60 protein-coding genes and 1 other RNA gene (1 of these 61 only partly in view) are annotated in these 54,438 nt (G+C 59.3%); 33 read left to right on the plus strand and 28 right to left on the minus strand.

Translation table 11 applies throughout. The features are described 5' to 3' along the window. Nucleotides 1-254: 254 nt before the first annotated feature. Entirely contained in the window at nt 255-4,004 is a 3,750-nt protein-coding gene (locus ACFWW2_RS05820) for a DUF4132 domain-containing protein (RefSeq protein WP_393926886.1), read from the minus strand. Next, nucleotides 3,937-4,383 carry a hypothetical protein gene (locus tag ACFWW2_RS05825; RefSeq protein ID WP_393926888.1) on the minus strand — a complete coding sequence of 149 codons (447 nt, stop codon included), beginning with the start codon at nt 4,381-4,383 and terminating at the stop codon, nt 3,937-3,939. The genes ACFWW2_RS05820 and ACFWW2_RS05825 overlap by 68 nt, the downstream gene beginning before the upstream one ends. A gap of 929 nt (nt 4,384-5,312) precedes the next feature. Between ACFWW2_RS05825 and ACFWW2_RS05830 the strand changes: the two genes are divergently transcribed. Then, nucleotides 5,313-6,416 (plus strand): BMP family ABC transporter substrate-binding protein, encoded by a 1,104-nt coding sequence (locus ACFWW2_RS05830; protein WP_393926890.1) that lies wholly within the window; start codon nt 5,313-5,315, stop codon nt 6,414-6,416. A 10-nt stretch (nt 6,417-6,426) separates the two neighbouring features. Next, a complete protein-coding gene (locus ACFWW2_RS05835) occupies nt 6,427-8,181 on the plus strand; it encodes a phosphate ABC transporter substrate-binding/OmpA family protein (RefSeq protein ID WP_393926892.1) in 1,755 nt (584 codons plus the stop codon). Nucleotides 8,182-8,394: 213 nt separating this feature from the next. On the opposite strand, the gene ACFWW2_RS05840 is transcribed toward ACFWW2_RS05835, so the two are convergent. Both ACFWW2_RS05840 and ACFWW2_RS05845 read right to left on the minus strand, forming a co-directional pair. After that, nucleotides 8,395-8,781 (minus strand): hypothetical protein, encoded by a 387-nt coding sequence (locus tag ACFWW2_RS05840; protein ID WP_393926894.1) that lies wholly within the window; start codon nt 8,779-8,781, stop codon nt 8,395-8,397. Nucleotides 8,782-9,221: 440 nt separating this feature from the next. Next, nucleotides 9,222-9,722, minus strand: a complete 501-nt coding sequence (locus ACFWW2_RS05845; protein ID WP_393926896.1) for a GNAT family N-acetyltransferase — start codon at nt 9,720-9,722, stop codon at nt 9,222-9,224. A 259-nt stretch (nt 9,723-9,981) separates the two neighbouring features. On the opposite strand from ACFWW2_RS05845, the gene ACFWW2_RS05850 reads away from it, so the two are divergent. The 6 genes from ACFWW2_RS05850 (at nt 9,982) to ACFWW2_RS05875 (ending at nt 14,516) form a co-directional block, all read left to right on the plus strand. Further along, a complete protein-coding gene (locus tag ACFWW2_RS05850) occupies nt 9,982-10,890 on the plus strand; it encodes a 3-keto-5-aminohexanoate cleavage protein (protein ID WP_393926898.1) in 909 nt (302 codons plus the stop codon). Continuing rightward, the gene (locus tag ACFWW2_RS05855; RefSeq protein WP_393926900.1) at nt 10,887-11,414 is read left to right on the plus strand and encodes a lipocalin family protein; all 528 of its coding nucleotides are present in this window, start codon (nt 10,887-10,889) and stop codon (nt 11,412-11,414) included. The genes ACFWW2_RS05850 and ACFWW2_RS05855 overlap by 4 nt, the downstream gene beginning before the upstream one ends. Continuing rightward, complete coding sequence (locus ACFWW2_RS05860; protein ID WP_393926901.1) at nt 11,411-11,662, plus strand: hypothetical protein; 252 nt, start codon at nt 11,411-11,413, stop codon at nt 11,660-11,662. Before ACFWW2_RS05855 ends, ACFWW2_RS05860 begins: the two co-directional genes overlap by 4 nt. 3 nt (nt 11,663-11,665) lie before the next feature. Next, on the plus strand, nt 11,666-13,120 hold the full coding sequence (locus ACFWW2_RS05865; RefSeq protein WP_393926903.1) for a carnitine 3-dehydrogenase: 1,455 nt from the start codon (nt 11,666-11,668) through the stop codon (nt 13,118-13,120). A 27-nt stretch (nt 13,121-13,147) separates the two neighbouring features. Beyond that, nucleotides 13,148-13,540 carry a GFA family protein gene (locus ACFWW2_RS05870; RefSeq protein WP_393926905.1) on the plus strand — a complete coding sequence of 131 codons (393 nt, stop codon included), beginning with the start codon at nt 13,148-13,150 and terminating at the stop codon, nt 13,538-13,540. A 73-nt stretch (nt 13,541-13,613) separates the two neighbouring features. Beyond that, the gene (locus ACFWW2_RS05875) at nt 13,614-14,516 is read left to right on the plus strand and encodes a DMT family transporter (protein ID WP_393926907.1); all 903 of its coding nucleotides are present in this window, start codon (nt 13,614-13,616) and stop codon (nt 14,514-14,516) included. Here ACFWW2_RS05875 and ACFWW2_RS05880 read toward each other — a convergent pair. Both ACFWW2_RS05880 and ACFWW2_RS05885 read right to left on the minus strand, forming a co-directional pair. Beyond that, nucleotides 14,513-15,190, minus strand: coding sequence for an NUDIX hydrolase (locus ACFWW2_RS05880; protein WP_393926909.1), 678 nt, complete (start codon nt 15,188-15,190; stop codon nt 14,513-14,515). The two genes, ACFWW2_RS05875 and ACFWW2_RS05880, sit on opposite strands and share 4 nt — an antisense overlap. Nucleotides 15,191-15,207: 17 nt before the next feature. Continuing rightward, on the minus strand, nt 15,208-15,597 hold the full coding sequence (locus ACFWW2_RS05885; protein WP_393926911.1) for a DUF983 domain-containing protein: 390 nt from the start codon (nt 15,595-15,597) through the stop codon (nt 15,208-15,210). A 212-nt stretch (nt 15,598-15,809) separates the two neighbouring features. Here ACFWW2_RS05885 and ACFWW2_RS05890 point away from each other — a divergent pair, with 212 nt between their 5' ends. From ACFWW2_RS05890 to ACFWW2_RS05905, 4 genes are all read left to right on the plus strand, one after another. Then, on the plus strand, nt 15,810-16,292 hold the full coding sequence (locus tag ACFWW2_RS05890; RefSeq protein WP_393926913.1) for an EF-hand domain-containing protein: 483 nt from the start codon (nt 15,810-15,812) through the stop codon (nt 16,290-16,292). Between the two features lie 74 nt (nt 16,293-16,366). After that, complete coding sequence (locus ACFWW2_RS05895; protein WP_393926915.1) at nt 16,367-16,954, plus strand: RNA polymerase sigma factor; 588 nt, start codon at nt 16,367-16,369, stop codon at nt 16,952-16,954. After that, nucleotides 16,947-17,306 carry a hypothetical protein gene (locus ACFWW2_RS05900; protein WP_393926918.1) on the plus strand — a complete coding sequence of 120 codons (360 nt, stop codon included), beginning with the start codon at nt 16,947-16,949 and terminating at the stop codon, nt 17,304-17,306. The genes ACFWW2_RS05895 and ACFWW2_RS05900 overlap by 8 nt, the downstream gene beginning before the upstream one ends. Further along, nucleotides 17,299-17,778: a periplasmic heavy metal sensor gene (locus tag ACFWW2_RS05905; protein ID WP_393926920.1), complete on the plus strand. Its 480-nt coding sequence runs from the start codon at nt 17,299-17,301 to the stop codon at nt 17,776-17,778. Before ACFWW2_RS05900 ends, ACFWW2_RS05905 begins: the two co-directional genes overlap by 8 nt. On the opposite strand, the gene ACFWW2_RS05910 is transcribed toward ACFWW2_RS05905, so the two are convergent. After that, nucleotides 17,767-19,155 (minus strand): diguanylate cyclase, encoded by a 1,389-nt coding sequence (locus ACFWW2_RS05910; protein ID WP_393926921.1) that lies wholly within the window; start codon nt 19,153-19,155, stop codon nt 17,767-17,769. The genes ACFWW2_RS05905 and ACFWW2_RS05910 overlap by 12 nt on opposite strands. Nucleotides 19,156-19,252: 97 nt before the next feature. Between ACFWW2_RS05910 and ACFWW2_RS05915 the strand changes: the two genes are divergently transcribed. After that, the gene (locus ACFWW2_RS05915) at nt 19,253-19,531 is read left to right on the plus strand and encodes a DUF3572 domain-containing protein (protein ID WP_393926922.1); all 279 of its coding nucleotides are present in this window, start codon (nt 19,253-19,255) and stop codon (nt 19,529-19,531) included. On the opposite strand, the gene ACFWW2_RS05920 is transcribed toward ACFWW2_RS05915, so the two are convergent. Next, nucleotides 19,528-22,710: a 2Fe-2S iron-sulfur cluster-binding protein gene (locus tag ACFWW2_RS05920; RefSeq protein ID WP_393926923.1), complete on the minus strand. Its 3,183-nt coding sequence runs from the start codon at nt 22,708-22,710 to the stop codon at nt 19,528-19,530. The two genes, ACFWW2_RS05915 and ACFWW2_RS05920, sit on opposite strands and share 4 nt — an antisense overlap. 56 nt (nt 22,711-22,766) lie before the next feature. On the opposite strand from ACFWW2_RS05920, the gene ACFWW2_RS05925 reads away from it, so the two are divergent. Next, entirely contained in the window at nt 22,767-23,465 is a 699-nt protein-coding gene (locus ACFWW2_RS05925) for an HAD family hydrolase (protein ID WP_393926924.1), read from the plus strand. An 87-nt stretch (nt 23,466-23,552) separates the two neighbouring features. After that, nucleotides 23,553-25,109 carry a trimethylamine methyltransferase family protein gene (locus tag ACFWW2_RS05930; protein ID WP_393927002.1) on the plus strand — a complete coding sequence of 519 codons (1,557 nt, stop codon included), beginning with the start codon at nt 23,553-23,555 and terminating at the stop codon, nt 25,107-25,109. 9 nt (nt 25,110-25,118) lie between these two features. Here ACFWW2_RS05930 and ACFWW2_RS05935 read toward each other — a convergent pair whose 3' ends face one another. After that, the gene (locus ACFWW2_RS05935) at nt 25,119-25,439 is read right to left on the minus strand and encodes a hypothetical protein (RefSeq protein ID WP_393926925.1); all 321 of its coding nucleotides are present in this window, start codon (nt 25,437-25,439) and stop codon (nt 25,119-25,121) included. Between the two features lie 141 nt (nt 25,440-25,580). Beyond that, nucleotides 25,581-26,465 carry a zinc ABC transporter substrate-binding protein gene (locus ACFWW2_RS05940; protein ID WP_393926926.1) on the minus strand — a complete coding sequence of 295 codons (885 nt, stop codon included), beginning with the start codon at nt 26,463-26,465 and terminating at the stop codon, nt 25,581-25,583. 136 nt (nt 26,466-26,601) lie between these two features. Between ACFWW2_RS05940 and ACFWW2_RS05945 the strand changes: the two genes are divergently transcribed. The 4 genes from ACFWW2_RS05945 (at nt 26,602) to ACFWW2_RS05960 (ending at nt 29,183) form a co-directional block, all read left to right on the plus strand. Next, entirely contained in the window at nt 26,602-27,078 is a 477-nt protein-coding gene (locus ACFWW2_RS05945; protein ID WP_393926927.1) for a transcriptional repressor, read from the plus strand. Further along, nucleotides 27,075-27,821 (plus strand): ATP-binding cassette domain-containing protein, encoded by a 747-nt coding sequence (locus tag ACFWW2_RS05950; protein WP_393926928.1) that lies wholly within the window; start codon nt 27,075-27,077, stop codon nt 27,819-27,821. Before ACFWW2_RS05945 ends, ACFWW2_RS05950 begins: the two co-directional genes overlap by 4 nt. Beyond that, nucleotides 27,821-28,618: a metal ABC transporter permease gene (locus ACFWW2_RS05955; RefSeq protein ID WP_393926929.1), complete on the plus strand. Its 798-nt coding sequence runs from the start codon at nt 27,821-27,823 to the stop codon at nt 28,616-28,618. Before ACFWW2_RS05950 ends, ACFWW2_RS05955 begins: the two co-directional genes overlap by 1 nt. A gap of 88 nt (nt 28,619-28,706) precedes the next feature. Continuing rightward, nucleotides 28,707-29,183: a CAP domain-containing protein gene (locus tag ACFWW2_RS05960; protein WP_393926930.1), complete on the plus strand. Its 477-nt coding sequence runs from the start codon at nt 28,707-28,709 to the stop codon at nt 29,181-29,183. Nucleotides 29,184-29,265: 82 nt separating this feature from the next. On the opposite strand, the gene dtd is transcribed toward ACFWW2_RS05960, so the two are convergent. The 12 genes from dtd to ACFWW2_RS06020 are packed head-to-tail and all read right to left on the minus strand — an operon-like array spanning nt 29,266 to nt 38,593. Then, nucleotides 29,266-29,703, minus strand: coding sequence for a D-aminoacyl-tRNA deacylase (gene dtd / locus ACFWW2_RS05965; RefSeq protein WP_393926931.1), 438 nt, complete (start codon nt 29,701-29,703; stop codon nt 29,266-29,268). Further along, complete coding sequence (locus ACFWW2_RS05970; protein WP_393926932.1) at nt 29,700-30,605, minus strand: carbohydrate kinase family protein; 906 nt, start codon at nt 30,603-30,605, stop codon at nt 29,700-29,702. The genes dtd and ACFWW2_RS05970 overlap by 4 nt, the downstream gene beginning before the upstream one ends. Before the next feature lie 21 nt (nt 30,606-30,626). Then, nucleotides 30,627-31,715 carry a primosomal protein N' (replication factor Y) - superfamily II helicase gene (locus ACFWW2_RS05975; RefSeq protein WP_393926933.1) on the minus strand — a complete coding sequence of 363 codons (1,089 nt, stop codon included), beginning with the start codon at nt 31,713-31,715 and terminating at the stop codon, nt 30,627-30,629. After that, nucleotides 31,715-32,137: a hypothetical protein gene (locus tag ACFWW2_RS05980; RefSeq protein WP_393926934.1), complete on the minus strand. Its 423-nt coding sequence runs from the start codon at nt 32,135-32,137 to the stop codon at nt 31,715-31,717. Before ACFWW2_RS05980 ends, ACFWW2_RS05975 begins: the two co-directional genes overlap by 1 nt. Before the next feature lies 1 nt (nt 32,138). Continuing rightward, nucleotides 32,139-32,702 carry a cytochrome b/b6 domain-containing protein gene (locus ACFWW2_RS05985; protein ID WP_393926935.1) on the minus strand — a complete coding sequence of 188 codons (564 nt, stop codon included), beginning with the start codon at nt 32,700-32,702 and terminating at the stop codon, nt 32,139-32,141. Between the two features lie 10 nt (nt 32,703-32,712). Next, nucleotides 32,713-33,801, minus strand: coding sequence for an SPFH domain-containing protein (locus ACFWW2_RS05990; RefSeq protein WP_393926936.1), 1,089 nt, complete (start codon nt 33,799-33,801; stop codon nt 32,713-32,715). A gap of 17 nt (nt 33,802-33,818) precedes the next feature. After that, complete coding sequence (locus ACFWW2_RS05995; protein ID WP_393926937.1) at nt 33,819-34,454, minus strand: hypothetical protein; 636 nt, start codon at nt 34,452-34,454, stop codon at nt 33,819-33,821. After that, complete coding sequence (locus tag ACFWW2_RS06000; protein WP_393926938.1) at nt 34,454-35,413, minus strand: DUF2927 domain-containing protein; 960 nt, start codon at nt 35,411-35,413, stop codon at nt 34,454-34,456. Before ACFWW2_RS06000 ends, ACFWW2_RS05995 begins: the two co-directional genes overlap by 1 nt. Nucleotides 35,414-35,419: 6 nt before the next feature. Continuing rightward, nucleotides 35,420-36,604 (minus strand): toxic anion resistance protein, encoded by a 1,185-nt coding sequence (locus ACFWW2_RS06005; protein ID WP_393926939.1) that lies wholly within the window; start codon nt 36,602-36,604, stop codon nt 35,420-35,422. A gap of 3 nt (nt 36,605-36,607) precedes the next feature. Continuing rightward, nucleotides 36,608-37,489: a 5-bromo-4-chloroindolyl phosphate hydrolysis family protein gene (locus ACFWW2_RS06010; protein ID WP_393926940.1), complete on the minus strand. Its 882-nt coding sequence runs from the start codon at nt 37,487-37,489 to the stop codon at nt 36,608-36,610. A 1-nt stretch (nt 37,490) separates the two neighbouring features. Next, on the minus strand, nt 37,491-37,694 hold the full coding sequence (locus tag ACFWW2_RS06015; protein ID WP_393926941.1) for a hypothetical protein: 204 nt from the start codon (nt 37,692-37,694) through the stop codon (nt 37,491-37,493). 53 nt (nt 37,695-37,747) lie between these two features. Beyond that, nucleotides 37,748-38,593 carry a TerC family protein gene (locus ACFWW2_RS06020; RefSeq protein ID WP_393926942.1) on the minus strand — a complete coding sequence of 282 codons (846 nt, stop codon included), beginning with the start codon at nt 38,591-38,593 and terminating at the stop codon, nt 37,748-37,750. A gap of 287 nt (nt 38,594-38,880) precedes the next feature. On the opposite strand from ACFWW2_RS06020, the gene ACFWW2_RS06025 reads away from it, so the two are divergent. After that, nucleotides 38,881-39,840, plus strand: coding sequence for a hypothetical protein (locus ACFWW2_RS06025; protein ID WP_393926943.1), 960 nt, complete (start codon nt 38,881-38,883; stop codon nt 39,838-39,840). A gap of 12 nt (nt 39,841-39,852) precedes the next feature. Here the strand turns inward: ACFWW2_RS06025 and ACFWW2_RS06030 are convergent, their stop codons facing one another. Next, nucleotides 39,853-40,647, minus strand: a complete 795-nt coding sequence (locus ACFWW2_RS06030; protein ID WP_393926944.1) for a pseudouridine synthase — start codon at nt 40,645-40,647, stop codon at nt 39,853-39,855. Nucleotides 40,648-40,773: 126 nt separating this feature from the next. Between ACFWW2_RS06030 and ACFWW2_RS06035 the strand changes: the two genes are divergently transcribed. Then, the gene (locus ACFWW2_RS06035) at nt 40,774-40,938 is read left to right on the plus strand and encodes a hypothetical protein (RefSeq protein WP_393926945.1); all 165 of its coding nucleotides are present in this window, start codon (nt 40,774-40,776) and stop codon (nt 40,936-40,938) included. Here the strand turns inward: ACFWW2_RS06035 and ACFWW2_RS06040 are convergent. Together ACFWW2_RS06040 and ACFWW2_RS06045 are read right to left on the minus strand one after the other, a co-directional pair. Next, on the minus strand, nt 40,935-41,684 hold the full coding sequence (locus tag ACFWW2_RS06040) for a class I SAM-dependent methyltransferase (protein WP_393926946.1): 750 nt from the start codon (nt 41,682-41,684) through the stop codon (nt 40,935-40,937). The two genes, ACFWW2_RS06035 and ACFWW2_RS06040, sit on opposite strands and share 4 nt — an antisense overlap. Nucleotides 41,685-41,755: 71 nt before the next feature. Next, on the minus strand, nt 41,756-43,399 hold the full coding sequence (locus ACFWW2_RS06045; RefSeq protein ID WP_393926947.1) for a sulfatase-like hydrolase/transferase: 1,644 nt from the start codon (nt 43,397-43,399) through the stop codon (nt 41,756-41,758). Between the two features lie 407 nt (nt 43,400-43,806). On the opposite strand from ACFWW2_RS06045, the gene ACFWW2_RS06050 reads away from it, so the two are divergent. After that, nucleotides 43,807-44,253 (plus strand): nucleoside deaminase, encoded by a 447-nt coding sequence (locus ACFWW2_RS06050; protein ID WP_393926948.1) that lies wholly within the window; start codon nt 43,807-43,809, stop codon nt 44,251-44,253. Between the two features lie 51 nt (nt 44,254-44,304). On the opposite strand, the gene ACFWW2_RS06055 is transcribed toward ACFWW2_RS06050, so the two are convergent. Next, nucleotides 44,305-44,976 carry a metal-dependent hydrolase gene (locus tag ACFWW2_RS06055; RefSeq protein WP_393926949.1) on the minus strand — a complete coding sequence of 224 codons (672 nt, stop codon included), beginning with the start codon at nt 44,974-44,976 and terminating at the stop codon, nt 44,305-44,307. Nucleotides 44,977-45,029: 53 nt separating this feature from the next. Between ACFWW2_RS06055 and ACFWW2_RS06060 the strand changes: the two genes are divergently transcribed. The 9 genes from ACFWW2_RS06060 (at nt 45,030) to ACFWW2_RS06100 (ending at nt 50,624) form a co-directional block, all read left to right on the plus strand. After that, nucleotides 45,030-45,671 carry a ceramidase domain-containing protein gene (locus ACFWW2_RS06060; protein WP_393926950.1) on the plus strand — a complete coding sequence of 214 codons (642 nt, stop codon included), beginning with the start codon at nt 45,030-45,032 and terminating at the stop codon, nt 45,669-45,671. Between the two features lie 36 nt (nt 45,672-45,707). Further along, complete coding sequence (gatC, locus tag ACFWW2_RS06065) at nt 45,708-45,995, plus strand: Asp-tRNA(Asn)/Glu-tRNA(Gln) amidotransferase subunit GatC (protein WP_393926951.1); 288 nt, start codon at nt 45,708-45,710, stop codon at nt 45,993-45,995. Further along, nucleotides 45,995-47,482, plus strand: a complete 1,488-nt coding sequence (gene gatA, locus ACFWW2_RS06070; protein ID WP_393926952.1) for an Asp-tRNA(Asn)/Glu-tRNA(Gln) amidotransferase subunit GatA — start codon at nt 45,995-45,997, stop codon at nt 47,480-47,482. Before gatC ends, gatA begins: the two co-directional genes overlap by 1 nt. Before the next feature lie 39 nt (nt 47,483-47,521). Next, nucleotides 47,522-48,262 (plus strand): hypothetical protein, encoded by a 741-nt coding sequence (locus ACFWW2_RS06075; protein ID WP_393926953.1) that lies wholly within the window; start codon nt 47,522-47,524, stop codon nt 48,260-48,262. A 59-nt stretch (nt 48,263-48,321) separates the two neighbouring features. Further along, nucleotides 48,322-48,939 (plus strand): N-acetylmuramoyl-L-alanine amidase, encoded by a 618-nt coding sequence (locus ACFWW2_RS06080; RefSeq protein ID WP_393926954.1) that lies wholly within the window; start codon nt 48,322-48,324, stop codon nt 48,937-48,939. A gap of 12 nt (nt 48,940-48,951) precedes the next feature. Next, nucleotides 48,952-49,319, plus strand: an RNA gene (gene rnpB / locus ACFWW2_RS06085) — RNase P RNA component class A. 68 nt (nt 49,320-49,387) lie between these two features. Beyond that, nucleotides 49,388-49,777 (plus strand): PAS domain-containing protein, encoded by a 390-nt coding sequence (locus ACFWW2_RS06090; protein WP_393926955.1) that lies wholly within the window; start codon nt 49,388-49,390, stop codon nt 49,775-49,777. A gap of 107 nt (nt 49,778-49,884) precedes the next feature. Beyond that, a complete protein-coding gene (gene rpmG / locus ACFWW2_RS06095; RefSeq protein ID WP_007814563.1) occupies nt 49,885-50,052 on the plus strand; it encodes a 50S ribosomal protein L33 in 168 nt (55 codons plus the stop codon). 143 nt (nt 50,053-50,195) lie between these two features. Then, complete coding sequence (locus ACFWW2_RS06100) at nt 50,196-50,624, plus strand: hypothetical protein (protein WP_393926956.1); 429 nt, start codon at nt 50,196-50,198, stop codon at nt 50,622-50,624. 4 nt (nt 50,625-50,628) lie between these two features. Here ACFWW2_RS06100 and ACFWW2_RS06105 read toward each other — a convergent pair whose 3' ends face one another. Both ACFWW2_RS06105 and ACFWW2_RS06110 read right to left on the minus strand, forming a co-directional pair. Continuing rightward, nucleotides 50,629-51,027, minus strand: coding sequence for an MAPEG family protein (locus tag ACFWW2_RS06105; RefSeq protein ID WP_393926957.1), 399 nt, complete (start codon nt 51,025-51,027; stop codon nt 50,629-50,631). A 57-nt stretch (nt 51,028-51,084) separates the two neighbouring features. After that, nucleotides 51,085-52,500 (minus strand): hypothetical protein, encoded by a 1,416-nt coding sequence (locus ACFWW2_RS06110; RefSeq protein WP_393926958.1) that lies wholly within the window; start codon nt 52,498-52,500, stop codon nt 51,085-51,087. Nucleotides 52,501-52,685: 185 nt separating this feature from the next. Here ACFWW2_RS06110 and thyX point away from each other — a divergent pair, with 185 nt between their 5' ends. After that, nucleotides 52,686-53,591 carry an FAD-dependent thymidylate synthase gene (gene thyX, locus ACFWW2_RS06115; RefSeq protein ID WP_393926959.1) on the plus strand — a complete coding sequence of 302 codons (906 nt, stop codon included), beginning with the start codon at nt 52,686-52,688 and terminating at the stop codon, nt 53,589-53,591. After that, on the plus strand, nt 53,588-54,438 hold the 5' portion of the coding sequence (locus ACFWW2_RS06120; RefSeq protein ID WP_393926960.1) for a P-loop NTPase fold protein. 130 nt of this gene lie beyond the right edge of the window; only the first 851 of its 981 coding nucleotides appear in the window; it begins with the start codon at nt 53,588-53,590; its stop codon lies off the right edge, out of view. Before thyX ends, ACFWW2_RS06120 begins: the two co-directional genes overlap by 4 nt.

The raw sequence follows: 54,438 nt of genomic DNA on the forward strand, positions 1-54,438 counted from the left end.
TCTGCGATCTGGCGGGCGTATCCCACCCGTTGGTGAGATCACGGAAAAGACTGAGGATGATTGGCGATCAAAAACGCGCCCAATCGACCTCATCGACTCCCCACGCTGCCAGCGATCCCAGATCTCGGCACGCTGTTCTGCCGAATAATAAATCCTGCGACGATACTTCATTCAAAACATTCCATCTCTTCCTAAAGGTTAAAGTGTTGCGTCCACCAGTTGAGACCACCGTGGAAAACCGACAAGCCTCGTGGTCAGATCTGGTTCAGAATGACCTTATCCGTGATTTTGTCATCCGCCGCGAGCATGAGCGCTTTGGACAGCACCAATGATAAGGTCAGATCCCCTTCAAAGGGTAGCCGGATATCATCGCGTTTGAGGGACTTTTGTTTCGGGACAATGCACACATGACGCTCGTCGGGGTTCCGGTGCACGGCCGCTGATCCGATATGAATGCGGTACGAACGTTTGACGCCCCGAACCGTTACATAGCGATCATCGATACTGACCCGGTCTGCGATTTTCAGTTTGGGCAGGATACGCGCCAGCGCCTCCTTACGGATCTTGCCTGCCCCCGTCAAATCAGCCGTGGTTGCCGTTTCAAAGTAAAGCCGCGCATCATCTTCCCAGGAACTGGGATGCATCGCATCGCGGCCCCGGTCATACCACGCCGGATCCGACGCGAGCGAGGCAACGGCCACCATCAGATCTGCGTGGCGCATGATTTCTGAAAAGACCACCGACGGGACATCCGTGGTCTGCAGCGGCGCACCCCGCAGGGCCAGGTGACCTTCCGTTGCCGGGTCACCAGCCAGGTGATGAAACACGACCCGATCCGTATGCAGATAAAGGAACGTCCCGGTTTCCGTCGTTTCGGCATCATGGTCCGGAGCGGCTGTCCAGAACTCTGCATAGACGCCAAATGCGGGAAAGGCGGTCCACATCGGATCGTCGTTCGGGGCATCAACAGCCATGCGATGCGTCGCGCGCCAGCCATTGGCCCGGGCCAGTGTGATGGTTTGGTGCTGTTTGACGATATGCGCCGCAAACCGGTTTGAGTAATGACCGGTGGCCAGTTCGGCATCCGTCACGACATAGACTTCGCGCCAGGCCTGTTTGATCGGCTGCACCAGCCCGCGCTTTTCCAGCGTGTCGCGCCAGGCGATGACGATCTGGGGGTCGGACTGGACCGGATGCCAGAGCGATACGGGCGCATCCAGCGGCACCTCGGCCCCGTCAAGGTCGCGCATGGTCCCGGCTTCATAGAGCGCCAACCGATGCCCGACAGCCCAGATCAACGTGCGGCAAGCCGACCCGATCAAAGGGTGATCAAGATAGCGTTCCTGAAAGGCATTGGGCGGAATTTGCCGATCCACCAATGGCAGGCGTTCAAGCCGCTTCATCTGCACGCTAAGATCTGCGTTGATTTCCTTTTGCAATGCACGTGCTGCCTTGATGTCCTTCATCGCCTGGCTGGGCGCCTTCACAGCTTTGCCTTTAGCGTTTTGCCAGCTGAGTGTCGCCGTTGCCCGGTCAACCGCGATTAAGGCAGCACCATATGGTGTGGACAGGCGTAGCGTGCCCTCTTCCAATCCGTGATCGGGCACAATCATTTCATCCAGTTCAGCCCGCTGTACACCGGCTGCATCGGCCGCAGCATTCAAGGCGGCATCGATCTTTTTCTTGATCTTGGGATATCGGACCCGCGCCGCGATGCGTGCCAGATAGGGTGTGCCTGCCCCGTCAGGCAGTGTCTGCAATGCCCACAGACATCCATTGCCGATCTTTTCGGCCCGAATGCCCCTCCCCCGCTCTGTCACAAAGCAACGCATGGCATAAGCGGTCAGAATTGGTGCGACCACATCGGCAGGCCAATCGGCCATCATCCAGACAAGGCCCAAGAGCGGCGCGTCGGCTAGTTCGTGGCAGGGAAGCGGGCGGTTGGGCAGGCCCGGGTCGGTCGTGGCCAAAAAGCTTTCCAGATGATCGATGACAAGCGCACGATCCGCCGCTGAAAGGGCCGCCTTGGCCTTTTTGCGCCATGCCGCCGACGGCTTGCTGCCGTTGGGGGCCTCCGCACAGAACGACTCGAGCCTGACAAAGGTTTCGCGGGTCACGCTGTCCTGCGACAGGTAGAATGCAGATCTGGTGCGCAGGGCGCTGATCGTCTGCTTGAATGCGATGATGTCTACACTTTCACCAGCATGGGATACGTAACGTGAGGGGCCAAAATACCGCTCATAGTACTTTTTTCTGTTTTCGGGGTCATCCCAATAGGCGGCCCGCGCTTCACCCAGTTCCAGAACTTTCTCAAAGATGCCACGCGTATCCTGCCCGTACCGCGCCAGCCGGAAAGCATTGGCGAGCATGCGGTTGAGCGTGACTTCACGCTGTTCCTTCAGGCCTGTAAACTGGACCCATTCCCGCCGGTTTTCCTTGATGCCCCGGGGGGCATCATAGGCCGTCCGGCGCGCGACCTCTTCTGCGACGGCCTTATAAACGTCTTGCCGCAATGTTGCCTTGGCATCCTTGTGCCATCGCGATGGGTCTTCGTAGTTGGCAGGGTGCAATAACGTCAGGACATCCATCATGTCCTGCAGATCTGACCGTAGGGCATCGGCCGCCGCCCCCATGTCTTCGCGCTGGTTTGCCTTGGGGATCGATGATTGCAGCGCGTCAATGCATTTGCGTGCCTTCGGGTTATGTGTGGCGCGTTTTTCTGTTCGCTGGATCAAGGCCTCTACCGTTGGCGCAAAATCCGGGTCACTGGCGTCTGAGCCGCGCAGCAGATTGCGGATCAGGCCAGGCTGCATGGCGTCTTCTAGGCCTTTGAGGGTATCCATGGCCTGCGATGCGGTGAATGTCGCCGCTTTGCTACCCAGTGTCCAAACTGTGGAATTATATATGATCCCGATACCGTAGTTGGCCGATGGCCCACCATACGTGTTTGGCGGCAAGTGTTCGCGGGCGTACGCTAGAATGCGGCAGGCGGCAGCGATCAGGCTGGCACGCTTTTTCTTATCCTCTGTGGCCTCGATTTCACCCTGCAAGTCACTGGGCACACCACCCCTTTTCGCCTCTTTTTCAATATGGATTCTATGCTTGTTGTCGTCGCTGGCTAGCGCTTTGCAGATCAAGGGCTCCGCCGCCAGTTCCATCAGTGCGATCAACACCTTGTCACCCTGCGCCCGCGCCAGTAGTTCGGGCGAAAGCGACCCGTGTGCATGTGCCGGCACCTCATTCCGCAAATCCGCCACCTTTTGGCGCAGCACAGCAACCGAGGGCCCGATCGTCAAATCCGCGCGGTCCCATTTGGCCGCGATCTGTGCCAGGACATCCGCCAAAGACACATCCAACGGTGCGTTCTTCAGATGCATCAGACCGTCAAGAACAGCCATCGGGAAGGCCATCAAGGTGGGTGCTTCCCACGCTTTGGACAAACCCAGCACATTGGGATCGCGTTCATCGCGTGCATCACCAAGATCCCAATCGTCATCGTCATCATCGTCCCAGTCCAGCTTGGGGGCAGTCTGGGGTGCATTACCATCCGGATCGCATAATACGGTCAGAGCAATCATCCCATCTTCGGGTGTCAGGACGGCCCTGCGTTCAGCGGCCACCGCCTTTGCCAAGATATAGACGGCCTCACCAAAGCCGAGGTGCTTGCCAAAATCATGCGAGTCGCCCCAGGCCGGATAGACGCGGCAGTGATGCATGATCACCACGGATCGGGCCAGAAGATCACCAAGCGCCTCTGGCGCGGCATCGCGAATGTTCTGCGCCAGGTCTGGGTGATAGTCCGCCAGAGTTTTCCAATCGTCCATCAGCCGGTCTGCTTTGCTTTCGCGGTCGACAAACGTATCGATCAGGGCGTTGCCTGACGTCGTTTTGAATGCATCATGCCGCCCCAGGAAAAGCTGGGCTACCGTCGGCGCTTTACCCCCCTTGAAGCGGGATGAGTCGGACAAAAGTGACTTGATCGAGTGTGGAAGTGACAACTTCATCGTCGAGATCCTCGGCTTGTTGGCCGTTCAGAAACAGGACAAACGCATTGGCATGAAAGGCGTCATAGGCCTGCTGGACGGCCGCGTTCAGGGTATCGCTCGGCGTTTGCACCCGCGACGCATTTTGCGCCGCTGCAAACGCCCGGGCATTTGTGGTGTCAGAATTCAGGGTGCGTTCCTGCGGCGCTTGGCTTGTTTTATGTGGTGTCATCAGGCTGAGAAAGGCATCCTCGCCGCGCGCGACCTCTTGCTCTACCCTAAAGCGGATCAGGTCGCGGACGGTGCATCTGTCCAGCGGCACGTCCAATAGTGCGCGGCCCTGCTCATCCTCAACGGGGCGGGCAAGGATTTCATCAATAATGGTGATTTTTCTTGTCAACGACGGGTCTCCACAAACGCTGTAAACTGCATAGTAGCCGCATGCAGGCGTTTTATGTCACGAACATGGTTTTTGTCTGGCTTCCATATCATGCAGTATGGCCGTTTGAGGTCGACTGTTTCGACATGGGTGAAGTTTGGCTTTCCTCGGTGAATTTTTTGTACCTTGACAATCAGCAACGTCGAAGTTCGGCCATTCGTTCGAGCGTCGGCTTGCAAACACTTTTCCGCCGTAAGAGCAAACTGCAGCATTTGGTAATTTGGGCTCTCTACCGACAACTGACTGATTTGATCAGTTGACCGGTGCCAACCCAAAGCGGACACGCCTCGATGCTGCTGAAGACTACCTGCATTCTACACGCGTGGGCAGGAAGCAGCCATTCGCTGCACGTGCGCAAGTGCAAGGTTCAGCTTGACGAAGCGGACGTCTCGACTGTCACCAGTCGAAGAGGCCGTCTGCGCTGTCAGGCCAACAAGTCAAAGAAGCGTTGCGGTGAAGGTTCGACGTGATCAGGGAAGGATACTACCCCGAACATTTTCGTGCTGCCGCGGAGGAACATGCATTGCTCTTCCATGTGCTCCGGTCTGTGCGGACGGCTTCGGTGCGGTCAAGGTCGAAATGCGGCACCGATCGAGCGACCGGGTAAGGGGTTGTCTGGGTGTACGCAGCCCAGAACGGTTGGATACAGTGACCTTTGGAAAATTACCGCCTTCCGGCACTCTAGAGACAAAAGTTCATTTCTAGGTCGTCTCGCAATTGGCAAAAAATTGGCGAGTTGAGCAGAAGGCCGGAGCATTGATGAGCTTTGACTTCGAGTTGTATCCGGTTTCACAAGTCGGACATACATTTGCCCATTTTTTGAGCAACTGATGAACATGAAGAAAATAGTTTGCAGCAGCGTCCGCTGTAAACCTCATTTGGAGACTAGTATGACATCTGTAACGAGACGGCAGGCCATTGGGATGGCAGCTGCAGCTGCCAGTTCTGCCTGCTTTAGCCCAGCATATGCTCAATCGTTAAAGAAACCAAAAGTTGCATATACGCTCTTATTTGCGCCTGGTGGTGAATACGGGTGGGACTACGAGCATGTTCGCGGCCTGCAGCAAGCCCGGGATGTATATGGTGACCGGGTTCAGATTGACGCCTTTCACGAGGTTGCTGAATGGGGAAATGGCGACAAGGAGAAGTTCCAGGAACTTGTCGATGATGGTTACGATCTGATTTTCACCACCTCGGCCGGCTACATGCGTTCAGCAGTGGAAATTGCACAGCAAAACCCAAATGTGATGTTTGAGTGCTTTGATGGTTACATCCGTGCAGAAAACATATCGACCTTTAACACGCGTTGGTACGAGGGGCGGTATGTAGAAGGGTTCCTTGCAGGTTCGATGTCAAAGAATAATCGGGTTGGATACCTGGGGGCTTATCCAATTCCACAAGTGATCCGCGGCATAAATGCTGCCTATCTTGGCGCACGATCGGTCAATCCTGACATCGAATTCGATATTGTCTGGCTGAACACATGGTTTGATCCCGATGGCGAAAGAAGCACTGCGTTAGACCTGTTGGATCGAGGAGCCGATGTATTGATGCAACATACGGTCACCACGGCAGCTGTCGAGGTCGCACAGGAGAATGGCATCTACAGCTTTGGACAAGGCTCCGACATGAGCAAGTGGGGTCCTGATGCGGTGATGACGTCCATGATCAATAACTGGGGTCCATACTACACGCGCCGTATTGGCGAATTTCTTGATGGCACCTGGAAGTCAGAGGACAACTGGTTGGGGTTGGGTCAGAAAATGGTGTCCATGGGTCCATTGCTCGAAACGCTCCCCAACCGCACGGTGCTGCAGGCTGAAGATTTGATCACGCGGCTTTCATCGGGTGAGCAGCATCCGTTCGTTGGTCCGCTGCGTAGGCAAGACGGCTCTGGGTGGCTCGCGCCAGGCGAAACGGCAAGCGAAAGCGATCTGTTGACAATGGACTACTATGTAGACGGGATAGCATCTGTCTATCCGTCGGAAGGCTAAGGGTACAAATATGTTCAGTAAATCTGGTAAGAGTTTCACCTCGCATTTGGCATTGGCGATCGCTCTTCTCGCGACGTCTCCAGCCTCGGCGGAGACGACACTGACGGCAATCGATGGCACTGTGACGATCAAGGGTGAACTGCGTGGTATCGACGAAACGGCCTATCGCATCATGACGCCATCGGGCGAACTCGTGGTACGCCGTGAATTCGTGACGTGTTCCGGGGATGGATGCCCTCAGGTGGAGACAGACGAAGTTGTCGATGATGGCGAAGTGACTTTGACATCGCAAGATGGTCGGGTCAAAATTGATGGGCGATTGGTTGATGTCACCAATACGTCCTACATCATTGATACTCCGGGCGGGCGCCTGACGGTACGCCGCGAATTCACCATTTGCGAGGGAGCGTCCTGTCCGAGCATTAATATCGAAAGCGATAGGTTCGCGGTCAGCGTCTCGGGCACCGATGGCGCTGATCTTGTCGCAGCTATTGTCGGCGACTACGCGGCAGCCAAAGACTTTAACCTGACCCAACAACTTGGCGGCGCCGACACGTTGCGCACATTGCTGGTCGGTAATGAGAGAGGTCTGGAAATCTCGCGCATCGCAATTCGAGAGATGCAAGCGGCAGAGGCGATAAAGGCGCTGATCGATGGTGATAGTCAGTTCGCAATCACCCGTAACCGGATCACACCGGCGGTGCTTTCTGCGCAGCTAGGAACCGAAATCTCAGAAATCTCCGAATATCTGAATGAAGAAATCATTGGTCTGGATGCCGTCAGCTTTGTGGTTGGTGCCACCAGCGGCATCGATGTCATCAGTCTTGGTGACGCACAATCGATCATGAATGGCAGCATCAGAAACTGGTCGCAACTTGGTGGCGCGGATATGCCAATCAAGCTTCATACTATGGCTGACAACAGCGGTATAATGGATCAGCTTCGAGCGTGGGGTATGGTGAATACCGCCAACCTTCCTGACGCAGTCCTTCATAACTCTGTTGACGCCCTGAACGCAGCGATCAATGCGGATTCATCCGCCTTTGGTGTTATTTACAGATCGCAGGCATCTGGGGTGAAAGCGCTGAACTTGGCATCCGCCTGCAACATCTTTGTTGATAACTCGGACTTTGCGATCCAAACTGAAGAACATCCTCTCGCGCTGCGCTGGTACCAATACAGCATGAAAGATGGCGGGGGTTCTGAATTTGCCCGGAATGTCAGCCGGTTCATACCAACCGATTTTGGGCAGCAGTCTATCGCTTCTCGCGGGTTGGTGACGCAACAGTTGCAAATCGTTCCGATGCAGGAGCAAGGTGCGCGGCTGTTATCGACCGTTTTGGCCGGCAATGGTGATCGTGTGTCAAACACAGTCATGCGAAACTATTTCAATGAGGCATCGAATGCCCGCCGCATCTCCACATCGCTGCGGTTTCTGAGCGGCAATGCGACGCTCGACACCAAAGCGGAAAGCGACATTGATCGTATATCGGAAATCGTTCGCTCGAGTGAGTACGAAGGCTACGAGGTTCTGGTTTTTGGGTTCAGCGACTCGTACGGTACGCTGGAGGCCAACCTGAACCTATCCGAACGGCGGGCCAACTCCGTGCGGGATCTGCTGCTGAACAAGAACCCCGGCTACCTGGAAACCGGTACGGTACGTAGTTTTGGGATCGGACCAATCGCCCCGGTCGGCTGCAACGAGTTTGCCGAAGGTCGCGAACAGAACCGTCGGGTAGAAATCTGGATTCGGCCGCGGGCCTGACAAAGACACTATCTGAACGTCGATCTGGCGCCCCAAAGTGGGGCGCCAGAATTTGTTTCAGGCCTGAAATTCACTGAATTTGATCGCTCACGATTCATCTCTTTTGCGATGCGTGGTGAGTGAGGTGAAAAACCAGAATGCCAATAATTCAATTGAAAAAGGGCATCCGATACGAATGCCCTGCCGAAACTATGAGAAGCTCATTCTGTTTCGTTAATTGTTGAGGTTCGCAGCGGAAACTTTCCACTCATATTGTGTAATCAGTGCCGTCATCTGCGCTTGGTGCTGCAAGGGCAGCGTCACATTGGGTGATATGCTTTTGGCGGCATAGGTTGCCGCGGACCAGTCGGTTTGTGCCGATGCCGAAACGAGCTGTGCCTGATGCTCGATCGTGTGTGCGACACCTACCATAACATATGTTGTTGGTACCCATGTCGTGTTAGCCGCTTTTGAGACTAGTTGAGCCTGATGCGTGACGGTCGCAGACGCGGGAATGGTGCCCACATATCTGTCAGCCATTCGGCCTGCGCTTGTTTCGGCGGTAGCACCCGTGCATATTACCACGCCAAGGGCTGCCGCCCCAATCTTTCTGTAAGTCATTATTCTCTCCTACTCACTAACCAAACCATCTGAAACCAACTCAGACGAGCCATCGATTAACTCTCTTAACTAGCCTGAAAAAAATGCCGTAAATGTGACTGCGCGGGGTCAAAGTGTAGACTCACCTTGGATTTGTTGCCTGCCTAAAGGTCGCAACTATCATGCTGATTGGTTCACAGAAACCCTGCAAGACGGGTCATTATCAAGGTTGCCGAACTGCGCGGCTAGCCTCACAAGCGGACAGAACAATGAAAGGGAGTAGCAGAGTTCGTCGCATGTGTAATCCTTCGATAGTCCAGAATGAACCGCCGCGGTAGCACCCATCAGAAATGGCATACGCGCGAATTGGTGTATGCATTACCGTCCGCATAGTGCGAGCCTTAAGGTTTGGGACACAAAACCAATGGTTGAGTGTTGCCTTTAGAACGTCTGCGGTGATTTTAAGCGCGGTTTCCGAAATGGTCAGGAACATACCCTGAACCGCATTGCGGTTCCGCTGACAGCGGGATCGTGAAACGTGGCCCAGGCTGGCTGGTAATCTCTTCGAACCCCATGGCCCTGTAGGCGGCGGCGGCGCTTGGGTTGTCAGGGGCGGTACCGATGGTTAGGTGGCAGGCCGCAGCCTGGCTCGCGTGGTCCCGTGCGGCCTTGATCAGCGCCTTGCCGATGCCGCGTCCGCGCAGCGGTTCCTCGACAAACAGATGCGCGATATCGAGGAGGTCTCCGGTGTTCATCGGTCGCCAGCGTGGTTCCAGCACGGCGTAGCCTGCCGGTTTGTCATCCAGCCGCGCCATCAGGGTGATGAGCATCCCTTCAATCAGCCGCGTTTGCGTGTCGGCCAGCCCCATATGGCAAGGGTCGCCGTGAAAGGCGCAGAGTTTGCGGATCATGTTCAAAAGGTCGGGCACATCGCGTGCCGTGGCTGGGGTGATGGTGATCATGGTGTCGTGTCCTTGCGTTGTCCGGGGCCCGCAAAGACCAACGTTTCTATCGCCCTTTGCAGGGCGGCTGGATGATGTCAGATGTCAGAAATGATCCCGCCGCCTATGTGGGGCAGGTAAAGTAAACCGCAGCGATGTGGTTTTGTGTCGTCATGCAGATGATGTGCCCCAGATCGGCCAGATCTGTCAAGACTTCTGCCTTGCGCGCGGTGGCGGTTTCGGGAAAGGTCCGCGAGGCACCGTGACGGAGGAGGACCCCATGCCATTGCAGATGAACCGCGAGGTTTTTATCACCTGTGCTGTGACCGGGTCGGGGTCTACCCAGGATCGCAGTCCGCATGTGCCCCGGTCGCCGCAGCAGATTGCCGATAGCGCGATTGATGCCGCCAAGGCGGGGGCTGCCGTGGTGCATTGCCATGTGCGTGATCCCGAGACCGGTGCCCCATCGCGCCGGCTGGACCTCTATCGTGAGGTCACCGACCGTATCCGAGATGCAGAGGTTGATGTGGTGCTGAACCTGACCGCTGGCATGGGTGGCGATATGGTGTTCGGCGGGGTCGAGGCACCGCTGCCCACCGTGGCTGGCACCGATATGGTGGGGGCGACCGAGCGAGTGGCCCATGTGGCCGCCTGCCTGCCGGAGATCTGCACGCTGGATTGCGGCACGATGAATTTCGCCGAGGCCGATTATGTCATGACCAACACGCCGGGCATGTTGCAGGCGATGGGCCGGATGATGACCGAACTGGGCGTCAAGCCCGAGATCGAGGCGTTTGATACCGGCCATTTGTGGTATGCCAAGCAGTTGGTAAAGGATGGTGTGCTGGACAGCCCCGCGCTGGTCCAGTTGTGCATGGGCGTGCCCTGGGGTGCGCCGGATGATCTGAACACCTTCATGGCGATGGTGAATAATGTGCCGGAGGACTGGACGTTTTCCGCCTTTGGTCTGGGACGGTCGCAGATGCCTTATGTTGCCGCATCGGTGCTGGCGGGGGGCAATGTGCGTGTGGGGTTGGAGGATAATCTGATGCTGGATAAGGGCGTGCTGGCCACCAATGCGCAATTGGTGGAGCGCGCGGTGGGTATCATCGAAAATCTGGGCGCACGGGTGATTGGCCCTGATGAGGTGCGTAAAAAGCTGGGTCTGACCAAACGGGCACCGGCATGAGGGCGCTGGCCCTGATCCTGCTGTTGGCGGGCTGCGCGTCTGAGGGTGGCTTGTTTTCGGTCTATCGCGATACGGATGTGCCGATCTCATCCAAGGCGGTGTTCGAGCCGGAGCGTTATGTCGGTACATGGTACGAAGTGGCCCGCTATCCTGTCCCGTTCGAGGCAGGCTGTGTGGGCGTCACGGCGGAATACGGGCTGCGCGACGATGGCTTGCTATCGGTACTGAATATCTGCCGCAATCCGGATGGCAGTGAGAAATCCCGCATTGAAGGCACGGCTGAGATCGTGGGGCCGGGGCGGTTGAAGGTCCGGTTTGACAGTGTGCCGTTTGTAGCCGCCGATTACTGGGTGTTATGGACCGATGATGGGTATCGCACCGCCGTTGTGGGCGCGCCGAATGGCCGGTCGGGCTGGATCCTGAACCGTGATCCGGTGATCCCACAGGACCGGCTGAATGCCGCGCGTGATATTCTGCGTTTCAATGGTTATGATCTGAGCCGGTTGATGGAGGTGGCCCAATGAAACGTCTGGTTTTGGGATGTGTGATGGGGCTGGCCGCCTGTGAAAGCGGTCCCGGTCTGGGCGGTGGTGGTGGCACGCGCGAGTTCATGGTCATTGGCAATGCCATGACGTTTGAGCAATGCCGTGCGCAGGGTGGTCTGATCATCCGCGATTCAAGCACGTCGATGATTGCCTGTGATCCGCAGGTGCGCGGAGAGCCGCAGCCTGTGGATGAGTTCAATAATCCCGCCTCTAATCCGGCGGGCTAGGCGATGGGGCAGGTGGCAGCCATCATTGGCGGTGGTGTGATCGGCGGCGGCTGGGCCGCCCGGTTTTTGCTGATGGGATGGGATGTGCGGGTCTTTGACCCTGATACGGAGGCGGAGCGCAAGATCGGCGAGGTAATCGCCAATGCGCGCCGGTCCCTGCCCGGGCTGTCGGATGTGGCGTTGCCGCCGGAGGGCGCGCTGAGTTTTCACGATACCATGTCTGACGCGGTTGCGGGTGCCGTCTGGATACAGGAAAGCGTGCCGGAACGGCTGGAGCTGAAGCGCAAGGTGTATCAGACCGTGCAGGAACACTGCGACCCTGCGGCGGTGATTGCGTCATCGACCAGCGGGTTCAAACCGTCTGAACTGCAGGGCTGTGCGACCCGGCCGGAACAGATCGTGGTCGCGCATCCGTTCAACCCGGTTTACCTGCTGCCGTTGGTGGAACTGGTGCCGACCGACAAAAACCCGGTCGTGTTTGTGCAGCAGGCCAAGGATATCCTGACCGACATCGGTATGTATCCCCTGCATGTGCGCGCCGAGATTGACGCCCATATTGCCGACCGGTTTCTTGAGGCGGTCTGGCGCGAGGCGCTGTGGCTGATCAAGGACGGGATCGCCACGACCGAGGAAATCGACAATGCCATCCGTTACGGGTTTGGCCTGCGCTGGGCGCAGATGGGTCTGTTCGAGACTTATCGGATCGCCGGGGGTGAGGCCGGTATGCGCCATTTCATCGAACAGTTTGGCCCATGCCTGGAGTGGCCATGGACCAAGCTGATGGATGTGCCGGAACTGACCGACGACTTGATTGATCAGGTGGCGGGGCAATCGGATGCGCAATCTGGTCACCTGAGTATCCGCGAGCTCGAACGCGCCCGCGACAATAATCTTGTTACCATCCTGCGCGGGCTGAAGACGCAGGATTGGGGGGCAGGTGCGCTGCTGAAAGCGCATGATGCGCGGCTGACCGGGCAGATCGCCCTGCCCGATGATCTGACCCAGCCGATTGTGACGGTTGAACGTGTCGTGCCCCTCGATTGGACCGATTACAACGGCCACATGAACGAAGCGAAATATCTGCAGGCCTTTGGCGATGCCACGGACCGGATGATGTGGCTGGTGGGGTGCGATACGGATTATATCGCCAGCGGGTCCAGCTTTTTCACCGCTGAAACCCATATCCGGCATCTGGACGAGGTCCATGCCGGGGCGATGATCCGGGTGGAAACGCAGGTGTTGCAGGGTGAAGGCAAGAAGATGCATCTGTTCCACCGGATGTTCGAAGGGGACCGCGAGTTGGCAACCGGCGAACATTTCCTGCTGCATGTGAGTTTGGAGACGCGGCGCGCCTGTGATCCGGATGACAGGGTCGCTGTGCCATTGGGGCGCGTTGCCGCTGCCCATGCCGCGTTGCCGCGCCCTGACGGCGCCGGGGCAGCGGTGGGGGTGCGTTGAGCGTTACGACACTGACGGAGACGAAGCATGGAGCGATATACGGGCGGTTGTCTTTGTGGTCGCGTCAGATTTGCCGCTTCGGGCGCGCCATACCGGGTGGGTGTTTGTCATTGCATTGACTGTCGCAAGCATCACGGCGCGTTGTTCTATGCCGCGGCGGTATTTCCGCAGGACGCGGTGACAGTCGAGGGTGAGACACGCAGCTATGCCGGTCGGCATTTTTGCCCTGTTTGCGGATCGTCAGTCTTTGCACGCACAGATGACGAGGTCGAACTCCATCTTGGATCACTGGACGCGCCCGACCAATTCCGACCGACATACGAATGCTGGGTCATTCGGCGCGAAGGGTGGTTGCCGCCATTTTCGACTGCACGAGGCTACCGGCGCAATCGTGACGCGGAGGGTCGGGGTGAGGAATAGGCGGGAAACTCGCAAATGCTTGCCATGTCATTCCCCCTAGTCTTTCCCTGATTTCAGGGGCATAGCGGTTTTCATGGAGCTTTGGATCCCCATCACCATGGCGGCGGCCTTTGCGCAGTCGCTGCGTTTCATGCTGCAAAAGCATCTGAAGGCGACGCAGCTATCGACGGCGGGCGCGACTTTTGCCCGATTCATCTATTCCTCGCCTTTGGTGGCGGTGATTGCGATTGTCTATGCCAACACAAGCGGGCAGGGCGCGCCGCAGATCCCGCCTGCGTTCTGGCCTTACATGCTGGCGGGCGGCACGTCGCAGATATTGGCGACGATGTGTGTTGTGGCGCTCTTTGCGCATCGCAACTTTGCCGTCGGGATCACCTTCAAGAAGACCGAGGTGCTGCTGAGCGCGGCTGTCGGATTCCTGGTGCTGGGCGATGTGTTCACATGGCCTGCGATTGGCGCGATGTGTCTGGGGTTGGCGGGGGTTCTGCTGTTGTCGGACCCGCCGGATGGGGTGGGCGCATGGCATCGCCGGATTTTCAACCGCGCCACGGCGCTGGGCCTGGGGGCAGGGATGCTGTTTGCGATCTCGGGCAATGGCTATCGCGGCGCGTCGCTGTCGCTGGGGGATGGTGACTTCTTTTACCGAGCGATTATCACGCTGGCCTTTGTGACGGCGTTTCAGACCGTGGCGATGGCTGGCTGGCTGGCCTGGCGCGAGCGCGGGCAGATCAGTCTGGTGTTGCGGGTCTGGCGGGTGGCCGGGCTGGTGGGGCTGACCAGTATGGTTGGATCGATCTGTTGGTTTATGGCCTATACGCTGCAGAACGCGGCTTATGTGAATGCGGTTGGACAGGTCGAACTGGTGTTTTCGCTGATTATCGGGGCGTTTGTGTTTGGTGAACGGATCGACCGGCGCGAATGGCATGGATTGCTGCTGCTGACGGCGAGTATCGTCATGCTTGTGCTGGTAACCTAAAGGAGACTGCGGTTGCCCAGCCGCGAGATCAGGTTCTTCTCATCGTCATTTCGGAAGAATGGCACGCTTGAGGCGGGTTCCCCCCGTTTGATCCGCCCGCCCAGTTCGGCCAGAACCACCTGTGTGATGAATGGCAGGTCGAAATTGCGCGCCTTTGCCAGCGGGACCCATTGCAGGTGGGCCAGTTCATCCTCCGCCCCGCCGAAATCATCAGGGTTCGTGACCAGATCGTCGGCGCGTGTCAGAAAGAACCGCGCGTCGAACCGGCGGGTGCGCCCCTTGGGGGTGACAGCGCGAAAGAAGAATTCGAGGGCGGCCCCATTGGGTTGGTATCCGGCGGTGGCGAAACCGCGCCAGCCTTTGGGGGCGTCGCGCCATTTGGCCTTGTGCCCGATGATCTGACCGGTTTCTTCCCAGAGTTCACGGATGGCCGCAGCGGCGAGGGTCTGCGGCGTCAGGTGGCTTTCTTCGGTCAGGCGTTTGCTATGGAGCTTGTCCAGCGGTGTGATCGGCACCATCGCATCATTGGTATCCACCGCCCCGCCGGGAAAGACGAATTTGCCAGGCATGAACGCCGCATCCTTGCCTCGCTGGCCCATCAGCACCGCCGGCGCCCTATGCGGGTCACGCAACACGATGATGGTGGCCGCATCACGAATGTCAGTCTTGTCCATGTCTTTCCCCTGACGGGTCAGACCTTTTGCCCGAACCCATGCATGCGCTTTGCCCACTGGATGCCAACGACCATCCCTTTGAGCCTTGGCAGAAGGTAAAGCGAGAGGGCCACCGCGCCAACCGCCAAAATCGTCCCCATGACCAAAGGGTCAGGGCGGAACTGGACCCACATGAAATGCATGGCAAAGCCAAGGATATGCGCGACCAGCAGGATCGTCAGGTAAGCCGGACCATCATCGGCGCGATGATGGTGCAGTTCTTCCTGACAGACAGGGCAGTCATGGGTGACTTTCAGATAGCCTTCGAACAGGGCCCCGTCGCCGCAATTGGGGCAGCGGCGGCGCAGCCCGTGCCAGATGGCGGGTTTCATGGGCCGTTCCTGCGGGTTGGTCTGGGCGTCTGACATCTGCGGCACTCCGGGTCTGATTAACGCGTCATGGCGCATCAATGCGGAATTTGAAAGGGGGCAGAGCGGTTTTGCGTCTGCGTGTCACAGGGTTGACGTTGGGGTAAGCGCATTTTCGCAAAAATTCGCGACGGAAGTTCCCCCGGTATCCGTTGAAGGAGGGTCAGCAGCCAAGACACGCTGCGATGAAGCAAAAAAGTAAGGATGCAGGAATGAAAACGCGACTTTTGATGATGGCCCTTTTGTCGGGCACGGTGATGGCTTCTGGCGCGGTTGAGGCCCAAGGCCCCCGCGAGCGCCCGGATTTTGCGACACTGGATGCCAATGGTGATGGTGTCGTGACACTGGAAGAACTGCAGGCGCAAGGTGCGGCCCGGTTTGCCGCCCGCGATACCAATGGCGACGGTGCCCTGTCTGCTGAAGAACTGGAGGCCGCAGGGGCCGAGCGGGTATCGGAACGCGCGGCCCGCATGCTGGAGCGTCTGGACACCAATGGTGATGGCCTGCTGCAACAATCCGAGCTGCAGGCACGCGGCGGTGACCGGATGGCGGAAATGTTCGACCGTGCCGACGCCGACGACGATGGTGCGATTTCAGAAGATGAATTCGCCGCGGCAAAGGAACGGCGCGGTGGACGAGACCGTGACGGCGGCGGTCGCCGTGGTAATGGCAATGGCCCCCGCGGCCGCAACTGATCCGGGCATCGGCGGGGGGCGCCTCACCCCCTGCCGATGGACTTGGCGCCCTGATCTGGCTAGCAAAGCGAGACATGACAGCAGCACCCGATCCCGCGACCCCGGTGTCCGACGCCGCATTGCTGGTGGCCTTTGCCAATGGCGATGGTCAGGCGGCCACCGATCTGGCGGCCCGGCTGTTGCCGCGTGTGCTGGCACAGGCCACGCGCATGTTGTCTGATCATGCCGAGGCCGAAGATGTGGCGCAGGACGCCATGATGCGCCTGTGGAAAATCGCGCCCGACTGGCGGCAGGGCGAGGCGCAGGTCAGCACCTGGATGTACCGGGTAGTGGCCAATCTGTGCACCGACCGGCTGCGCAAACGGCGCGGGGCGATGTCACTGGATCAGGTGGCCGAACCGGTCGATGGCACGCCCAGTGTCACCACCCGGATGCAGACCGATCTGCGGATGCGCGCCCTGTCGGATGCATTGGCCCGGTTGCCGGACCGGCAGGCACAAGCGGTGGCGCTGCGTCACCTTGAGGGGCTGTCCAACCCCGAAATTGCGCAAATCATGGACATCAGCGTGCGGTCGGTGGAAAGTCTGACAGCGCGCGGCAAACGGGCTCTGGCCGATATCATGGCCGGACGAAAGGCAGAACTGGGGTATGACGATGACTGACCCGAATGACAAAATGCTGGATGATCTGTTCGCTGAGGCGCGGGACGTGAAACCGGCTGTATCCAAGGATCTGATGGCGCGCGTGCTGGCGGATGCGGATGCGGTGCAGCAGGCGAAACCGGCAGATGTGCCGCCCACCGCCCCCGGATTTTGGCCCCGGTTTTTCGATCTGGTCGGCGGATGGCCGGCGATGGGGGCGCTGACCGCAGCAACCGTTGCGGGTCTCTGGTTCGGCGTGGCCCCCCCGGCTGTGGTCGATGAGTTTGCGGCGGGATTGACGGGCGATGTTGTTTCGGTCGATCTGTTTTCCGGCGCTGATTTTCTGACAGGTGAGGGGTTTGCGGATGGCTGAACCGGTGAGCAGCAAACCGTCGCGCCTGTGGCGGATGATCTTTGTGATCTCGCTGGCGCTTAACCTGGCGGTTGTGGGGCTGGTTGTGGGGGCTGTGGCGTCTGGGCGTCTGGGTGACGGGCCGCCACGGGCGTTCGATCTGGGGCTTGGTCCGGTGGCGCGCGCCCTTGATCCGCAGGAACGGCGCGCCATCGGCATGGCCTTGCGCCGCGATACCGGCCTGCGCCGGGGCGAGATGCGCGCCCAGACGGCCCTGATGATTGCCAGTTTGCGGCAGGATCCGTTTAACCCCGACGCCCTGCGCGACGTGATCGCAGAGCAGCGTGCACGTCTGGGCGATATCCAGAACGCGGCGCAGGAGGCTTTCATTGATCAGATCACGGCGATGTCGCCGGAACGGCGTGCCGCATTTGCCGATATTCTGGAACAGGAGTTGTCGCGCCCGCTGCGCGAGCGCCGGTCAGGCGGCTGATTTACTAAGCGCCACCTGATCGCGCCCAGCGGATTTGGCCGCATAAAGGGCGGCATCCGCCAGATCGCACATGCGCGTGAGTTCTGTCTGATGCATCCCGTTCTGGCCACTGACAGCAACACCAACCGATGCGGTGACCCGCAGCTTTGGTCCGCCATCACCGAGATCAAATGGGCGGCAATTGACCAGCCTGCGCAGCCGGTTAGCCGCGTTGCGGGCTTGCACTGCGCTGGTGCGCGGCATGGCGACCAGAAATTCCTCACCGCCGACGCGGGCGACCAGATCAATCGCGCGCAGATTTTCGCGCAGCCGGTCGGCCAGTTGCACCAGCACCTTGTCGCCAGCCGCGTGCCCATAGGTGTCATTCACGGATTTGAAGTAGTCGATATCCAGCATCATCACCGCCAGTTCGCGCCCTGATCCGCGCGACTGTTCGGCAAGCCGGGTCAGATGCGATTCCACATAGCGCCGGTTATAAAGCCCGGTCAGCGGGTCAGTCACGGCCGCATGCAGCCCGTTGCGCACGGTATCGCGCAGCCTGTCATGCAAGAGCTTGCGCCGGATCAACGCCTTGGCCCGCAACGACAATTCGCCTTGCGAGGTGCCGCTGGTGACGATGTCATCGGCGCCCAGATCAAGGAACATGGCTGCCATGTCGGGTTTCCCATGGGGGACCACGATCAGCTGGGTCGACTGCCGGGTTTCGGACCGCGACCGCAGGTCAGAGACAAGCCGGAACAGGGCGTGCTGGCTGGTGTCCGACGATGCGTCGATGACAAATAGATCGGGCACTGGTGTGACGGCCGTTGCCTTCAGGACCCCGGCTGTCGACAACGTGCGAACCGGCTGGCCAAGACCCTTGCCCAGCATAGTCAGCAGATTGCCGTCCTGCATATCCTCTGGCGACAAAAGGGCGACATGAGCGGCTGTTTCAAACAGCGCGTTCGCCTCTTCAAAGCCAAGGGCGCGGCTGGTGCTGTCGCGCAGCAGCAGTTCCTGGCTGGCGCTGCGTACGCGCAAGAGGCTGCGGATACGCGCCAACAGCAGCGTGTCATTCATTGGGCGCGGCAACACGTCATCGGCGCCGACATCAAGGGCGGCAAACCGTGCCTTGGATGTGTCGGCCACGCCCACGGCGATCACGGCAATTCCGGATGTCTGCGGATCGTTTTTCAGGGTGCGGCAGAACTCGTGCCGATCCTCGACCGGGTCAGACAGGTTGATGAGAATCAGGTCGGGGCGGTTGGTGGAAATGATTGCTTCGGCCTCGATCCGGCTGGAACAGGCATCGACAGAGAATTGTGCGGCCAGCATTTTTACTTTCAACACGATGCGGTTCGTTGCAACGGTATCAATGATCAGGATTCGGCCGGACATTCTCTTATCCTTTTGGTATGTCGTTCTACGCTTCTGCGTTGGCTCAACTTCTGTCCGAATGGTTAAAAAACAGTTTCTGTCTGAATAAGGATTCCTAATGGAACATGAACATGCGCAGACAATCGCCTACCAGGCACTGGGGTGGCTGGTGGCGCATGAGGAGCTTTGCCCGGTTTTTCTGGGATCGACCGGCGGATCGGTCGACGATTTGCGTGATAAGGCAACAGACCCTGCATTTCTGGCATCGGTTCTTGAGTTCATCACGATGGATGACAAATGGGTCATGGAATTTTGTGATGGTGCCGGTCTGGCTTATGACCAGCCGTTGCGCGCCCGTTATGCACTGCCTGGCGCGGGCGAGGTTCACTGGACCTAAAGGTCGATTGTGATGGTCCCGTCGCGGTCTGCCGCGCGGCTTTGGCAGAGAATCATTTCGTGATCGCGCTGGGCCTTCGACAGCACGAAATCACGGTGTTCGACGGCCCCGTCGATGACCCCGCATTTGCAGACCCCGCAAAGCCCATCGGCGCATTTCAGGTCCACATGGACACCCGCCGCGATCAGGGCGTCAGCCGCTGACTGGTCCGCCGCAACCGGGATCTGCCGTCCGTCTTTCAGTGCCAGCGAGAACGGGTGGTTTTCGTAATCCGGCTGTTCGGGCACGGCGAAATATTCCAGATGCCGCGCGTCTTCCGGAAAGCCGTTCTGCGTGGCGGCATTGATCACGGCGGCCATGTAGGCATCTGGTCCGCAGGTGTAAATATGCGCGCCTTTTGAATAGGTTGCGAGTTTGGGCAGGTCGGCGCGCGTGCCTTCGTCGCTGATATGCAGATGGACCTTGTCGGCCCATGGCACTGCCGCCAAATCGTCAAGGAACCCGGCATCCTGCCGGTTGTGGCAACTGTAATGCAGGGCGAAATCGGCGCCGATGGCGTGCAGCCGGTGCGCCATGGCGATCATCGGGGTGATGCCGATTCCGCCGCCCATCAGCAGCGTTTTTGCGGCATCTTCGACCAGCGGGAAATGGTTGATGGGTCTGGAGATGAAAACCCTCCGTCCTTCGGTGAAGATGCGGTGCATCAGTTTTGATCCGCCGCGCCCGATATCCTCGCGCAGGACGGCGATCTGGTATTTGCTGCGGTCGGCGGGGTCGCCCGAGAGCGAGTATTGGCGAAAGAATTCCGGGGCCACGACCACGTCGATATGCGCGCCGGCCGTGGCTGGTGGCAGGTCGGACCCGTCGGGCAGGGAAAATTCATATTTGGTCACCGCGTCGGTCATCTTTGTGACCTTGCTGATCACCACCTGCATGACCGGGGCGTCGCCTGTGACGGGCGTATAGACATGTTCCGGGGCAAGCCCCTGTTCGCGCCGTTTGCGGTGTTCATCTGCGTCGATCATGGCCTGATAGGCGGCGATCCCGGCCTCCCGATCCATGGGGTAGGGCCAGGGGTAGGGCGGCGGTGCCAGGGGGGCCGGGTAGACCGCGAGAGTCTGATCGGCGAACCGCAGATCAAGGTCCTTTTGCAGGTCGCGTTTGTTCACCGAATGGCGGGACGGGCGATAGGCGCCGTCATCCTCCATCTCAAGATCCCACCACCATTTCTTGACCGGGTTGATCGCGCCCTTGCCGGCCAAATCGTCCAGTTTCGCCAATGCCCTGGCCGCTTGTGGTACGGTCATGGCCAGCTTGCGAAACGGGGCTTCGGCGAACAACCCTTCGAGGTTCCAGGGGCAGGTTTTCATGCAGCGCCCGCACATCGCCCCGTTCTTCTGGCTGACACGGTAGGTGGTGCATTTCTGACTGTCGGATTTCCAGATCTCGTAGCCGTTGAACATCAGCTTTGGCCCGGCGGTGATCGCCCCTGACGGGCATTCGCGGGCGCATTTGTTGCAGGCATCGCAAAATTTCTGCAGGCCGAAATCAATCGGCTTATCATGGGTCATCGGCATGTTCGTCGTGACCACGCCGGATTTCAGGCGCGGGCCGAGGAAGGGGTTCAGGATCACCTCGCCAATCCGGCTGACCTCGCCCAGACCGGAGAGGAGCAGGAGCGGCGGGTGCAGCACCTCGTCATCCATCACCGAATGGACGCGGGCGGTGTAGCCCAGATTGCGCAGATGCTGCGCCAGCACGCCGCCCAGCAGAGAGAACCGCAGATAGGCGCGCATGGACTGGGCGCAGGCGATCCAGTCATCGCCGGATGCGCCCTCCATCGTTTCGTGCCCCTGATCGATGATCATGGATATCGCGTTGCTATGGTAGGGGGTGATTGGCTGGCCCGCTGCGTCGTGGCTGTAATAGGTCCAGTCCGGGCAGGCAGAGAGGCCGACCGCATTGACGCCGAGGAAATAGAGGGCTGATTTGATGTTTTTGGCGTTCAGATCCGGGTTATGTGTGGTTTTATGCTGTTCCGCCGCCTGGCCATCCTGCAGCAGGACGAATGCCCCGAGCGACGGGCGAAAGGCAAAGGCGGCGGCGGACTTACGCACGTAATTGCCGTTCTTCGTCGCCTCCTGCACCTGTTTGCCCATGTCGCCGAAGAGGCCGCGGGCGAACATGTTGGCCCGTTTCGGGACGCGCGCCACGTTGGGACGGTCGATGTATGTTGTGGGTTCGTCGATGCGCTTGAGCGTCTCAAACGGGTGCGGACCCATGGCGAAATCGCGGGTCGCGTAGGGGTCGCGGGTGCGGGCGGATTTGGCATGGTCGCCCAGCCCGGTGCGATAGCTGGCAGGCGGTTGCTGGCCCGGCGCAATCGGCTGATCGGGGGTCATGGCGAGCGTCGTGGTGATCGCGGCCAGACCGTAACGGTCGCCGGTGAAGGGGTTGCGCAGGCTGCCATCCTCTAACGCGACCAGCCCGGATTGCAGCGCCAGGGCGCCCAGATGCATATCGGACGCCGCCATGGAATGCGCCCGCGCGTCATAGCCCAGCGTGCGGATGTAGCTGGCCAGCGTCACTGCGGTTTCCATCCCCCGCAGGCAGGCCCGATGATCGAGCGCATCGCGGATCCAGCCGCCCTCATCAGCGCGGGGATCGCGAGGGTGGTCATAAAGAAACACCAGCGCATGGGTGTGGTGGCGGCAATCGGTGGGAGGCAGTGCCATGCTTTCGCGCAGGCCCGCCATGATCACGTCGATGCCGGCGGCCAGCGTTTTCGGCTGCATTGTGCGCAGCTTGTCGGCCAGCCGGTCCAAATCGGGGTTGATCACGGGTGCGTCCAGCCAGGCCGCGTCGGGGATCAGGCAGGTGCCCACCATAGACGCATCGCAATAATAGCCGAACGCCTTCAGGTGATTGGCCCGTTCGGTCAGGTCATCGGGGATCGCGGCCATCTCGCGCTTGACCATGCCGTCGCGGGTCGCGTCCAGCATCGCCTGATAATCCTGCATCGCGTTGACGATGCTGAGCGGGTCATCCGGCCGCCGGAACGACAATCCCGTGAAGGGCTGTAATCCCGCGACATCAATCGTGGATTGACGCCGCAGACGTTCCAGTGGAAACGGACCCAGATGCATCGGGCGGTTCTTGTAGGATCGCAGCTTGAGCATTTCCGCAACCTCAGCCGGGCGCGGGCCAGTGTCAATGACCCCAAAGGACCAGTGACGTGATCAAAGGTATCATCTTCGACAAGGACGGGACGCTGTTCGATTTCAACGCCACATGGGGTGCCTGGACCCGGCGCATGCTGGAGGCCGAGGTGGGCGGCGACCCGGCCCTGTTTGACGCACTGGCCGAGGTGATGGGGTATGATCCCGTGGGCGAGCGTTTCCATCCGGGCAGTGTGGTGATTGCCTCAACCGTCAGCGAAACCGCCGATCATATGTTGCAGGTTCTGAAGGGTGTCGACAAAGCCGACCTGATCGCGCGGATGAATGCCGCCGCGACCCAGGTGGTGCAGGTCGAGGCCGCACCGCTGGTGCCCTATTTCGATACGTTGCGTCAGACCGATCTAGCACTGGGGATTGCCACCAATGATGCGGAATCGTCGGCGCTGCGCCATCTGGAACGTGCGGGCGTCAGGCAGCATTTCGATTTCATCGCGGGTTATGACAGCGGCCATGGTGCCAAACCCGGTCCCGGCCAGATGCAGGCGTTCTGCGCGCTGACGGGGCTTGATGCCGGAGTTTGCGCGATGGTGGGCGACAGCCTGCATGATCTGGATGCAGGCCGCGCGGCGGGTATGCTGACCATCGGCGTGCTGACCGGCCCCGCCCCGGCCGAAGAACTGGCACCGCAGGCCGATGTCGTGCTGCCCACGATTGCCGATATTCCGGGCTGGTTGCGCGGGCAAAGCCTGCTCTGATCCTGCCACCGACACGACCTGTCGCTTTTGCGTGATATTCGCCCGCCCGCCGGTGGCACCATTGCTGCGATAGCAGAGGGTGACACCATGGCAGATGGAAAACCAAAACGGCGCGGCGGCGGCCGGGCAGGGGCCGCGACCCGGCGCGGTACGGCGGCGATCGAACAGATGCCGTGGCGGCTGCCTGTCAATACCGACCGCCCGACCGAACCGCTGACCGAGGAAGGCGTACAGGCGATCCATGACGGGGCGATGCGCATTCTGGAAGAGATCGGGATCGAGTTTCTGAACGAAGAAGCGTTGGAGATTTTCAGGGAGGCCGGGTGCCGCGTGGACGGCACTAACGTGCGCATGGGCCGCGATTGGGTCATGGAAATGCTGGGCCATGCGCCAGCACAGTTCGCTATTACCCCGCGCAACCCAGACCGCAGGATCACCATCGGCGGCAAGCACATCCTGTTCGGAAATGTGTCGTCGCCGCCCAATTACTTCGACCTTGAGATCGGCAAGAAGGTATCGGGCAGCCGCGCCCAATGTGCCAACCTGTTGCGCCTGACCCAGTATTTCAACTGCATCCATTTTGCGGGCGGCTATCCGGTGGAACCTGTGGATATCCACGCCTCCGTCCGGCATTTGGATGTGGTGCATGACAAGCTTTTGCTGACCGATAAGGTGGTCCATGCCTATTCGCTGGGCCGCGAACGGGTCGAGGACGTGATGGAGATGGTCAAGATCGCGGGTGGGCTGAGCGAGGATGAATTCGCCGCCAAACCGCATATGTATACCAACATCAACTCCACCTCGCCGCTGAAACATGATGTGCCGATGATCGACGGGTGCCTGCGCTGTGTGCGGCGCGGGCAGGCGGTGATCGTGACCCCCTTTACGCTGGCGGGTGCCATGGCCCCGGTGACGATGTCAGGCGCCGTGACCCTGTCAATTGCCGAGGCGTTAAGCGCGATAGCCCTGTTCCAATATGTCCGCCCCGGTGCCCCTTGCGTGATCGGAACCTTCACCAGCAACGTGGATATGAAATCAGGCGCGCCAGCCTTTGGGACCCCGGAATACATGCGCGCCACCCAGATGACCGGGCAGATGGCCCGTTTCTATGGCTTGCCGATGCGCGCCTCTGGCGTGTGTGCGGCCAATGTGCCGGATGGGCAGGCGATGTGGGAGACATCGAATTCCCTTTGGTCCGCCGTGCAGTCGGGCACCAATATCGTCTACCATGCCGCAGGCTGGCTTGAGGGCGGCTTGGTGGCCAGCCCCGAGAAATTCGTGATGGATTGCGAAGTGTTGCAGATGATCCAACGCTATATGGAGCCAGAGGTGGTCGCGACCGGCCCTGGCGATATCGCAATTGACGCGATCAAGGAGGTCGGTCCGCAGGGCCATTTCTTTGGCATCCAGCACACGCAGGACCGCTATGAAAAGGCGTTTTATCAACCCATCGTGTCGGACTGGCGCAACTTCGAAGCGTGGGAAGCCGCAGGCGGCATCTGGACCGCGGAACGGGCGCATCGAACCTTCAAGGATATTCTGAACACGTTCGAGGCACCGCCCATCGACGACGGCATCAAGGAAGAGCTTGCCGCCTTTGTGGACCGGCGGAAGGCCGAAGGGGGTGCGCCGACCGATTTCTAGGCGCGTCGCCTACTGGACGGCTTCGATCTTGCCCGGTCCGCGATAGACATAGGCATGGTTCGGCTTGACAAGAAATTCGCCTTCACTCTTGTTGTCTGCGAAGACCTTGAACATTGATCCGCCCGCTGCGACCAATCCCGAATAGCCATGCGCAATCACCGGTTTGACGAACGGGATGGTCATAAAAATGTCGCCGCCGTTATAACAATAGAATTGCACGGTCTTGTTGCTGTCATTGTAGACCAGCGCTGTTCCGGCATCGAGAGCCTTTGCAATACCCGCAGCCTGATCGACGAAGGTGTTTACGTCCACTTCTCCGTTCACTTTCATCTTCGACGCCATGATCAATACCTTTCCTGAACCAACAAAATAATCGTCATGGGATACGCTGTTCTGATCGGCCTCACAGTGAGAATTGGCACAGTGGCCGATCAGGGTCGTTGTCAGCGGACGTATCGTATCTTTCCGACCCTAGCTATCAGCGGCAAGGCAGGTCGAAAAGGCCGTACCCAAACGGTTCAACATCTCCGCATAGAGCCCCGCCCCGGCATCCAGACCGGCGCCGACCGCATCAATCTGCGCTGTCTTGGCGTCGGTGCCCTCAATCACCAGCGTTGCCCAGCCACCCCCGATTTCGGCGTCGCTAAAGACGCAGGCCACGCCATCCTCTGCCATTTGTTCACGCAAGGTGGCGACCTGCGCAGGGCCCGGGTCGCGGGCGTCAATCCCGGCAATGGCCCCGCTTGCGGTCAGGCCAAATCGCGCCTCAAAATACTGATAGCCGTCATGGGGCAGGATATAGGCGCGGTCAGCGACCGGGGCCAGATCGGCGGTGAGCCTTTGTTGCAATTCGGCAAGCGCATTGGCCGCATTGGCCGCATTTTCCGCATAGACCGCTGCGTTTTCAGGATCGGCGGTCGCCAACTGATCGGCGATGGCTGCCAGCCAGACCCGTGCAATCGCCGGATCAACCCAGGCGTGCGGGTCAAACTCGCCGTGGTCATGCTCGTTATCATGATCGTGGCCGTGTTCATCGTCATGGCCATGCTCATCATGATCATCACCATGGTCATCATGCGCTTTATGATCGCGCACCTCCAGCGGGTCCCATCCGGGCGCCTCCAGCAGTTCCAACCGGGCTGCTTGCGGGGCCAGCGTTGTGAGTGGCTCCTCCAGCCACGGGGTCAGGCCGTGACCGACCCAGATGACCACATCGGCCGCACCCAACGCCTGTGCATCGCTGGGGCGTAGCGCAAAATCATGTGGGTCGGCGCCCGGCGGCAACAGCAGGTCAGGCGTGCCCAGATCGCCCATGACTTGTGCGGTCAGGCTATGGATCGGGGCGATATCCGTCATCACCCGGGGCACATCGGCAAAGCCAATTGATGGCAAAAGACATAGTGTAGCAAATAAATGACGCATGATTCGGCCCTTGTTCTTTGAAATCGCTGCCGATATAGAGCGTATGTTATAACATCACAAGGTGGCAAAAATGCCCGACACGCTGGGTTTCGCCAAACATGATCACAGCTCCTGCGTGCAAGCGGCCCTCAGCGCGGCAGAGGCGGCCTGCGCCACACGCAAGGTGCAACTGACGCCCGTGCGCCGCCGGGTGCTGGAAATCCTGCTGGAAAGCCATGCGGCCATGGGCGCCTATGACATGCTGGCCCGGCTTGATGCGGAAGGGCTGGGATCAAAGCCGCCGATCGCCTATCGCGCGCTGACATTTCTGGTCGAACAAGGCTTTGTGCATCGGATCGAACGGCTTAATGCCTTTATCGCCTGCGCCCATCCCGGGGCCACCCATGACCCGGCCTTCATGATTTGCCGGGGCTGCGGCAAGGTGGCCGAGGCGCTAGCGGGTGAGGCGCTGGGATCAGAGGCGGAAAGCAGCGGCTTTCGGATCGAACAGACGGTGATCGAAGCCGAAGGGTTATGCCCGGGATGCCAGGAAGGTGCCGCATCATGAGCCTGATTGCGGCCAAGGGTGTCGATGTCCGCTATGGCGGGCAGCGGGTTTTGCAATGTGTCGATATCGCCATTGAACAGGGCGAGATCGTCACGATTGTCGGGCCGAACGGGTCTGGCAAATCGACCCTGTTACGGGTTTTGGTGGGCGCGCTGAAGCCGCAGAAGGGTCAGGTGACGCGCGCGCCAAAACTGCGGATCGGCTATGTGCCGCAAAGGCTGCATATTGATCCGACGCTGCCGATGACGGTCAATCGGTTCCTTGATCTGCCCGTACGTGTTGGCCCCGAAGACGCCGCCAGCGCCTTGCGACAGGCCGGGGTGCCGGGCGTTGGCAAACGGCAGATGGCGGATTTGTCAGGGGGTCAGTTTCAGCGCGTGCTGCTGGCCCGCGCCATCCTGGGCCGCCCTGATATCCTGATGCTGGATGAGGCGACACAAGGGCTGGATCAGCCGGGGTCCGCCGCATTCTACCGGCAGATCGAAGCGGTGCGCCGCGATTTGGGCTGTGCCGTGCTGATGGTCAGCCACGAATTGCACGTGGTGATGAGCGCATCCGACAGGGTGATCTGTCTCAACGGTCATGTTTGCTGCGAAGGCACGCCCGAGGTGGTGTCTGCCGCACCGGCCTATCGCGAATTGTTCGGGACAGGCACAGGCGGAGCGCTGGCCCTATATCGGCACGAGCATGATCACGGGCATGATCACGATCACGACCACCATCATCATGAGGCTGCGGAATAATGCTGGACGATTTTCTGGTCCGGGTTGCCCTTGCGGGTGTCGGCACGGCCATCGCGGCGGGTCTTTTGGGCTGTTTCGTGGTCTGGCGGCGCATGGCCTATTTCGGCGATGCAACGGCCCATGCCGCCGTGCTGGGCGTGGCACTGGCGCTGGGCTTCAACATCTCGATCTTTGCCGGGGTGGCGGTGGTCGCGCTGGCCATGGCGCTGCTGATCTATGCATTGGCGGAACGCGATGCCTCTATTGATACGTTGCTGGGGGTGCTGGCCCATGGCGCGCTGGCGCTTGGTCTGGTGGCGGTGGCCCTGATCCCCGGCCAGCGGATTGATCTCGATGCCTATCTGTTTGGCGATGTGGTGACCGTGACCCGCTGGGATCTGGCGGTGATCTGGGGCGGCGCATTGCTGGTCTCTGCCGTGCTGTGGTGGAACTGGTCTGCACTGCTGACCGCGACGCTCAGCCCTGATCTGGCCTATGCGGCGGGCATCAATCCACGGCGCGAACAGTTGATCCTGACCCTGCTACTTGCCGCTGTCGTGGCGGTTGCGATCAAGGTTGTGGGGGCTTTGCTGATCACCGCGCTGCTGATCATCCCGGCGGCCACTGCGCGCCGATATGCGCATACGCCGGAACGCATGGCGCTGTTATCGGTCGTGATTGGCATCCTTGCTGCCATTGCCGGTCTGCGGGTTGCCCTTTTGCTAGATACACCTGTCGGGCCGTCAATCATCTGCATCGCCGCCCTGATGTTCGCAATTGCCACGATTGGCGAACAATTGCGCAGGATTGGCGCGTAATTGCCGCCTGTCTGCCCAGCCACTGCCTCAGCATTGCCGCGTTCCCTTGTCACATTCTAAGGCGAGAATGGGACAAAGGGACGTTCAGATGAAGCGAATTGCGATATGCGTTGCAGGGGCCGCCATGGCCATGATCGTTAGTCAGGCTGCGGCCCAAAGCTGTGCGACACCAGAGAATGTCAACGCGCTGGCCACTGAAATCGCAGCTGGCGTCAACGCAAGCCGTCGGGCCAATGGGCAGGCGCCCTTGCAGTTCAACCGCCGGTTGGGACGTGCGGCGATGGCCCATGCCTGCGACATGCAGGTGAATGGTTTCTTTGATCACCGTGGTTCTGATGGCTCCAACTCACAGGCGCGCGTGCAGCGTGCGGGCTATAATGATTGCATCGTGGCGGAAAACATCGCCTGGGGCTATCCGCGATCGTCGCAGATCATCAATGGCTGGATGAACTCCCCGGGGCATCGCCGCAACATGCTGCATCCCCGGATCGAGGAGTTCGGCATCGGGATCAGTCAAGGACCCAAGGGCCCTTACTGGGTGCTGGTGGTCGGCAAAAGTTGCTAAGACGTGGGATGGGTCAAGACCCATCTTACGCAAGATCGTCTGTATCGGCTTTGCGGCAACGTAAGATGGGTTTTAACCCATCTCATACGTCCATCCAGATTGTGATCGGCCCGTCATTCGTCAGATTGACAGCCATATCCGCACCAAATGATCCCGTCGCGGTCGGAATGCCCAAAGCATCCATATCCCCCACAAACTGCTCGTAGAGTGCACGGCCAAGGTCCGGTTTGGCTGCCGCCGAAAACCCAGGCCTGTTGCCGCGTGACGTGTCGGCGGCGAGTGTGAACTGGCTGACGATCAGGGCGGCACCGCCGGTATCAAGCAGCGACAGGTTCATCTTGCCTGCGTCATCGGCAAAGATGCGCAGCTTGCTGATCTTGGCTGCGAGTGCTGCGGATCTCGCGGAGTCATCCCCCTCCATCGCGCAGACAAGGATCAGCAGGCCGGTGCCGATTTCGCCGATGGTTTCATCGGCGACGGTGACGGATGCGTGGCTGACGCGCTGGATCAGCGCCCTCAAAGCTCAGACGCCCATGGCGGGTTGGCGCCCGCGCGGCTGACTGTGATCGCGGCGACCTTCGCCCCGAACGCCGCCGCCTTGCGCAGGTCATCGGCGGATGCATCGCTCAGCGTTGCTTTGGTCAGGTGCCCGCTGCGATGCATCTGCGCCAGAAACCCGGCGCTGAAAGTGTCGCCCGCGCCGACCGTGTCGACGACCGTCGCCTTTTCGGCAGCAACATCGAACTGGTTGTCGGGTGTCAGGACCTTCACGCCGTCTGCGCCGCGTGTCAGCAGGATCACTTTGGCGGCAGTAGTGTCGAACAGAGCAGCCGCATCGGTTCCACCGGTGATCCAGTCCAGATCCTCGTCAGAGGTCTTGATGATATCGGCGGCACCCAGCATCCGGGTCAGGCGGGCGCGATAGGCGGCCTCGTCGGTGATGAAGGACGGGCGGATATTGGGGTCGATCATCGTGACGCGTGTTGCGGCTTCGCGTAGCATCAGCGCCTCATAGGCCGCACCGCAGGGTTCGACGACCAGCGATATGCCCCCGAAAAACAGTGCGTCGGCCTGCGTTTGGGGCAGATCATCCTGCGACAGCATCCGGCCAGCGGTGTTTTCGTCGTAGAACGCATAAGAGGCATGGCCATTGGTCAGCGTGACAAAGGCCAGCGTCGTTGGGCGGTCGCTGATCGCCGCTGGCGCGCTGTCCACGCCTGAGGCGGTCAACTCAGCGCGCAGGATATCCCCGAAGAGATCAGATGACAGACCCGAAAAAAACTGCACCGGTGCGTCGAGCCGCCCCAAAGCAATCGCCGTGTTGAAAACCGACCCCCCGGCATGAGGCGCAAATGCGTTTCCGCCATCGGTGGTCTGCCGGGGCAGCATATCGATCAGCGCTTCGCCGCAGCATAGGATCATCGGCTTTCTCCCCCACAAATTCTACTGGCTGTTAGCGATAACAAATCCCACGCCAAGCGCAAGGATCGTTCCGATCACCACGGCAATCGCGATCTTCCATGCGGAATAGGGGCGTTCACCCTGCACTCGGCCTGTGCGCCCGTTGACCACAAAGCGATAGGTGCGGCCTCGGTATTTGTAGGCGGCGAGCCAGACTGGCAGCAGGATATGCTTGAACGTCACATCGCTGATCGCCGTGTCCACATCGCTGACCCGCTGATCGTCACCGCCGATATCGTATTTCACATCGCGCAGGATCATCCGGTCCATATAGGCACGCGCCTCCGTGAACCCGTCGGTCAGTTCGACCTGATAACCTTCGGCCCGGAACCCGGCGAGGTATTCGGGTTTATACGGCTCCAGCGCCGACAAATCCCACGGCTCCAGCCCATCTGTGTATTTCTTGGGCAAGGACCGGGATGCAAGCACCAGCACATCGTCAAAGAACCGCGCCACCCGGCCAGAGACACCGCGCCAGCGGGTTTTGCGCACGCGGACATTCTTGCGCTTGCCATCGCGGACGACGGTTTTGGTTTCGTAATAATGGGTGCCGCGCTGGCCGCGATAGCGACTTTTGGTGTCCGCGTCGAAGGTCCAGTAGGGCACATAGATGCCGTTCATCTTGCGCCCCTTGCGGGCATATTCGGTCAACCCGTTGGGGGCAAACCACAGGCTGCCCAGCCAGTCGGTCAGCGCCTTGCGCGCCGATCCTTCATCCAGACCAAAGGGCAGGAGCCCGCGTGGTTTGATATGCCGGTGGGTGCCGGTGTCGGTGACAACCGGGGTAGCGCAGAACGGACATTCGGCGGCGTGCGTATCGGCGTCAAATTCGGTGCTGGCCCCGCAATTGGGGCATGTGATGACGCGCGTTTCCTCCATCTCTTCGGCGGCCAGCCGGTTTTCAACCGCATCGCGGAAATCCAGTTCCTTGATGCCGCCGGCGGTGTGCCGTGTGCCTTCGATCGGTTCGATATTGCCGCAATGATCGCAGACCAGCCGGTGATCGCCGGGATCAAAGCGCAGGTCGGACCCGCAGGTGTCACAGGGAAATCGGTGTTCAGCTTCGGTCATCAGAGGATCTTGTGGACAAATCGGGGGGTCATGGCGCGCAATGCACCGTCATACAGAACATTATGCCGCCAGAAATGAAAGAGGCCATGGAACGCCGCGCCGGCCAGAAGGAGAAGAAGCGGGATCCAGCCAGTATCATGCGGCGCAATGTTGAAGAGGGCGGCGGCGTTCGTAGCGACCGCAAGGGTCAGCAGCGCATACATCCCCCGGTGCATCCACGGATAGGCGTTGCGCAGCGGGCCCTGCAGTTTCGGCCCCGGTTTGCACAACATCCCGCACAGGGCCGTCATGCCGAGCCACAGCCCGCCCGCCAGCACAAAGGCCCAGCGGATGTAAGTATCGGACGTGCCACCCTTGACCATCATCAAGGCCAGAAGCAGGACCGACCAGTGCAGCAGGATTGTCAGGCGGCGGCGGGTCACCCTACAGGAACCGGTGCAGGAGTTTCGGGGCCATGATGCGCAGCGCGTTGTCGCGCAGCCGAACATGTCGCCAGATATGGAACCCGGCGTGAACGACCACAATCGCGCCGAGGATGTAGAATTCATAGATATGGATTGTCCCCGCGATTTCGTTCGCATCGGGCCAGTTCATCGGCGGAGCGATGGGCAGGAAACCCCCGGCCTTGAGCAGTTTGGAGGATGTCAGCCCCAGAAGAAACCCGGTCAGCGCGACCCCGGCGAGGCCCAGAATGATTGTCTTGTGCAGGATCACGTGGAACCTGCGCGCCCGTGGTCCCAGCTTTGGCCCCGGCCGCCCGGCCAGCCCGCGCCGCAGATAATCCACTGTCCAGATCAGGCAAATGGTCACAAAGACAAGGGCGAGGACCGAATGGAACCGGAACGCGGCTGGGCCGAAGGGCAGCACATCATCCGGTGTGACAAAGATGAACCAGATCAAAAGCGGGATCATCGCGGCATGGCTGACCTTCAGCCATGTGCGGCGATGGGGCAGCAGGTGGGTGAAACGTGCAAATCCCGTGCCCATGCCGCTTGCCTCATGTTCCCGGTGGGGGCGGGGGCATCACGGTGAAAAGCTGCGCCAGTTCGGCCACATCCTCGGCCCGCATCCAGCCATCCTGGCCTTGCGTCCAGACCATGCTGTCGCGGTTCAGGCTGCCATCGGTCACCTTGCGGCCCATGGCGGCCTTGGAAAAGGGTCCGCTGACCTCGCCGCCATCGGCGATGTGCCAGACATGTTCGACAGGTGGCGGTGGTGGCGGTGCGGCAACCGGGCTTGCGCCCGCCTGGATCATATTGCCCATCTGCATCCCCAGACCGGCCCCCATGCCCATGCCCATGGCACCACCGGCGGCAGAGCCTTCCATGGTCATGGATTCAGCAGCTTTCCATTTCATGTGTTCGTCCAGATTGCCGGCCATTCCGCGTGATGTGCGGGCATCCAGCGCCTCTTCCACGGCGGGTGGCAGGCTGATGTTTTCGATATAGAGCTCGGGGATGGTCAGGCCATATTGCTTCATCGTCGGATCAATCGCATTGGCGATCAGCTTGCCCAGATCAGCCGTGTTGGCGGCCATATCAAGAACGGGGATACCCGATGACGCAATCGCCCGGCTGAATTCCTGCACGATGATGTTGCGGATCTGATAGCTGATCTCGTCCATGGTGAATTCGCCATCCGTGCCCACAATCTCGCGCAGGAAGACGGCAGGATCAGCGACCTTGACCGTATAGGTGCCAAAGGCGCGCAGGCGGGTCGGCCCGAATTCAGGATCGCGCAGCATGATCGGGTTCTTGGTACCCCATTTGAGGTTAGAAAACCGGGTTGTATTGACGAAGTATATTTCCGATTTGAACGGGCTTTTGAAACCATGATCCCAATGCTGTAGCGTGGTCATGATCGGCATATTGTTGGTTTCAAGCATATAAAGGCCCGGCGTGAATACATCGGCCAGCTGGCCTTCATGCACGAACACGGCGGCCTGTCCCTCGCGAACGGTCAGCTTGGCCCCGTATTTGATCTCGTGATCCTCGCGCTCGAACCGCCAGACCATGGTGTCGCGGGTGTTGTCGGTCCAGTGAATGACGTCGATGAACTCGCCCGTCAGAAAATCGAAAATGCCCATGTTGGGTGCTCCTTCAATCAGGAAATGCGTTTGGTGCAGGTTGGTGGCGTCAGCCAGTCGTCGCCTGCGGTGATGAACTGCGCAAACAAGGCGATCATGTCGCCATCTGCGTCAAACAGAGCTGTCACAGGGTAGCCACCGTCGCCCCATCCGCTGCCGCTGAGCGGAAATCGTGTGCCATCTGGCAATTCTGCCAGAAAGGGGCCGGGGTAAAAACTGTCGATCTGTTCGGCATATGTCCCAGCGTAGAGGTCCCCGTGATCCCGTGCATATTTCTCGAGTGCTGCAATTTCCGATGCGGTTGCAAATGCCGCCAACCCGGTATCGACACCGATGAAGCCTGCATCCTGACCGCAGACAAATGGGGCGTCCGACCAAACCAGCGCAAGAATTGCCGTGCGCTCGTCGGGATCCGCCTGGTTCAACCCGATGACGGCGGCTTCGGTCGTTGGGACAGAAATCGGCGCGCGGTTTGCACCGAACAATGTCAGTGGATCGATCCCGAAAACATGGCCATCATTGGCCACCCACTGACCAGCATAGGAAAAGTCGGTTCCAAGCCCGAGGTTTGTCTGGACCCACTGCCCAAAATCCTGTTCGGCATTGCTCAGGCAGGGCAGCAGAGTGAAACATAGAGTGGTTGCCAAGCGCATCAACTGGCACCTCCGGCCAAGTATTCGCGTGCGATGACCCGCGCGATCGGTGCAGCCTCAGCAGGGGGCATGCCGGTGCGCAGGCGGCGATCGTAGAGCATGCGCAGCAGCAATTCGTCATGGGTGGTCAGCAGCCCGAATTCCTCGTCATCATTGAAGATCGAGGGGCGCGCCTGTGGGCTGTCATTGGCAAGGCCCAGCCCCTGTGCCAGTTCTTCGTGGATACAGGCAGAGCGCATCAGGTTGGGATGTTCGGCCCGGATGATTGCCACCGCCTTTTGATAGCTGGCCCCGCCGGGGGAAAACGTGCCGATCACCACGCAAAGCTGATCGCGGGGCAGATTGATGATTGCCCGCAATGTCGCCTCGCCCAAGCCGGGGATGATCTGGCGCAGGCGCGCCGCTGCCCCGCGCCGGTCGTCCTCGTTCAGAAACAGGACGTGATAGTTGGGGTTGCGATCCGTCTGGGTGATCGGCACGCTGGTCAGCCGGGACAGGCGGGCGGCATAAGCACTCACGCTCGCGGTATCCATCGCTTGCTGATCGGGGGGGACAGAGGGGCCAAATTCGACAGACATGCGAATTGGTGTCTCCCACCGCCGCAGCTTGGATACGGTGGCCTGAGGGCTGCGGAAATCGCTGTCATCGCGGTATTCATTGAACAGGGCGATGCGCACGAAATTGCGCGCCAGTTGCGTGTCGGTAAAGGGCGTGTCCGGCCCGCCGCCGTCGCCGCGCAGCAACCCTTGCGTCAAGAGGTCATTTTGCAGGCGGCGATAGTAGACGGCCAAATCCTTGCTGGCCTGGCTGGGTTCGACCACTGGTGGTGGCGGCGGATCAGGTCGTTCGACCGGCGGGTCAACCGGGGGCGGCGTGACTGGCGGAAACAGCTCGGCGCAGCCCGCCAGCCCCATCACAAGGGCAACCGATAAACCACGCACTGAGAACCGCCCCGCCATCAATGATCAGAGATCAGCGTCGCCGGGGGCCGCACTGGGGATGCTGCGGGCCTTGGCCGATGCGAGGGTCTGCTTCAACTCGGCCTCCATCTTGATCATCTCGGCCTCGGCCTCGGCGCGCTTGCGCTTGCCTTCGTCAGCGATCTCTAGGCTTTCATTGATCGTTGCGATCAGATGTTCGTTGGCCTCTTTCACCGCATTGATGTCAAAGACGCCGCGTTCCATTTCCGTCCGGATCACACGGTTGGCGTCGCGCAGGTTTTCAGCATTGGCAGTCAGCAGTTCGTTGGTCAGGTCGTTGGCCTCGCGCACGGCGGCGGCGGCTTCTGATGACCGCTGGATGGTCACGGCCTGCGCCAGTTGCGTTTCCCAAAGCGGCACGGTGTTGACCAGTGTCGAATTGATCTTGGTCACCAACGATTTGTCGTTCTCCTGCACCAGCCGGATCGAGGGCAGGGATTGCATTGTCACCTGACGGGTCAGTTTCAGATCATGCACCCTGCGTTCCAGATCATCGCGGGCCGACCGCATGTCGCGCAGTTCCTGCGCTTTCATCACGGCCTGTTCTTCGGGGGCTTTTTCAACCTCGGCTTCCTTGGCGGGGATCGTCTTGGTGTCCAGTTCTTTCAGCTTCGCCTCACCAGCCGAGATATAGAGCGCCAGTTCATCGTAGAATTGCAGCGTCTTTTCATAAAGCACATCAAGGCTTTCGATATCTTTCAGCAGGACATGTTCATGCTTGAGCAGATCATCGGTGATGTGGTCGATCTGGCCTTGCACCTCTTCAAACCGGGCGGTGAATTTCGCGATGGAGGCGGCACGGCCCAGCAGTTTTTCCCACCAGCTACGTTCGCGGCGCACATCAAGTTCGGAGATCGAGAAACCACGAATGGTGGTGACGATATTGCGCAGGCTGTCACCTGCCGGGCCCACATCCTTGTTGCGCACACCGGCCAGCATGGATTGCGAAATCTCCTGCAACTCGGCCTGTGCGGCGGACCCGAAGGACACAATGGAATTCGTGTCGCTGATATCAATCTCGCCCATACGCTGGGTGATGGCGTTGCTTGTCGATGGATCAGCAGCCTCTAGCGTGACCACTTCGCCTTGCGGCTCTGGCAGCACCACAGCGGTGACTTTTTCAACTTCGGCGAGGGTCTCTTTCGCCTTTTGGCGGATCGTGTCGGACATGGTCTAACTCCCTTTACTGTTCAGGCTGACGCCCTCGCGCTGCAGCCTGTCGCGCAGCACGTTGATTTCGATATCCATATCGCTGCGGTCGTCCAGCAGCATCTTTTCTGTCTTGGAGGCAAAGTTCTGTTCCAGATCGTCCAGCAGCGCCTCATAGTTTTGCCGGGCGTCAGTGTCCTTGTTGCGGGCATAAAGATCGACGAATTTCAGCGTCGCATCGCGGGCGCCCATCAGGTAGACGCCCAGAAACTTGCGCGCTGCTGTCAGGTCGCGGGGGTCTTCCTCGACCGTGCGGATCATCTTCTCGGCGATATCGCGGAAATCGACGACCCGGCGTTCCAGTTTGCGGTCACCCAGCGATTCAATCTGCGATTTCATCACATCCAGGTAATTCTGCGCCTCGTCCACGACCCGGGCCACACGATCCTGCTGGCGGGTGTCGATGCCTTCCATGCGCTTGTCTGTCAGCGGGTCAATGCCAAAGGCGGCCATATGCAGGCTAATCGCTGCAATACCATAAAGCGCGGAGCCAAGGATCGCGCTGTCGCCGGTATAGGCGGCAATCGCGGCGCCAATCCCGGTCAGTGCGCTTGACATCATCTTGCGCGGTATCGCCGGGCGACGGGCGACGCGGCGGGCGTGATAGGCGGCTTCGGCCTGCAATCCTTCCCGTAGCATCCAGGCGGCAAGGGTCAGCACGGCACCGCCGATCAGGGCTGTGACCAAGGTCTGCGGGCCTTCATTCAGGGATGTGAACACCAGAATAATCGCAGGGACAAACAGCAGGTTCGATTTTGTGCCGGGTCGTGCGACCGCAACCGGCGCAGCCGAAGGCGACCCGCCCTCACCATCGGGGCTGTATTTACCGCCAAACCGCTTTGCCACCTCAGACGCCCCCCAGCCAGCCGGTGGTCAGACCGATCAGCAAAAGGACAAGCAGAATATAGGCAATGCGTTGGAAGGTTCCGGGCATGTTATCCTCGCCTGTTGAACGGGCCAGACCAGCCACTGACTGCATGACAGCAAGCATGGCCAGCGCTGTGGTCACAATCGCAGCAATGAACAAAATCAACAAGATCAGGCGAAACATCGGTTCCTCGCATCATCCCCCACTCCTTTCCAGATAGGCACAGACAGGCCCGTTTACGAGTGTTTCTGCAATGCGGTGCGCTCTGCATCCAGTTTGCGACGGTAACCGGACTGGATGATTTCTACCGCCACCAGCACCACAACCGAGAAGTAGAATGTGGATTTGGACATTGGCACGATCTCACGGTCAAACACACGCAAGGCCAGGTCCTTCGCCTCCTCATGGGGTACGCCCATGCTTTCGACACCATGCACGGCGGCCTGTCCGGCCTCACCCAACAGCACGACGCCGACGATCAGCAGGATAAACAGGCCCAGAACCTCGTACATGCGGTTTTTCTCAAGAAACCGGGTCACCCCATCGGCCAGCACCAGCATGGCAAGGCCCGACAGGATGATCGCAAAGGCCAGGATCGGGAAGACATCGGTGATCGCAATGGCCGACAGCACGGAATCAAACGAAAAGATCAGGTTCATCAGCACGATCAGCATGACCACCTGTGTCGCGGATTTGGCTGATTTGCCCTCCACATCATGGCTCAGATCATCCATGGACAGCATATGGCCAATCTCTTTGACGGCCGTGTACATGATGAAAATCCCACCAAAAATAAAGACTACGGTGGCAAAGTTCACGCCGCCCGTCAGGATACCTTCCCATTCAAGGATGTAGAACGGCTCTGACAGCGCATCCAGCAGTTGGATCATGGTGAACAACAAGATCACGCGCAGGGCGACGGCGATGATGATGCCCCATGTGCGCACAGCCTTCTGCTGGGCCACAGGGGCCCGCTGGCTTTCGATTGAGATATAAAGCAGATTATCGAACCCCAATACGGCCTGCAAAAAGCACAGCATGATCAGGTTGGTCGCGTTTTCAAGCGTCAGCAGTTCAGCCAAAGCATTGTCCCCCGGTATTTTCTTTTGAAACCACCATGCACAACGCATGTGACAGGGCAAGGGTTCAAAATTTAACGAATTTCCCCCTTGCGGGCCGTTGATATGCACTTTGCAGACGTTTCGGATCAGGAGGTATGGGAGGCCTTACCTGTGCAGCCGTGCGATTTTATGGTATTTATCGCAGCATTTAAGGCAGTTGTTATTGATTGGACAGTTTCATGAATGAGCATTCTACAATACCGCAATATGCAGCAGATATTGACGATAGCACCCCTGATCCCTGCAAGATGGCTGACGATGACCGGATACAAAAGGGTCAGACCGATCCACTTGGCGACACGGTGGACCGCATTCTGGTCGGCACTGATCGCTTCATCATCTACTCGGTCGTACAGGCAAGCGGGCCCGCCCATCTGACGGAATTGGATGACGTTGGGGAAGGGCGGCAAGGTGTCAGCCGGCTGTTTGGCGGCAACAAAAGCTCCGGGGTGGATCATGTGTGGCTGCGCACCAAATATCCGCGCGACTATGACTGTGCCAAGAAACTGCGCGCGAACCTTGGGGCGATCGCCGCCGATCTGGCCCATATCTGCGATGTGGTCGACAGTATCTGCCGGTCCGGAAACCTTGACGCAGGCAGTTCCGCGTCCCTGCGCCGCCGCGCGACCGAGATGATGGCCCGCGCGATGGAAATGGCCTACGAGGGGAACAAGGACGAGGCGAAGGAACTCCTCAGCCATCTGCGCAAGAACATCACGACGCTGCGCGACAGCAAGAACCGTATGCGTTATGTGCAGGGCAACCTGCTTGCGCTGGCCGCGATCCTTGGGATCTGGGTTGGTTTCCGTTTCACAACCCTCATGTCGAGCCTGGTCGTGAACGAGGCGTCGATGGCCTTCGATGTTCACGCGCTGGATGTGCTGGCGCTGGGCGCAATCGGGGCGTTCTTTGCGGTGTCAGCCTCTGTCAGCGACATTCGGGTCGATCATTCGGTGTCGTTCTGGGAAATGGTCTATACCGGGTTCGTGCGCATCCCCATCGGCGTGATTGCGGCGGGTGTTGCGATTTTCCTGATTTCAGGGGATTGGTTGCTGGCCTCCATCGAGCCTTCAGTGTTGCCGTGGACCTATCTTCTTTTCGGTTTTCTGGCAGGGTTCAGCGAATTATTCGTGCCCAACGCACTGCGGCAGGTTGAGGGTGCGGCGACCGTTGCCGTTCCGGCGAACGGCGCACAGACCCCAGGCTGACCGTCCATGGTGTTACTTTGGCTTGCCACGGGTCGGGCGGTTGATCGGTTGGCGCACCCGTGTCGGTTTGGGCTTGTCTGACAGGCCCAGCTGGTCGCGGACCACCCGCTGTTTCAGCTCTTCCACCGCGCCGGCGGCAAGGTTGCCAAGCTGGAACGGGCCATAGCTGACTCGGATCAGCCGGTTCACCGTCACCCCGATGGCCTCCATCGCGCGGCGGATTTCGCGGTTCTTGCCTTCGCGGATTGATACCGTAAGCCAGGCATTCGCCCCCTGCTGGCGGTCGAATGTCACCGTCATCGGCTGATATCGGATGCCATCCACCGCGATACCCGCGCGCAGCTGGTCCAGCTTGGCCTCGCTGACAGAGCCGTTGATGCGCACCCGGTAGCGGCGCAGCCAGCCGGTGCTGGGCAGTTCCAGCCGGCGCTTGACGCCGCCATCATTGGTCAACAGCAGCAGGCCTTCGGAATTCAGATCAAGGCGTCCCACTGACATCACCCGCGGCATAGTATCGGGCAGGGAAGCAAAGACCGTTGGTCGGTCTTTTTCATCGCGTTCGGTCGTCACCAGACCGGCAGGCTTGTGATAAAGCCAGATGCGCGGCGGGTCCGGTTCGCCGACCGGTTTGCCATCGACCGTGATCTTATCAGTGGCGGTCACGTTCAGGGCAGGGCTGTCGATGCGCTTGCCGTTGACGGCCACGCGGCCCGCCTCAATCATGCGCTCCGCCTCGCGGCGGCTTGCAACGCCCGCACGGGACAAAACCTTGGCGATGCGGTCGCCGGATGGGGGTGTATCGGTCATGGCCCGCGTGTAGAGAGAAGGCGCAAAGACTGCAATTGGTTGTTCCCGTCTGTCCAATATCATTCTTTTAACACAATCGGTGCCTATCGAGCGTTCGATCACATCCAACACGCAGGAGAAACGACCATGGGTGGCATCATTGTTCTGGCGATATCTGCTTACGTTTTCATCAGGGCACTGATGGGCGGCAACACGATAAAGATCATTTTTGCGGGACTTTTCGTGGCTTTCGCCCTGTTGTTGAGTGTTGGCGGTGTGTATCTGCGCTATCTGGTCGAAACATCCAGCTAGGCTGACGGGGCGACAATCGGCTTGTGGCCTGCCACGCTGGTGGCACAACCGAAAAAATGCTTCTTCAGGGTGACGGTCAGACCAGCATCGCGCAGGGCTTCGGCCATGTGGGCGCTATCGCCGAAATTACGGGTATAGGTGCCGATCATGCTAAAATCATGAGCGCCTTTCAGGAAGAATCGTTCGATCTGCGGCAGCATCCGGTCCAGATAAAACCGGTAGAACGGGCGCAACACCCACCCTTGCGGATCGGATGCTTCGATCAGTGAAAAATGGCCGCCGGGTTTGAGGAGGCGGGCAATCTGCCGGGCCAGGATCGTCTGCTGGGCGGGGTTGAAGGTCTTGAGGCCGAAGGTCGAAATCAGAATATCAGCCATGCCTTCCGGCAGATCCGTTTCCAGCGCGTTCGCCTCAACATGTGTGATCCGGTCAGCATGGGCGCCGTGCAGGCGGGCAACCGCGTCCAGGTGCATCCGGTGCGAGATATCAAGTGCTGTGATCCGCCCCAGACCGGGGAACCGGCGCAAGAGATGCGGCCAGACCTCGCCCGTGCCCGCCATCAGATCAACGGCCACTGCGTCGGACTGCATGGGGCGGGGCAGGCGGGCCACGCATTGTTTGCGCCAGATATAGGTAAAGCCAAAGGAACTGACCGCGCTCCACCTGCGGTAATTGGCAGAGCAGCGGTCAAACAGATCGGCCACAAAGTCCGGATCATAGATATCGGTCTGGCTGGTATCGCGCATCAAGGCACCTTTCGCTTTCAAGCGACCTGCGCAGCGAAGACGCCCGGTGTCAATGCGCGACGACCCGGGGGTTACTCCTTCTCAGGCAATTCTGGCGCCTTGCCCCGATAGAACTTCGTCAGGGGGCGCGGAACCTCGCTGCCGTCATACATGAAGGGCAGCACGCCTTTCATCCCGGCCTTGTTTCGCATGGCGACAATATCCGCGTCTGATTTGGTGACACGTTGCGACATGCGCCGCCCCCATTGGGCCAGATAGCCGTAAAGCCGGGTGATCTCCGCGTCGCGGGCATCACCCTTGGCGAGGTCAATGAATTCTTCGGGGTCGGTTTGCAGATCAAACAGCATCGGGCGGAACCCGCCTTCGGCATGCATCATCTTCCAGCGGCCATCAAACACCATGAACAGGCGGCAATCGCGCGGCTCCAACCCCAGTTCCTCGGCCAAGGGGGTGCCGGAATAGTCAAATTCGCTGATCAGAAAGTCGCGCCAATCCGGGCTTTCGCCATCCAGCCATGGCTGCAGCGACCGGCCTTCGATGATATGGGCAGGCACCTCGCCACCCGCCGCCTCGACAAAGGTCGCGGCCAGATCAAGGCTTTCGACCAGCGCATCGCAGGTCGTGCCGCGAGTGCCATTGGCCCGTCTGCGCGGGTCATAGATGATCATGGGGATCTTGGCAGACTGGTCGTGGAACAGGGATTTCTCGCCCATCCAGTGATCCCCCAGATAGTCACCGTGGTCTGATGTCAGCACGATCATCGTGTCCTTCATCGCGCCTGTGTCTTCCAGATGATCCAGAATGCGACCCAGATGATCGTCACATTGTTTGATCAGACCCATATAGGCGGGGATCACCTTTTCGCGGACCTCTTCGCGCTGAAAGGCGCAGCCGACACGATTGTTCATATAGCCGTTGAACACCGGGTGAGCGTCCTCGCGCTCTCTCTCGTCACGCAATGGGGGCGGGACAAGGTCGGTGCCATACATGTTGTGATAGGGGGCAGGCACGATGTAAGGCCAATGCGGCTTGATATAGCTGACATGGGCGCACCATGGCCCCTTGGCCTGATCCATGAATTCGATGGCCTTGGTGGTCAGCCAGGCGGTTTCGGAATCCTCTTCGTGGATATTGGCAGGGCGGTCGGCGTTTTCATACATCCAGCCGGATGCCATGCGGTTGGGCGGCTTCACCCCCGCATTGGCATGGTCATGCCACGGGTTATCGGCGGGATAGCCTTTAGATTTCAGGTATTCGTTATAGGGCGAGCGTTTTTCATCATAGAACCCTTTAGGCCCCTGCGCCCAGAGCCCGTCATCGCGAATCCACACATCGAAACCGCATTCCGCCTGCCGTGCACCGATCACGCTGTCTGCATCCAGTCCCAGCCGCTCCATGCCTTCTTTGTCGGCGTGCATATGGGTCTTGCCGATCAGCCAGCAATCCATGCCGATCTTGCGCAGGTGATCGCCAATCGTCTGCTCGCCCACGCGCAAGGGAAAGTTGTTCCATTGTGCCCCATGGCTCGACGGATACCGCCCGGTGTAGAACGACATGCGGCTTGACCCGCAGATCGGCGATTGGACGTAGGTATTGGTAAAGCGGACGCCCATCGCGGCGACCCGGTCAAAATGCGGCGTATCCAGATGCGGGTGGCCCGCGCAGCTCAGGTAGTCAAAGCGGAGCTGGTCATACATGATGAAAAGAATATTCATGGCAATGCGTCCTTTGTGATGAAAACGTTGAAAATCTGGCGCAAATAGCGGCGCCCGCAGCCCAACTACATCTTTAGCGTGTGCGTCACCATGTGAAACCCCGTGTACAAACTGTTGTTTTCACCGCGTTCAAGTGATCGTTATCGATGCGTTGGTCACCTGTCTCCGGTAAGCCTCTCTTAATCTCTATCACCGTGCGGGGCATTCACCAGCCGGATTTGGCGAAAAACTGCGTCAGGGTCCGACGCAAGTCCGACGTTTTGCCGACGCGATGCCGACCGGCAAAAACCGACTCAGACCCCGTAAAACAAGGCCGTTAACGATTGGCCTGTTGCATGTGGCAGATTCCCGACGTTCGACCCGTTAACCGATCTTGTCGCTTGGTGGCGAAACGGGCATCAAGACCTATGGTGTTTCGCACACATATGGACACGGCCCTGATCGAGGCGCGCGCCGCCGCTGAACGCGGTGAAGTGCCGGTTGGTGCCGTCATTGCAGGCCCGGACGGCATCATCGCGCAGGCCGGAAACCGAACGCGCGAGTTGAACGATCCCACCGCCCATGCTGAAATGTTGGTGATCCGAGAGGCCTGCAAAACCCTTGGAAAAGAACGGCTTACCGGATTTGATCTTTACGTCACGCTGGAACCCTGCCCGATGTGTGCCGCCGCGATCAGCAATGCGCGTATCGCGCGGCTCTACTATGGGGCGGATGATCCTAAGTCCGGCGGGGTGGGGCAGGGGCCGCGAATCTTCAGCCATGCGCAATGCCACCATGTGCCTGAAATCTATGACGGAATCGATGCCGCCGCGTCTGAGGTACTGTTAAAGAACTTCTTCGCCGCGCGGCGGTGACAGTTCCTGGCACAGGAATTGGTGTCAAACTTTCGGTGAAAGTTTGATCGCTCAGATGTCGACCACATCCATCACCTCGGGGGTCAGCACATTCACATCCGGCAGGGCATCCACCAGCGGCTGCGCGGACTGTGCGAGTAAAGGAAATGTTTTGTAGTGGCACGGAATTATCATCTTGAAATCAAAGAACTTTTTCGCGGCAAACGCCGCACCCTCCATGCCCATCGTATAATGGCCGCCGCAGCACAAGATACCAATGTCAGGCTGATAAAACTCTGCCATCCAGCCCATATCGGCCATTACGTCCGTATCGCCGGACACATAAACCGTATGACCATCCCCTTTGATCATATACCCGGCCTCGGTTCCGGCATAGGCGCTGCCCAGCGATGACGAATGTGTGGCCTGTACCATGGAGACTTTCGCGCCGTTCAGATCGACTGTGCCGCCCTTGTTGAATTCGACGGTACCGTGGCTTTCGAAGGCTGCACAAAGCTCTGGAATACCGACAACGGATGCGCCTGTTTCCTGAGCGATATCAGCAACTTCCGAGGCATGATCGAAATGCCCATGGGTCAGCAGAATATGGGTCGCACCCGCCAACGCATCCGCCCGCCTGTCATTGGGGAATGACGGATTTGCCGCCAGCCACGGGTCGATCAGAAGTACCGCGTCAGCGACCTCCATCCGGAAACTCGCATGTCCCAGCCATGTAATTTTCATATTGCCCTCCACTGCTTTCCGGTCAGGATAACGGTCAGTGAAAGGGGCGCAAGATGGACTGGTTCGCACGGATCGACGCATATTGCGAACGGACCGATTTTTCCTATTGGTCTGAACCGCTTAACGCGATCACCAATCTGGCTTTCATTATCGCGGCGATCACTATGTGGCGGCGCAGTGCGGGTCTTCCTGCCGCCCGATTTCTGTGCGTGATCCTGTTTTGTATCGGCGTCGGCAGCTATCTGTTTCACACCCATGCAACACAATGGGCTGCCCTGGCCGATGTCGCCCCCATCGGGCTGTTTATCCTGAACTATCTGTTCCTAGCCAACCGCGATATGGTCGGCATGCCATGGTGGGCGGCATTGCTGATTACAGCGCTGTTTGCCCCCTATGCCTATGTAATCGTGCCACTTTTGAATCAGCTTCCGTTCTTTCGCATCTCGAATTTCTACTGGACGGTGCCGATCCTTCTGATCCTGTATGCGGCCTTCCTGCGGGGGGCCGTTGGCAAAGGTTTCATAGTCGGTGCCGCCATTTTGTGCCTGTCGATCACGCTGCGATCGCTGGACGAAATCTGGTGTGCGCAATTCCCAATCGGAACACATATCTTCTGGCATTTGCTCAACGGCGTCATGCTGGGCTGGATGATCGAAGTTTACCGTCGCCACATGCTTGCGACCCGTGCTGCGTAGCGGTAAACGCGGGCAACAGTTTTACCGGAGAGGCCCATGTCAATCGACACCGAAACCGCCCGCCGCGTGGCCAAGCTGGCCCGCATCAAGGTCGAAGATGACCAACTGCCTGCACTGGCAGGCGAATTCAGCGCGATCCTTGATTTTATCGAACAACTCAACGAGGTCGATGTTGAGGGCGTGGAACCGATGACATCCGTAACCCCACAACGCCTCAAGCGGCGCGATGATGTGGTCACAGATGGTGATCAGCAAGCGGCTGTGTTGAAGAACGCGCCTGATGCGCGCGAAGGTTTCTTTGCCGTGCCAAAGGTGGTTGAATAATGACCGATCTGACCAAACTGACCATTGCCAAAGCCCGTGACGCGATGCGCAAGGGCGACACGACCAGTGCCGAGATCACGCAGGCCTGCCTGGCCGCCATCGACGGGGCCGGGGCGCTCGGTGCGTTTGTCCATCACACGCCTGAGATTGCGACCGAACAGGCCGCCGCTGCAGATGCCCGGATCAAGACTGGTGATGCGCCCGATATGTGCGGTATCCCTTTGGGGATCAAGGATTTGTTCTGCACCAAGGGCGTGCCGTCGCAGGCGGCCTCTGGTATCCTCGAAGGGTTCAAGCCGGAATATGAAAGCACCGTGACCAGTCAGCTTTTTGATGCCGGTGCGGTCATGCTGGGCAAGCTGAACATGGACGAATTCGCCATGGGCTCGTCCAACGAAACATCCGTTTACGGCAACGCGGTCAACCCGTGGCGGCGCGGCAATGATGATGCAGCGCTGACGCCGGGTGGATCGTCTGGTGGGTCTGCTTCTGCGGTTGCCGCTGACCTTTGCCTTGCCGCAACAGGCACCGACACTGGCGGTTCCATCCGCCAGCCTGCGGCCTTTGTGGGTATCACCGGTCTGAAACCGACATATGGCCGCGTGTCACGCTGGGGGATTGTGGCCTTTGCGTCCTCGCTCGATCAGGCGGGGCCGATGACCAAGGATGTGCGCGACAGCGCCATCATGCTGCAGGCCATGTGCGGGCATGATCCGAAAGACAGCACCAGCGCAGATCTGGCAGTGCCGGATTTTGAATCCGCGCTGAGCGGGGACATCAAAGGCAAAACCATTGGTATTCCCAAGGAATATCGGATGGACGGCATGCCGGAAGAGATTGAAAAGCTCTGGTCGGACGGCACCGCCATGCTGAAAGATGCGGGTGCCGTGATCAAGGATATCAGCCTGCCGCATACGCAATATGCACTGCCAGCCTATTACGTGATTGCCCCGGCAGAGGCGTCATCGAACCTGGCCCGCTATGACGGTGTGCGTTTCGGTCATCGCGCCAAGCTGGCGCAAGGCGACGGCATCACAGAGATGTATGAAAAGACCCGCGCCGAAGGCTTTGGCCCCGAGGTGCAGCGCCGCGTGATGATCGGGACATACGTGCTGTCCGCTGGTTTCTACGATGCCTATTATAACAGGGCGCGCCGGGTGCGGACATTGATAAAGCAGGATTTTGAAACTGTTTTTGCCGATGGTGTCGATGCGATTCTGACGCCCGCGACCCCGTCTGCAGCCTTTGGCCTGGGCGAGATGACGGATGCCGATCCGATCCAGATGTATCTGAATGACGTCTTCACGGTTACGGTGAACCTTGCCGGGCTGCCGGGGATTTCGGTGCCCGCGGGGCTGGACAAGCAAGGCCTGCCCTTGGGCCTGCAACTGATCGGACGGCCCTGGGAAGAAGCCGATTTGCTGAACGTGGCTTACACGCTGGAAGGGGCCGCAGGTTTTGTAGCCAAACCGACCAAGTGGTGGTAGTTTCGACCAAAAGAAAACAGATGTGACAGGTGATCGGCGATGAAATCGGGTTTGGTAGTATTGGCAGCGTTGACGGTTCTGGCCGCCTGTGGATCACCGCAGCCAACGCAGCGCGGTATCGGTTTTGATGACTTTTCGCAGTTCGAGCTGGAGCGCGCCCGGCGCGAGGCAGCCCTGTCGTCACCACGTCAGTCGATCATTCCACCGCCGCAGGTGAATACCATACCGGGGGCGTCGCCGTTGCCGCCTGGAGGTATCCCGTCCAGCGATCTGGCGGCGGCTGGTATTGGTCAGGTGCAAACGCCAGTGAATACCGGTAATGACCCTGGCCGGACCCAAGGCCTGGATGCGTCGCCCACCAATGCCCCGCCAGCGCTTGCCAATAATCCAGGCATTTCGGACGAGCAGAGTTTTGACGCCGTGGCGGGCCGTGAAACCATCGAAAGCGATGCGGAACGTCGTGCCGCACAAGCCGCCGCCCGGCAGGAGATTCAGCCGACAGCGGTGCCGCAGCGCCCAAGCTCTACCGGGCCGAATATCGTCGAATACGCCATTAACGCGCCCAATGTGAAAGGGCAGGAATGGTACAGCCGGTCGATCCTGTCAGGGCAGGGACGGTTCCAGCGCAACTGCGCGGGCTATGCCAGCCCGGATGAGGCACAGCGCGATTTTCTTTCCCGTGGCGGGCCAGAGCGTGACCGGCTGGGCATTGATCCCGATGGTGACGGCTTTGCCTGCGGCTGGGATCCCGCACCATTCAAGCGGGCTGCCGGCAACTGAGGCTGACAACCTACAACTCCCCCAATTGCGGGCCGCGTCGTGATGGTGCGCGACCCGATATGGTGGTGATCCATTACACCGCGATGGAAACGGCCGAGGCCGCGCTGAAGACATTATGTAACCCCGAAACCGAGGTGTCGGCCCATTACCTCATCGCGGCTGATGGCGAGGTCACTTCGCTGGTACCGGAAGCACTGCGTGCGTGGCATGCGGGGGCAGGGCGTTGGGGGGCTGTGACGGATGTCAACAGCCGCTCTATCGGGATTGAACTGGCCAATGACGGGTTCAGCCCTTTTGCCGCCGCCCAGATGGATGCGCTGACCGATCTGCTGCGCGGTATCCGCGCGCGCTGGGATATCCGCCCAGAACGGGTGATCGGGCATTCTGACATGGCGCCGGGCCGCAAGATTGACCCCGGCCCGCGCTTTGACTGGCGCAGGCTGGCGCTGGAGGGGCTGGGAGTCTGGCCGCACGCACAAACAGGCGACACGGCAAAGTTCGTGCCGATGATGCGGGCCTTTGGCTACAACGCCGATGCGGATGCGGACTTGCTGCTGCAGGTGTTTCGCATGCGTTTCAGGCCCGGCGCCACAGGCCCGCTTGACCCGAAGGACGCGGGGATGATCACCGATCTGGCCAGCCGTTTTCCCGTTGACGTCAACGCGGCGTCCACCTAACTGATCTCTTGCGCGGATGGCTGGATGGCTGCGGTAGCAATACCGAGGAAAGTCCGGACTCCACAAAGCACGGTGCCGGTTAACGCCCGGCGGGGGCAACCCCAGGGAAAGCGCCACAGAGAACAGACGGCCATGCATGCATGGTCAAGGTGAAACGGTGGGGTAAGAGCCCACCGCGCGATGGGCAACCAGAGCGGCACGGCAAGCCCCACCGGGAGCAATGCCAAATAGGGACCTCGTGCCGAAAGGCGGGGATGCTTGACCCCCAGACGGTCCGGGTTGGCAGCTAGAGGGTGTCTGGTAACAGATGCTTTAGATGAATGGTCATCCAGGGTGGTTCGCCACCGGGACAGAATCCGGCTTACAGGCCATCCGCGCAATTTTCATAAAATTAGGTTGTCTTTAAGGATGGCGAACTACCTCTGGTTTAAGAAGAGGAGGACTGCGCATGAAAATCGCAGAAACGCCCAAACAGAGCGGAGTTGATGCGCCTACGCTCGCGGATTTACGCAACAGCAGTGATTGCGTGAAGCTGCTGAATACGGTCGGGCGGATCAGTTTCATGGGTGAACAGAGCCTGAGGGTCATGGAACTGAAAGACATGTCCGAGGTCGTAGGCAAGTGCTGGTGGGAGTTTTGGCCCACCGACCAACAGGCCATGATCAAATCCCGGTTTGATGCGGCGCTGGCCGGTGATGTGCAGCAGTTCAAAACAACCCGGCGCATGCCCAGTGGAAAACTCAAGGAATGGTCGATCACGCTGTCGCCCGTTCCGGGTGTGAACGGTGTCAGCACCTCGGTGCTCGTTCTGTCACGCGACGTGACGCCAGCCCCCTGATTTATCGCCTTTGCGGTTGACAGGGGCGTGCCCAAGGTTAAAAGGCAGCTTCAATCAGATTCATGCGATCTGCGCGCAACGCGGCCCGCAACCAGGAGAGATGAGACATGGCGAAGCCGACCACCATCAAGATCCGCCTGAACTCCACCGCGGGGACCGGGCATTTCTACGTCACCAAGAAGAACGCCCGCACCATGACCGAAAAAATGGTCGTGCGGAAATATGACCCCGTCGTGCGCAAGCATGTCGAGTACAAAGAAGGCAAGATCAAGTAAAGATCGCCACTTTGGGACAGTGATAGGGCCGTGCAACCTGCGCGGCCTTTTTTGTTGTCGGGCGCTTGGGTCAGGGAAACCTGCCTATTGGTGCCGCGCGCGCTGTTCTATGCTTCGTTCATTGGAACAAAGGAGCATTGATCATGGGTTTTCAATGGACAGAGGTGAACAATGGCAATCTTTCAGCGCCCGGTTACACATTGGCGGGTCGCGGGGATGGGCCGGCAACATCGACCGGCGATGCCGTTGCAGCAGTTGTACAGGCCGGGTCGCAGGCGCTGAATTCCTGGTCGGTCGATTATGCGATCAACCGGGAACGAGAACGGCAAAGCGCGTTTCTGCCAAACTATTTTCAGGGTCACGAGACAGGCGGCATGATCGCCATTGCAGCCATTGATGTCACCAATGTTGGCGGGCAGAGCGCAAACCGTTTCATGCATCTGGAGCTGTTTCTGGGCATCTATCGCACGCCCCGCGACGCGATCAGCGTCTGGCGCCGTCGTGATCGGCTGAGCAGTGCGGTAGGCACCGTGGCCTACCGGTTTTTCTGGATTACCCGTACCGGCGCATAGCGGCTCAGAATGCGACCGTCACCAGCAGCGCCAGCAAAAGCCCCGCTTGCGCAAAGAGCGTCAGCAGCATCCCGTAAAACCGCAGTCGCCAGTTGGTGCCGTGGATGCCGAAATAAAGGGCGTGCATGACGCGACCCGTGGTCAATGCGGCGGCCAGAACGCCAAGTATGATCACGTTGCCCGACTGAAGTTCGATCAGGGCGAGAAGGATGATGGCGAGCGGTATCTGCTCGGCCGCATTGGCCTGCCCACGGATCGCCTTGATCATTTCTCGGTCGTCATTGTCACCTAGCACGACACCGTCCCGACGACGCAGCACGATGACCTTATAGGTCAGCAGCAACAGGATCAGCCCATTGGCAATGGCGGCAAGGCTGGTGATGGGCAGTTCTGTAAGTGTCATCGGGTGGCCTGACATTGCATGTTGCTGAAAACGAGAGTTGAATCGGTCCGTACTTGATCAAAAAACAGAGTTCAGCGTGAACCCGACCGAAAATGTATCCCTTGTGAACCGGCTGATGTTACTTTCCGCGATGCTTCCGCTGATCGCAAGGCCAGGGCTGAAACCGGCATATTCAATACCCGGGAAGCCGATTTCGACCCCGTAAAAGAGGCTGTTATCCTCCCGTCCGCCATCAATCGGGCCGAACAGGGCGTACTCGGGATAATCAATGGTCTTGATCCCGCCACTGATCCCAAGCGAAATTGGGCCAATCGGTTCGGCCCAGCTGTAGGACCCCTGAAGGGACCACTCCTCGAACGTGAAATTCTGTGAAAACCCATCGGAATCCGTCCGGCCGATAAAGCCGGTGACCCGATCACCGTTTTCACGGCGATAGGACAGCCCGCTGCGTAGGGTCGTACGGATCACATCGCGGATGCCGTTGGATTCGTAATCCTGCCATTCGCGTTGCGCCGACAGCAGCAGGGTCGTCTGTTCGGTTAATGACAGGTTCCGGCTGAAGCTGAGCCGCCGGTAATCGTAATAGGGCTCACCGCCAAAATCGAAGCTGCCAAAGTTGATCCGCGCGCCGAATGTGCCGTTTTCCAGCGCCCGGTCGTAGATCAGCGACAGATCGAATAGGTCCGATGCAAAATCGTCAGGGTCCAGAATGATCGTGGCGGTGCTGCCGGGGCGGGGGTCTTCCACCTCTTCATCCTGAAGTTTGACGCGGACACCCTGATATTGAAACGCGACGGCGGCGCGATCCCGCGGTGTGGAATAGAACCGATACTGGGTGCGGAAATTCAGGGTCCCGCGCACGCCCGACAGCGCCAGAGAATCCGCCGAGAGCGTGGTGTTCGGAATCACTTCGCCTGATATCTCAAGCTCTGCATCGTCGGTGCCGCCATTGACGTTGTTGGATGGCACAATGGAAATGGACAGGTTGGTTGACCAGGGATTGGCCCGCCGCACGCCCGCCGCATCGCGGATTGTCCTTGCGCGTTCTTCTTCGTTTGGCACCACCGTCAGCGCGCGGCGCAGCCAGAATGTGGCCAGCGTGTAGCGTTCTTCGTTCGCGGCGGCGAGGGCTGTCAGGCGCGCGGCCTCGTAACGCTGCACATCCGTTTCCGACAAGCGGAAGGCGCGCGCGCCGGCTTGCCGTCCTTCGGCGGGCTGTCCGACACGGGGGGCGCCTGCCGCTACTACCAGCAATGCGGTGCGATCATCGGGGTTCACCTGCAACAAGCTGCGCGCGATTTGCAGGGCAAGCTCGGTTTCCCCGGCCAGCAGGGCGCGTGTGGCGATTACCCGCGCCTCATCGATCGGGACATCCACGGTTGTCTGCGCTACAGCAGCGGTTCCAAGCAGGCCAAATGCTAATGCGGCCGCCATTGCGGGCATGACAAGACAGGTCATGAAATATGTGCGCATGGGTTGCCTTGTCTCCTGCCGATAGGCCGTTTGAATTTTGGCGAACCCTAACACCAGCACTGCGGATTACCACGCCCAATACTGGCCCGAATAATGTATGCGCCGATTTCCGGGTATGAAGGTTTTGCCACAGGCCTTCAATCCCTATAGTCAGCGAAAGACTCAGCAAAAGCCGGAGAAAACGGATGCCCATCACCCCCGACCAACAGGCCGAAATCGATGACCTGCGCGCCAACCCCAAGCCCACTCTGCGCGCTGTCGCCGACGGGATGGAGGCGCATCTTTACAAGGCGTATGACGTGCTCGACCACGGGTTCATCCGGGTGATCGATTATATGGGCGACGATGCCGCGATCTGTCAGGCCGCGCGCGTCAGCTATGGCAAGGGCACCAAATCCGTCCAGAACGACGAAGGGCTGATCCGCTACCTGATGCGCCACTGGCATTCGACCCCGTTCGAGATGTGCGAGATCAAGCTGCATGTGAAGCTGCCTGTTTTCGTGGCCCGCCAGTGGATCCGGCATCGGACGGCGAATGTGAACGAGTATTCAGCGCGCTATTCGATCCTGGATCGCGAATTCTATATCCCTGAGGCGGATAAACTGGCCGCCCAGTCTGTCATCAACAATCAGGGCAGGGGCGAGGCGCTGACGGGCGAAGAAGCGGCCCGCGTTCTGGAATACCTAAAGGGCGATGCGGCCCGGTGCTATGACCATTACGAGGAAATGATCGGGCAGGAGGGTCAGCAGGGCCTCGCCCGCGAGCTCGCCCGCATGAACCTGCCCGCCAATATCTACACCCAATGGTACTGGAAGGTAGACCTGCACAACCTCTTCCACTTCCTGCGGCTGCGGGCGGACGCCCACGCGCAATACGAAATCCGGGTCTATGCGGAGGAGATCTGCAAGGTCGTGGCCGACTGGGTGCCCGCGGCCTACGGCGCGTTCGAGGACTACCGGATGGGCGGCGCGACGCTCTCGTCAAAGGCGATTGACTGCGTGAGACGTATGCTTAAGGGTGAGGAGGTGACGCAGGAGACCTCTGGCATGTCCAAGGGGGAATGGCGGGAGTTTGAGGGGATTATTGGGTGAGTGGTAAACGCTTTGATTTGAGCATTAAACCGGAAGACACTTTTGAAACGGCGGACCTGCTTGGACGAAAAGACTTAGCTGAGTCCATGCTTGCTCTAGTGGAAACTTCCGTTGACCCTCTGGTTGTTGCGCTGGACGATGACTGGGGTGCAGGTAAGACGTATTTCCTGAAGCTGTGGCAAAAGATGCTTATTTCAGAGGGTCTACCGGTGATTTACTTTAATGCATTCGAAAACGATTTTTCTCGAGATGCGTTTGTGTCACTGTCCGCGAGCTTAGCAGAAGCGCTTAATCTGAATGATAATTCTAGCACCAGACATAAACACACTTTTTTGTTAAAGGCCGCAAAGTTTGGTAAGATCGTTAGCCGCTCACTTGTCAACGTGGCAATTCGAGCAGGCACTGCTGGCGCAGTAGATATCGCAGATGCTGGAGAGGCAGTTGACGCGGCGCTGACGCAAATAGGTGATGAAACCACCCAGAGATTTCACGATCTTATTGACGAAAAATCGAACTTTAGGGAAGAGTTGCACGCATTTAAGGCAGCACTTGTAGAAGTAAGGCTTGCTTTGCAAGCCGATGATAATGATTTTCCACTTGTATTCATTATTGATGAGCTTGATCGTTGTCGGCCCGATTTTGCACTGGACCTACTAGAATGCCTAAAACACTTCTTCGAGTTGGAAAAAACCCACTTTGTGTTGGGTGTAAACTTAGAGGTGTTGGAGAAGTCTGTCACTTCAGTCTATGGCGGAGACCTCGAAGGAAATGGATACCTGTCACGTTTCATTGACTACAGGCTTTCGTTTTCGCCAGCTCGACATTCATCAAAAAGGCAGGACTTGGT

Origin of the sequence: Yoonia sp. R2-816 (assembly GCF_046762905.1) — a bacterium.
Classification (GTDB): Bacteria; Pseudomonadota; Alphaproteobacteria; order Rhodobacterales; family Rhodobacteraceae; genus Yoonia.

Excerpts from the sequence above, each read along its gene's own strand:
- ACFWW2_RS05820 (WP_393926886.1), bottom strand. The coding sequence starts at position 4,004 with ATGAAGTTGTCACTTCCACACTCGATCAAGTCACTTTTGTCCGACTCA.
- ACFWW2_RS05830 (WP_393926890.1), top strand. The coding sequence starts at position 5,313 with ATGACATCTGTAACGAGACGGCAGGCCATTGGGATGGCAGCTGCAGCT.
- ACFWW2_RS05835 (WP_393926892.1), top strand. The coding sequence starts at position 6,427 with ATGTTCAGTAAATCTGGTAAGAGTTTCACCTCGCATTTGGCATTGGCG.
- ACFWW2_RS05840 (WP_393926894.1), bottom strand. The coding sequence starts at position 8,781 with ATGACTTACAGAAAGATTGGGGCGGCAGCCCTTGGCGTGGTAATATGC.
- ACFWW2_RS05845 (WP_393926896.1), bottom strand. The coding sequence starts at position 9,722 with ATGATCACCATCACCCCAGCCACGGCACGCGATGTGCCCGACCTTTTG.
- ACFWW2_RS05850 (WP_393926898.1), top strand. The coding sequence starts at position 9,982 with ATGCCATTGCAGATGAACCGCGAGGTTTTTATCACCTGTGCTGTGACC.
- ACFWW2_RS05855 (WP_393926900.1), top strand. The coding sequence starts at position 10,887 with ATGAGGGCGCTGGCCCTGATCCTGCTGTTGGCGGGCTGCGCGTCTGAG.
- ACFWW2_RS05860 (WP_393926901.1), top strand. The coding sequence starts at position 11,411 with ATGAAACGTCTGGTTTTGGGATGTGTGATGGGGCTGGCCGCCTGTGAA.
- ACFWW2_RS05865 (WP_393926903.1), top strand. The coding sequence starts at position 11,666 with ATGGGGCAGGTGGCAGCCATCATTGGCGGTGGTGTGATCGGCGGCGGC.
- ACFWW2_RS05870 (WP_393926905.1), top strand. The coding sequence starts at position 13,148 with ATGGAGCGATATACGGGCGGTTGTCTTTGTGGTCGCGTCAGATTTGCC.
- ACFWW2_RS05875 (WP_393926907.1), top strand. The coding sequence starts at position 13,614 with ATGGAGCTTTGGATCCCCATCACCATGGCGGCGGCCTTTGCGCAGTCG.
- ACFWW2_RS05880 (WP_393926909.1), bottom strand. The coding sequence starts at position 15,190 with ATGGACAAGACTGACATTCGTGATGCGGCCACCATCATCGTGTTGCGT.
- ACFWW2_RS05885 (WP_393926911.1), bottom strand. The coding sequence starts at position 15,597 with ATGTCAGACGCCCAGACCAACCCGCAGGAACGGCCCATGAAACCCGCC.
- ACFWW2_RS05890 (WP_393926913.1), top strand. The coding sequence starts at position 15,810 with ATGAAAACGCGACTTTTGATGATGGCCCTTTTGTCGGGCACGGTGATG.
- ACFWW2_RS05895 (WP_393926915.1), top strand. The coding sequence starts at position 16,367 with ATGACAGCAGCACCCGATCCCGCGACCCCGGTGTCCGACGCCGCATTG.
- ACFWW2_RS05900 (WP_393926918.1), top strand. The coding sequence starts at position 16,947 with ATGACTGACCCGAATGACAAAATGCTGGATGATCTGTTCGCTGAGGCG.
- ACFWW2_RS05905 (WP_393926920.1), top strand. The coding sequence starts at position 17,299 with ATGGCTGAACCGGTGAGCAGCAAACCGTCGCGCCTGTGGCGGATGATC.
- ACFWW2_RS05910 (WP_393926921.1), bottom strand. The coding sequence starts at position 19,155 with ATGTCCGGCCGAATCCTGATCATTGATACCGTTGCAACGAACCGCATC.
- ACFWW2_RS05915 (WP_393926922.1), top strand. The coding sequence starts at position 19,253 with ATGGAACATGAACATGCGCAGACAATCGCCTACCAGGCACTGGGGTGG.
- ACFWW2_RS05920 (WP_393926923.1), bottom strand. The coding sequence starts at position 22,710 with ATGCTCAAGCTGCGATCCTACAAGAACCGCCCGATGCATCTGGGTCCG.
- ACFWW2_RS05930 (WP_393927002.1), top strand. The coding sequence starts at position 23,553 with ATGGCAGATGGAAAACCAAAACGGCGCGGCGGCGGCCGGGCAGGGGCC.
- ACFWW2_RS05935 (WP_393926925.1), bottom strand. The coding sequence starts at position 25,439 with ATGAAAGTGAACGGAGAAGTGGACGTAAACACCTTCGTCGATCAGGCT.
- ACFWW2_RS05940 (WP_393926926.1), bottom strand. The coding sequence starts at position 26,465 with ATGACGGATATCGCCCCGATCCATAGCCTGACCGCACAAGTCATGGGC.
- ACFWW2_RS05945 (WP_393926927.1), top strand. The coding sequence starts at position 26,602 with ATGCCCGACACGCTGGGTTTCGCCAAACATGATCACAGCTCCTGCGTG.
- ACFWW2_RS05950 (WP_393926928.1), top strand. The coding sequence starts at position 27,075 with ATGAGCCTGATTGCGGCCAAGGGTGTCGATGTCCGCTATGGCGGGCAG.
- ACFWW2_RS05955 (WP_393926929.1), top strand. The coding sequence starts at position 27,821 with ATGCTGGACGATTTTCTGGTCCGGGTTGCCCTTGCGGGTGTCGGCACG.
- ACFWW2_RS05960 (WP_393926930.1), top strand. The coding sequence starts at position 28,707 with ATGAAGCGAATTGCGATATGCGTTGCAGGGGCCGCCATGGCCATGATC.
- ACFWW2_RS05970 (WP_393926932.1), bottom strand. The coding sequence starts at position 30,605 with ATGATCCTATGCTGCGGCGAAGCGCTGATCGATATGCTGCCCCGGCAG.
- ACFWW2_RS05975 (WP_393926933.1), bottom strand. The coding sequence starts at position 31,715 with ATGACCGAAGCTGAACACCGATTTCCCTGTGACACCTGCGGGTCCGAC.
- ACFWW2_RS05985 (WP_393926935.1), bottom strand. The coding sequence starts at position 32,702 with ATGGGCACGGGATTTGCACGTTTCACCCACCTGCTGCCCCATCGCCGC.
- ACFWW2_RS05990 (WP_393926936.1), bottom strand. The coding sequence starts at position 33,801 with ATGGGCATTTTCGATTTTCTGACGGGCGAGTTCATCGACGTCATTCAC.
- ACFWW2_RS05995 (WP_393926937.1), bottom strand. The coding sequence starts at position 34,454 with ATGCGCTTGGCAACCACTCTATGTTTCACTCTGCTGCCCTGCCTGAGC.
- ACFWW2_RS06000 (WP_393926938.1), bottom strand. The coding sequence starts at position 35,413 with ATGGCGGGGCGGTTCTCAGTGCGTGGTTTATCGGTTGCCCTTGTGATG.
- ACFWW2_RS06005 (WP_393926939.1), bottom strand. The coding sequence starts at position 36,604 with ATGTCCGACACGATCCGCCAAAAGGCGAAAGAGACCCTCGCCGAAGTT.
- ACFWW2_RS06015 (WP_393926941.1), bottom strand. The coding sequence starts at position 37,694 with ATGTTTCGCCTGATCTTGTTGATTTTGTTCATTGCTGCGATTGTGACC.
- ACFWW2_RS06025 (WP_393926943.1), top strand. The coding sequence starts at position 38,881 with ATGGCTGACGATGACCGGATACAAAAGGGTCAGACCGATCCACTTGGC.
- ACFWW2_RS06030 (WP_393926944.1), bottom strand. The coding sequence starts at position 40,647 with ATGACCGATACACCCCCATCCGGCGACCGCATCGCCAAGGTTTTGTCC.
- ACFWW2_RS06035 (WP_393926945.1), top strand. The coding sequence starts at position 40,774 with ATGGGTGGCATCATTGTTCTGGCGATATCTGCTTACGTTTTCATCAGG.
- ACFWW2_RS06040 (WP_393926946.1), bottom strand. The coding sequence starts at position 41,684 with ATGCGCGATACCAGCCAGACCGATATCTATGATCCGGACTTTGTGGCC.
- ACFWW2_RS06045 (WP_393926947.1), bottom strand. The coding sequence starts at position 43,399 with ATGAATATTCTTTTCATCATGTATGACCAGCTCCGCTTTGACTACCTG.
- ACFWW2_RS06050 (WP_393926948.1), top strand. The coding sequence starts at position 43,807 with ATGGTGTTTCGCACACATATGGACACGGCCCTGATCGAGGCGCGCGCC.
- ACFWW2_RS06055 (WP_393926949.1), bottom strand. The coding sequence starts at position 44,976 with ATGAAAATTACATGGCTGGGACATGCGAGTTTCCGGATGGAGGTCGCT.
- ACFWW2_RS06060 (WP_393926950.1), top strand. The coding sequence starts at position 45,030 with ATGGACTGGTTCGCACGGATCGACGCATATTGCGAACGGACCGATTTT.
- gatC (WP_393926951.1), top strand. The coding sequence starts at position 45,708 with ATGTCAATCGACACCGAAACCGCCCGCCGCGTGGCCAAGCTGGCCCGC.
- gatA (WP_393926952.1), top strand. The coding sequence starts at position 45,995 with ATGACCGATCTGACCAAACTGACCATTGCCAAAGCCCGTGACGCGATG.
- ACFWW2_RS06075 (WP_393926953.1), top strand. The coding sequence starts at position 47,522 with ATGAAATCGGGTTTGGTAGTATTGGCAGCGTTGACGGTTCTGGCCGCC.
- ACFWW2_RS06080 (WP_393926954.1), top strand. The coding sequence starts at position 48,322 with ATGGTGGTGATCCATTACACCGCGATGGAAACGGCCGAGGCCGCGCTG.
- ACFWW2_RS06090 (WP_393926955.1), top strand. The coding sequence starts at position 49,388 with ATGAAAATCGCAGAAACGCCCAAACAGAGCGGAGTTGATGCGCCTACG.
- rpmG (WP_007814563.1), top strand. The coding sequence starts at position 49,885 with ATGGCGAAGCCGACCACCATCAAGATCCGCCTGAACTCCACCGCGGGG.
- ACFWW2_RS06100 (WP_393926956.1), top strand. The coding sequence starts at position 50,196 with ATGGGTTTTCAATGGACAGAGGTGAACAATGGCAATCTTTCAGCGCCC.
- ACFWW2_RS06105 (WP_393926957.1), bottom strand. The coding sequence starts at position 51,027 with ATGACACTTACAGAACTGCCCATCACCAGCCTTGCCGCCATTGCCAAT.
- ACFWW2_RS06110 (WP_393926958.1), bottom strand. The coding sequence starts at position 52,500 with ATGCGCACATATTTCATGACCTGTCTTGTCATGCCCGCAATGGCGGCC.
- thyX (WP_393926959.1), top strand. The coding sequence starts at position 52,686 with ATGCCCATCACCCCCGACCAACAGGCCGAAATCGATGACCTGCGCGCC.